This window comes from Cupriavidus sp. WGlv3, assembly GCF_023952475.1.
Taxonomy (GTDB): domain Bacteria; phylum Pseudomonadota; class Gammaproteobacteria; order Burkholderiales; family Burkholderiaceae; genus Cupriavidus; species Cupriavidus phytorum.
Window position 1 is genome coordinate 1 of sequence record NZ_JALHRX010000005.1, and the last position, 57,671, is coordinate 57,671.

The 57,671-nt window shown below is 67.6% G+C and carries 47 protein-coding genes and 3 tRNA genes (1 of these 50 running past the window's edge); 19 read left to right on the top strand and 31 right to left on the bottom strand.

The window, feature by feature from the left end:
• Positions 1-136 precede the first annotated feature (136 nt).
• From acnD to MKD38_RS10965, 3 genes are all read left to right on the top strand, one after another.
• Positions 137-2,749, top strand: a complete 2,613-nt coding sequence (gene acnD / locus MKD38_RS10955) for a Fe/S-dependent 2-methylisocitrate dehydratase AcnD (protein WP_252676747.1) — start codon at positions 137-139, stop codon at positions 2,747-2,749.
• A 109-nt stretch (positions 2,750-2,858) separates the two neighbouring features.
• Positions 2,859-4,049, top strand: a complete 1,191-nt coding sequence (gene prpF, locus MKD38_RS10960) for a 2-methylaconitate cis-trans isomerase PrpF (protein WP_252676749.1) — start codon at positions 2,859-2,861, stop codon at positions 4,047-4,049.
• A gap of 294 nt (positions 4,050-4,343) precedes the next feature.
• Positions 4,344-5,468, top strand: coding sequence for an asparaginase (locus MKD38_RS10965; RefSeq protein ID WP_252676751.1), 1,125 nt, complete (start codon positions 4,344-4,346; stop codon positions 5,466-5,468).
• Positions 5,469-5,564: 96 nt separating this feature from the next.
• On the opposite strand, the gene MKD38_RS10970 is transcribed toward MKD38_RS10965, so the two are convergent.
• Positions 5,565-7,592, bottom strand: coding sequence for a galactose oxidase early set domain-containing protein (locus MKD38_RS10970; protein ID WP_252676752.1), 2,028 nt, complete (start codon positions 7,590-7,592; stop codon positions 5,565-5,567).
• 343 nt (positions 7,593-7,935) lie between these two features.
• Positions 7,936-8,409 (bottom strand): PaaI family thioesterase, encoded by a 474-nt coding sequence (locus MKD38_RS10975; protein WP_252676754.1) that lies wholly within the window; start codon positions 8,407-8,409, stop codon positions 7,936-7,938.
• A 166-nt stretch (positions 8,410-8,575) separates the two neighbouring features.
• Here MKD38_RS10975 and MKD38_RS10980 point away from each other — a divergent pair, with 166 nt between their 5' ends.
• Positions 8,576-8,827, top strand: a complete 252-nt coding sequence (locus MKD38_RS10980; protein WP_252676756.1) for a DUF1289 domain-containing protein — start codon at positions 8,576-8,578, stop codon at positions 8,825-8,827.
• Between the two features lie 22 nt (positions 8,828-8,849).
• Here MKD38_RS10980 and MKD38_RS10985 read toward each other — a convergent pair whose 3' ends face one another.
• From MKD38_RS10985 to MKD38_RS11000, 4 genes are all read right to left on the bottom strand, one after another.
• On the bottom strand, positions 8,850-9,569 hold the full coding sequence (locus tag MKD38_RS10985; protein ID WP_252676759.1) for an MOSC domain-containing protein: 720 nt from the start codon (positions 9,567-9,569) through the stop codon (positions 8,850-8,852).
• A complete protein-coding gene (locus MKD38_RS10990) occupies positions 9,566-10,273 on the bottom strand; it encodes a glutamine amidotransferase (RefSeq protein ID WP_252676761.1) in 708 nt (235 codons plus the stop codon). Before MKD38_RS10990 ends, MKD38_RS10985 begins: the two co-directional genes overlap by 4 nt.
• 131 nt (positions 10,274-10,404) lie before the next feature.
• A complete protein-coding gene (locus tag MKD38_RS10995) occupies positions 10,405-12,864 on the bottom strand; it encodes a penicillin acylase family protein (RefSeq protein WP_252676763.1) in 2,460 nt (819 codons plus the stop codon).
• Between the two features lie 120 nt (positions 12,865-12,984).
• Positions 12,985-14,418 carry an aldehyde dehydrogenase family protein gene (locus tag MKD38_RS11000; RefSeq protein ID WP_252676765.1) on the bottom strand — a complete coding sequence of 478 codons (1,434 nt, stop codon included), beginning with the start codon at positions 14,416-14,418 and terminating at the stop codon, positions 12,985-12,987.
• A gap of 246 nt (positions 14,419-14,664) precedes the next feature.
• Between MKD38_RS11000 and MKD38_RS11005 the strand changes: the two genes are divergently transcribed.
• Complete coding sequence (locus MKD38_RS11005) at positions 14,665-15,264, top strand: hypothetical protein (RefSeq protein ID WP_252676767.1); 600 nt, start codon at positions 14,665-14,667, stop codon at positions 15,262-15,264.
• A 66-nt stretch (positions 15,265-15,330) separates the two neighbouring features.
• Here MKD38_RS11005 and MKD38_RS11010 read toward each other — a convergent pair whose 3' ends face one another.
• The 6 genes from MKD38_RS11010 to MKD38_RS11035 form a co-directional block, all read right to left on the bottom strand.
• Positions 15,331-16,953 (bottom strand): ABC-F family ATPase, encoded by a 1,623-nt coding sequence (locus MKD38_RS11010; protein ID WP_252676769.1) that lies wholly within the window; start codon positions 16,951-16,953, stop codon positions 15,331-15,333.
• 191 nt (positions 16,954-17,144) lie between these two features.
• The gene (ldcA, locus tag MKD38_RS11015; protein ID WP_252676771.1) at positions 17,145-18,101 is read right to left on the bottom strand and encodes a muramoyltetrapeptide carboxypeptidase; all 957 of its coding nucleotides are present in this window, start codon (positions 18,099-18,101) and stop codon (positions 17,145-17,147) included.
• The gene (gene tadA, locus MKD38_RS11020) at positions 18,098-18,715 is read right to left on the bottom strand and encodes a tRNA adenosine(34) deaminase TadA (RefSeq protein ID WP_252676772.1); all 618 of its coding nucleotides are present in this window, start codon (positions 18,713-18,715) and stop codon (positions 18,098-18,100) included. The genes ldcA and tadA overlap by 4 nt, the downstream gene beginning before the upstream one ends.
• An 11-nt stretch (positions 18,716-18,726) precedes the next feature.
• Positions 18,727-19,203: a 6-pyruvoyl trahydropterin synthase family protein gene (locus tag MKD38_RS11025; protein ID WP_252676773.1), complete on the bottom strand. Its 477-nt coding sequence runs from the start codon at positions 19,201-19,203 to the stop codon at positions 18,727-18,729.
• A gap of 147 nt (positions 19,204-19,350) precedes the next feature.
• Complete coding sequence (gene queE, locus MKD38_RS11030) at positions 19,351-19,986, bottom strand: 7-carboxy-7-deazaguanine synthase (protein WP_115680296.1); 636 nt, start codon at positions 19,984-19,986, stop codon at positions 19,351-19,353.
• 377 nt (positions 19,987-20,363) lie between these two features.
• The gene (locus MKD38_RS11035; RefSeq protein WP_252676774.1) at positions 20,364-20,870 is read right to left on the bottom strand and encodes a DUF1993 domain-containing protein; all 507 of its coding nucleotides are present in this window, start codon (positions 20,868-20,870) and stop codon (positions 20,364-20,366) included.
• 191 nt (positions 20,871-21,061) lie between these two features.
• Between MKD38_RS11035 and MKD38_RS11040 the strand changes: the two genes are divergently transcribed.
• Positions 21,062-21,463, top strand: a complete 402-nt coding sequence (locus tag MKD38_RS11040) for a hypothetical protein (protein ID WP_018005635.1) — start codon at positions 21,062-21,064, stop codon at positions 21,461-21,463.
• Between the two features lie 9 nt (positions 21,464-21,472).
• Here MKD38_RS11040 and MKD38_RS11045 read toward each other — a convergent pair whose 3' ends face one another.
• A complete protein-coding gene (locus tag MKD38_RS11045; protein WP_252676775.1) occupies positions 21,473-22,102 on the bottom strand; it encodes a DUF2239 family protein in 630 nt (209 codons plus the stop codon).
• A gap of 183 nt (positions 22,103-22,285) precedes the next feature.
• Between MKD38_RS11045 and MKD38_RS11050 the strand changes: the two genes are divergently transcribed.
• Both MKD38_RS11050 and MKD38_RS11055 read left to right on the top strand, forming a co-directional pair.
• Complete coding sequence (locus MKD38_RS11050) at positions 22,286-23,815, top strand: FAD-dependent oxidoreductase (RefSeq protein WP_252676776.1); 1,530 nt, start codon at positions 22,286-22,288, stop codon at positions 23,813-23,815.
• Between the two features lie 93 nt (positions 23,816-23,908).
• Positions 23,909-24,349 (top strand): DUF2231 domain-containing protein, encoded by a 441-nt coding sequence (locus tag MKD38_RS11055; RefSeq protein WP_252676777.1) that lies wholly within the window; start codon positions 23,909-23,911, stop codon positions 24,347-24,349.
• A gap of 12 nt (positions 24,350-24,361) precedes the next feature.
• Here MKD38_RS11055 and MKD38_RS11060 read toward each other — a convergent pair whose 3' ends face one another.
• Together MKD38_RS11060 and MKD38_RS11065 are read right to left on the bottom strand one after the other, a co-directional pair.
• A complete protein-coding gene (locus MKD38_RS11060) occupies positions 24,362-25,672 on the bottom strand; it encodes an NAD(P)/FAD-dependent oxidoreductase (RefSeq protein WP_252676778.1) in 1,311 nt (436 codons plus the stop codon).
• Between the two features lie 32 nt (positions 25,673-25,704).
• The gene (locus MKD38_RS11065; protein ID WP_252676780.1) at positions 25,705-27,132 is read right to left on the bottom strand and encodes a homospermidine synthase; all 1,428 of its coding nucleotides are present in this window, start codon (positions 27,130-27,132) and stop codon (positions 25,705-25,707) included.
• Positions 27,133-27,383: 251 nt separating this feature from the next.
• Between MKD38_RS11065 and MKD38_RS11070 the strand changes: the two genes are divergently transcribed.
• Entirely contained in the window at positions 27,384-27,845 is a 462-nt protein-coding gene (locus MKD38_RS11070; protein ID WP_252677209.1) for a hypothetical protein, read from the top strand.
• 86 nt (positions 27,846-27,931) lie between these two features.
• Here MKD38_RS11070 and MKD38_RS11075 read toward each other — a convergent pair whose 3' ends face one another.
• Positions 27,932-32,050: a putative Ig domain-containing protein gene (locus MKD38_RS11075; protein ID WP_252676782.1), complete on the bottom strand. Its 4,119-nt coding sequence runs from the start codon at positions 32,048-32,050 to the stop codon at positions 27,932-27,934.
• 461 nt (positions 32,051-32,511) lie between these two features.
• Between MKD38_RS11075 and MKD38_RS11080 the strand changes: the two genes are divergently transcribed.
• From MKD38_RS11080 to MKD38_RS11100, 5 genes are all read left to right on the top strand, one after another.
• The gene (locus MKD38_RS11080; protein WP_252676784.1) at positions 32,512-33,060 is read left to right on the top strand and encodes a phage tail protein; all 549 of its coding nucleotides are present in this window, start codon (positions 32,512-32,514) and stop codon (positions 33,058-33,060) included.
• 9 nt (positions 33,061-33,069) lie between these two features.
• On the top strand, positions 33,070-33,606 hold the full coding sequence (locus tag MKD38_RS11085; RefSeq protein ID WP_252676785.1) for a phage tail protein: 537 nt from the start codon (positions 33,070-33,072) through the stop codon (positions 33,604-33,606).
• Positions 33,607-33,643: 37 nt separating this feature from the next.
• Entirely contained in the window at positions 33,644-34,165 is a 522-nt protein-coding gene (locus tag MKD38_RS11090) for a phage tail protein (RefSeq protein WP_252676786.1), read from the top strand.
• Positions 34,166-34,172: 7 nt separating this feature from the next.
• Positions 34,173-34,658 (top strand): GNAT family N-acetyltransferase, encoded by a 486-nt coding sequence (locus tag MKD38_RS11095; protein ID WP_252676787.1) that lies wholly within the window; start codon positions 34,173-34,175, stop codon positions 34,656-34,658.
• Between the two features lie 313 nt (positions 34,659-34,971).
• Positions 34,972-36,201 carry a hypothetical protein gene (locus MKD38_RS11100; RefSeq protein WP_252676788.1) on the top strand — a complete coding sequence of 410 codons (1,230 nt, stop codon included), beginning with the start codon at positions 34,972-34,974 and terminating at the stop codon, positions 36,199-36,201.
• A gap of 30 nt (positions 36,202-36,231) precedes the next feature.
• Here MKD38_RS11100 and MKD38_RS11105 read toward each other — a convergent pair whose 3' ends face one another.
• Positions 36,232-37,083 carry a helix-turn-helix transcriptional regulator gene (locus tag MKD38_RS11105; RefSeq protein WP_252676789.1) on the bottom strand — a complete coding sequence of 284 codons (852 nt, stop codon included), beginning with the start codon at positions 37,081-37,083 and terminating at the stop codon, positions 36,232-36,234.
• A gap of 213 nt (positions 37,084-37,296) precedes the next feature.
• Here MKD38_RS11105 and MKD38_RS11110 point away from each other — a divergent pair, with 213 nt between their 5' ends.
• The 3 genes from MKD38_RS11110 (at position 37,297) to MKD38_RS11120 (ending at position 39,845) form a co-directional block, all read left to right on the top strand.
• On the top strand, positions 37,297-37,977 hold the full coding sequence (locus MKD38_RS11110) for a TVP38/TMEM64 family protein (RefSeq protein ID WP_252676790.1): 681 nt from the start codon (positions 37,297-37,299) through the stop codon (positions 37,975-37,977).
• A 192-nt stretch (positions 37,978-38,169) separates the two neighbouring features.
• Positions 38,170-38,496, top strand: a complete 327-nt coding sequence (locus MKD38_RS11115) for a helix-turn-helix transcriptional regulator (protein ID WP_252676792.1) — start codon at positions 38,170-38,172, stop codon at positions 38,494-38,496.
• Between the two features lie 2 nt (positions 38,497-38,498).
• Positions 38,499-39,845 carry a type II toxin-antitoxin system HipA family toxin gene (locus tag MKD38_RS11120; RefSeq protein WP_252676794.1) on the top strand — a complete coding sequence of 449 codons (1,347 nt, stop codon included), beginning with the start codon at positions 38,499-38,501 and terminating at the stop codon, positions 39,843-39,845.
• A 61-nt stretch (positions 39,846-39,906) separates the two neighbouring features.
• Here MKD38_RS11120 and MKD38_RS11125 read toward each other — a convergent pair.
• The 8 genes from MKD38_RS11125 to MKD38_RS11160 form a co-directional block, all read right to left on the bottom strand.
• Positions 39,907-39,981, bottom strand: a tRNA-Thr gene (locus MKD38_RS11125).
• Positions 39,982-40,014: 33 nt separating this feature from the next.
• Positions 40,015-40,090, bottom strand: a tRNA-Gly gene (locus MKD38_RS11130).
• A gap of 4 nt (positions 40,091-40,094) precedes the next feature.
• Positions 40,095-40,170 (bottom strand) — tRNA-Asn (locus MKD38_RS11135).
• 107 nt (positions 40,171-40,277) lie between these two features.
• Positions 40,278-41,357 (bottom strand): alpha/beta fold hydrolase, encoded by a 1,080-nt coding sequence (locus MKD38_RS11140; RefSeq protein WP_252676795.1) that lies wholly within the window; start codon positions 41,355-41,357, stop codon positions 40,278-40,280.
• A gap of 170 nt (positions 41,358-41,527) precedes the next feature.
• Positions 41,528-42,445, bottom strand: a complete 918-nt coding sequence (locus MKD38_RS11145; protein ID WP_252676796.1) for a transcriptional regulator — start codon at positions 42,443-42,445, stop codon at positions 41,528-41,530.
• Between the two features lie 666 nt (positions 42,446-43,111).
• Complete coding sequence (locus tag MKD38_RS11150; RefSeq protein ID WP_252676797.1) at positions 43,112-44,233, bottom strand: hypothetical protein; 1,122 nt, start codon at positions 44,231-44,233, stop codon at positions 43,112-43,114.
• A gap of 181 nt (positions 44,234-44,414) precedes the next feature.
• Entirely contained in the window at positions 44,415-46,127 is a 1,713-nt protein-coding gene (locus MKD38_RS11155; protein WP_252676798.1) for a hypothetical protein, read from the bottom strand.
• 74 nt (positions 46,128-46,201) lie between these two features.
• Positions 46,202-47,023: a transcriptional regulator gene (locus MKD38_RS11160; protein ID WP_252676799.1), complete on the bottom strand. Its 822-nt coding sequence runs from the start codon at positions 47,021-47,023 to the stop codon at positions 46,202-46,204.
• 660 nt (positions 47,024-47,683) lie between these two features.
• Between MKD38_RS11160 and MKD38_RS11165 the strand changes: the two genes are divergently transcribed.
• Complete coding sequence (locus MKD38_RS11165) at positions 47,684-49,063, top strand: undecaprenyl-phosphate glucose phosphotransferase (protein WP_252677195.1); 1,380 nt, start codon at positions 47,684-47,686, stop codon at positions 49,061-49,063.
• 49 nt (positions 49,064-49,112) lie between these two features.
• Entirely contained in the window at positions 49,113-50,225 is a 1,113-nt protein-coding gene (locus MKD38_RS11170) for a glycosyltransferase (protein ID WP_252676801.1), read from the top strand.
• A 20-nt stretch (positions 50,226-50,245) separates the two neighbouring features.
• Here the strand turns inward: MKD38_RS11170 and MKD38_RS11175 are convergent, their stop codons facing one another.
• The 6 genes in view from MKD38_RS11175 to MKD38_RS11200 are tightly spaced (at most 21 nt apart) and all read right to left on the bottom strand, a layout consistent with a single transcriptional unit that may run on beyond the window.
• Positions 50,246-51,568 carry a hypothetical protein gene (locus MKD38_RS11175; RefSeq protein WP_252676803.1) on the bottom strand — a complete coding sequence of 441 codons (1,323 nt, stop codon included), beginning with the start codon at positions 51,566-51,568 and terminating at the stop codon, positions 50,246-50,248.
• Positions 51,555-52,757 (bottom strand): lipopolysaccharide biosynthesis protein, encoded by a 1,203-nt coding sequence (locus MKD38_RS11180; RefSeq protein WP_252676806.1) that lies wholly within the window; start codon positions 52,755-52,757, stop codon positions 51,555-51,557. Before MKD38_RS11180 ends, MKD38_RS11175 begins: the two co-directional genes overlap by 14 nt.
• Positions 52,754-53,983, bottom strand: coding sequence for a polysaccharide pyruvyl transferase family protein (locus tag MKD38_RS11185; RefSeq protein WP_252676808.1), 1,230 nt, complete (start codon positions 53,981-53,983; stop codon positions 52,754-52,756). Before MKD38_RS11185 ends, MKD38_RS11180 begins: the two co-directional genes overlap by 4 nt.
• Positions 53,946-55,025: a hypothetical protein gene (locus MKD38_RS11190; RefSeq protein WP_252676810.1), complete on the bottom strand. Its 1,080-nt coding sequence runs from the start codon at positions 55,023-55,025 to the stop codon at positions 53,946-53,948. Before MKD38_RS11190 ends, MKD38_RS11185 begins: the two co-directional genes overlap by 38 nt.
• 3 nt (positions 55,026-55,028) lie before the next feature.
• Positions 55,029-57,263, bottom strand: a complete 2,235-nt coding sequence (locus MKD38_RS11195) for a polysaccharide biosynthesis tyrosine autokinase (protein WP_252676812.1) — start codon at positions 57,261-57,263, stop codon at positions 55,029-55,031.
• Between the two features lie 21 nt (positions 57,264-57,284).
• Positions 57,285-57,671: the 3' portion of a low molecular weight protein-tyrosine-phosphatase gene (locus MKD38_RS11200; protein WP_252676814.1), read on the bottom strand. The gene runs 51 nt beyond the window's last position; the window shows 387 of its 438 coding nt (coding positions 52-438); its start codon lies beyond the right edge, outside the window; it ends in the stop codon at positions 57,285-57,287.

The window sequence follows — 57,671 nt, forward strand, 5'->3', positions numbered from 1 at the left end:
CAAGGATCGCAAGTAAGACCGGCTGCCGGTTTGCCCGCGGGTTGCATTTGATCCGAGCCTGCGGGCAAAGGGGGTAGTTGGTCGCTGACACGGGGCCACTACCCCTTTTTCATACTTATATAGATTTCCCTACACCATGAATTCTGCAAACCGCAAACCGCTACCGGGCACCAAGCTGGATTACTTCGACGCGCGCGCCGCGATCGAGGCCATCCAGCCGGGTGCCTACGACAAGCTGCCGTACACGTCGCGCGTGCTGGCAGAAAACCTGGTGCGCCGCTGCGAGCCCGCCACGCTGACGGATTCGCTGAAGCAGCTGATCGAGCGCAAGCGCGACCTCGACTTCCCGTGGTTCCCGGCACGCGTGGTGTGCCACGACATCCTGGGCCAGACCGCGCTGGTGGACCTGGCCGGCCTGCGCGACGCCATTGCCGACCAGGGCGGCGACCCCGCCAAGGTCAACCCGGTGGTGCCGGTGCAGCTGATCGTCGACCACTCGCTGGCGGTGGAATGCGGCGGCTTCGATCCGCAAGCGTTCGAGAAGAACCGCGCCATCGAAGACCGCCGCAACGAAGACCGTTTCCACTTCATCGACTGGACCAAGAAGGCATTCAAGAACGTCGACGTGATCCCGCCGGGGAACGGCATCATGCACCAGATCAACCTGGAGAAGATGTCGCCGGTGATCCACGCTGACCAGGGCGTGGCCTACCCCGACACCTGCGTCGGCACCGACAGCCACACCCCGCACGTCGACGCGCTGGGCGTGATCGCCATCGGCGTGGGCGGCCTGGAAGCCGAGAACGTGATGCTCGGCCGCGCCTCGTGGATGCGCCTGCCGGATATCGTCGGCGTAGAGCTGAGCGGCAAGCGCCAGCCCGGCATCACTGCCACCGACATCGTGCTGGCCCTGACCGAATTCCTGCGCAAGGAAAAGGTCGTCGGCGCCTACCTGGAGTTCCGCGGCGAAGGCGCGTCGAGCCTGACGCTGGGCGACCGTGCCACCATCTCCAACATGGCGCCGGAATACGGCGCCACTGCCGCGATGTTCTTCATTGACGAGCAGACCATCGAATACCTGCGCCTGACCGGCCGCACCGACGAGCAGCTCAAGCTGGTCGAAACGTACGCCAAGGCCGCGGGCCTGTGGGCGGATTCGCTGCAGAACGCCGAATACGAGCGCGTGCTGAAGTTCGACCTGTCGAGCGTGGTGCGTAACATGGCCGGCCCGTCCAACCCGCACAAGCGCCTGCCGACCTCTGCGCTGGCCGAGCGCGGCATCGCGGTGGACCTGGACAAGGCCCGCGCGCAGGAAGCGGAAGGCCTGATGCCCGATGGCGCCGTGATCATCGCCGCCATCACCAGCTGCACCAACACCAGCAACCCGCGCAACGTGATCGCCGCCGCGCTGCTGGCGCGCAACGCCAACGCGCGCGGCCTGGCGCGCAAGCCGTGGGTCAAGTCGTCGCTGGCGCCCGGCTCCAAGGCGGTCGAGCTGTACCTGGAAGAAGCCAACCTGCTGCCCGACCTGGAAAAGCTGGGCTTCGGCATCGTCGCCTTTGCCTGCACCACCTGCAACGGCATGTCGGGCGCGCTCGACCCGAAGATCCAGCAGGAGATCATCGACCGCGACCTGTACGCCACCGCGGTGCTGTCGGGCAATCGCAACTTCGACGGCCGCATCCACCCGTACGCCAAGCAGGCCTTCCTGGCCTCGCCGCCGCTGGTGGTTGCCTACGCCATTGCCGGCACCATCCGCTTCGATATCGAAAAGGACGTGCTGGGCACCGACCAGGACGGCAAGCCGGTCTACCTGAAGGACATCTGGCCGAGCGACGAAGAGATCGACGCCATCGTCAAACAGAGCGTCAAGCCCGAGCAGTTCCGCAAGGTCTACGAGCCGATGTTCGCGCTGACCGCGGAAACCGGCGAGAGCGCCGCGCCGCTGTACGACTGGCGCCCGCAGAGCACCTATATCCGCCGCCCGCCCTACTGGGAAGGCGCGCTGGCCGGCGAGCGCACGCTGCAGGGCCTGCGTCCGCTGGCGGTGCTGGGCGACAACATCACCACCGACCACCTGTCGCCGTCCAACGCCATTCTGCTCAACAGCGCGGCTGGCGAGTACCTGGCCAAGATGGGCCTGCCGGAAGAGGACTTCAACTCGTACGCGACGCACCGCGGCGACCACCTGACCGCGCAGCGCGCCACCTTCGCCAACCCGACGCTGCTCAATGAAATGGCCGTGGTCGACGGCCAGGTCAAGAAGGGTTCGCTGGCACGCATCGAGCCGGAAGGCAAGGTCGTGCGCATGTGGGAAGCGATCGAGACCTACATGGACCGCAAGCAGCCGCTGATCATCATCGCCGGCGCGGACTATGGCCAGGGCTCGTCGCGCGACTGGGCCGCCAAGGGCGTGCGCCTGGCCGGCGTGGAGGCCATCGTCGCCGAAGGCTTCGAGCGCATCCACCGCACCAACCTGATCGGCATGGGCGTGCTGCCGCTGGAGTTCAAGCCGGGCGTGAACCGCCTGACGCTGGGGCTGGACGGCACCGAGACCTACGACGTGATCGGCGAGCGCCAGCCGCGCGCGACGCTGACGCTGGTGGTGCATCGCAAGAACGGCGAGCGCGTGGAAGTGCCGGTGACGTGCCGTCTCGACAGCGACGAGGAAGTGTCGATCTACGAGGCTGGCGGCGTGCTGCAGCGGTTTGCGCAGGACTTCCTGGAGTCGAACAAGGCGGCGGCTTAACTCATTGCCGACTGTTTGCTCCCCTCTCCCGCGTGCGCGAGAGGGGAGCGTCCGCCAGGGGTGCCGACTGCGATCGGCTTCCTATACCTAACCACGACATTCATTCCCCATGGCCCACGTACCCCAGATCAAGATCCCCGCCACCTACATCCGTGGCGGCACCAGCAAGGGCGTGTTCTTCCGCCTGCAAGACCTGCCCGAGCGCGCCCGGGTGCCCGGCCCCGCGCGCGACGCGCTGCTGCTGCGTGTGATCGGCAGCCCCGATCCCTATGGCAAGCAGATCGACGGCATGGGTGCGGCCACCTCCAGCACCAGCAAGACCGTGATCCTGTCGAAGAGCACGCGCCCGGACCACGATGTCGACTACCTGTTCGGCCAGGTCTCGATCGACCAGCCCTTTGTCGACTGGAGCGGCAACTGCGGCAACCTGTCGGCCGCGGTCGGTCCGTTCGCCATCAGCGCCGGCCTGGTCGACCCGAGCCGCATTCCGCAAAACGGCGTCGCCATCGTTCGCATCTGGCAGGCCAATATCGGCAAGACCATCATCGGCCACGTGCCCGTCACCAACGGTGAAGTGCAGGAAACCGGCGATTTCGAACTGGACGGCGTGACCTTCCCCGCCGCCGAAGTCCAGCTCGAGTTCATGGAGCCGGCCGCCGACGAAGAAGGCGCCGGCGGCGCGATGTTCCCGACCGGCAACGTGGTCGACGACCTGGAGGTCCCGGGAGTCGGCACGCTCAAGGCCACCATGATCAATGCCGGCATCCCGACCATCTTCGTCAATGCGGAGAGCATCGGCTACACCGGCACCGAGTTGCAGGACGCCATCAACAGCGACACCAGGGCGCTGGCGATGTTCGAAACCATCCGCGCCCATGGCGCGGTGCGCATGGGCCTGATCAAGAACGTCGACGAGGCGGCCAAGCGCCAGCACACGCCCAAGGTCGCCTTCGTGGCCAGGCCGGTGGACTACACCGCCTCCAGCGGCAAGCAGGTGGCCGCGGCCGACGTCGACCTGCTGGTGCGCGCGCTGTCGATGGGCAAGCTGCACCACGCCATGATGGGCACGGCGGCGGTGGCGATCGGCACTGCCGCCGCCATCCCGGGCACGCTGGTCAACCTGGCGGCCGGCGGCGGCGAACGCAACGCGGTCCGGTTCGGGCATCCGTCCGGCACCCTGCGCGTCGGCGCCGAGGCACAGCAGGTCGACGGCGAATGGGTGGTCAGGAAGGCCATCATGAGCCGCAGCGCGCGGGTGCTGATGGAAGGCTGGGTGCGTGTGCCCGGCGACGCGTTCTGAGCCGGTTGCAAGCGAAAACGCCGGTGCCGGCGACACTCGGCCGGCCCGGCAATGTATGCGCCTGAAGTTATGGGAAAGGCGGTTTTATGCCGAATCGGCATAACCCTTGCGCCGCCCTTCCACCGCGAATTTCTCCTCACGTATAGTCTCTGCCGCTGCCTGAACCGGACCCTGCACCACAGGCCCGGCCGCGGGCAGCCACCGACTGAACACGGACGGCACCATTCCACCCATAAGGTATGTCGTGCCGCTTCCAGTACGGGCCACACGTTCGTATAGATACCGAGGAGAACCATGAAACATTCCGCCCGCGTCACCACGCTGGCCGCTGCCCTGCTGTCGGCGAGCCTGATCACCGGCGCCGCCCACGCCCAGCTCGCGCCCGCGGCCCAGCCTGCCGCCGCCGCTGCCACGGCCCCGGCCGAAGCCCGCAAGGCCAACATCGTCATCATCGGCACCGGCGGCACCATTGCCGGCGCCGGCGCGGCGGCCACCAACACCGCCGCCTACCAGTCCGCCGTGGTCCCGGTCGACAAGATCATCGCCTCGGTGCCGGAAATCTCCAAGGTCGCCAACGTCAAGGGCGAGCAGATCTTCCAGATCGGCTCGGAAAGCTTCAACAACGAACGCCTGCTCAAGCTGGCCAAGCGCGTGTCGGAACTGCTCAAGCAGCCTGACGTCGACGGCATCGTGATCACGCATGGCACCGACACCATCGAAGAGACCGCCTATTTCCTCAACCTGACGCTGAAGAGCGACAAGCCGGTGGTGGTGGTCGGCTCGATGCGCCCGGGCACCGCGCTGGGTGCGGACGGCGCGCTGAACCTCTATGACGCCGTGCTGGTCGCCTCCAACCCGGCGTCCAAGGGCAAGGGCACGCTGGCGGTGCTGAACGACGAGATCCACACCGGCCGCGACGTCTCCAAGACCAACACCTTCAAGACCGAGACCTTCCGCTCGCCGTTCGGCCCGCTCGGCTACGTGGTGGAAGGCCGCACCCTGTTCTACCGCCTGCCGGCGCGTCCGCACACGCTGCAGACGCAGTGGGACATCGACAAGATCGACAAGCTGCCGGAGGTGGCCGTGCTCTATGCCTACGGCAACGCCAACCCGGCCGCGGTCGACGCGGCGGTGAAGAGCGGCGCCAAGGCCATCATCTATGCCGCCACCGGCAACGGCAGCGTCGGCGACTACATGGTCGAGTCGCTCAAGGCCGCGCGCGCCAAGGGCGTGCAGATCGTGCGCGCATCGCGCACCGGCAGCGGCGTGGTGGTGCGCAACGCCGAGCAGCCCGACGACAAGTACGACTGGATCGTCACCGACGACCAGCTGCCGCAGAAGGCGCGCATCCTGATGGCGCTGGCGCTGACGCAGACCAACGACAGCAAGGCGCTGCAGCAGGTGTTCTGGAAGTACTGATCCAGGGCAGCACCGGGGTCGTCCAGCGCCATGGCCTGGTCGATCCCGGAACTCAGGCGCTTCCCGACCGCCGGGCCGGGAAGCCGAGGGGCGCCATCAATCCGGCTCAGGGTCGCTCATGAGCTTGAGCACCAGATGCCGGCCGTCGCTGACCGCACCGTTGCTGCCGACGACGTAAAGCAGGTAATCGCCGGCGATCGCCAGCCCCGGCAGCGGCGGCGCGGTGACTTCGAGCTTGCCGCCTTGCTGCGCAAACGGCAGCTTCACGTACCGGTTGCCCCAGGTCCAGTTGTGCGTGACCGGACCGGTGCGGATCATCGTTACCGATGCCACCTCCGTGCCGGAGACCTCCAGCTTGAACTTGTTGCCGTGGCGGATGCTGGGCGGCGCATTGTCGATGACCGGCTTCGCACCCTTGAAGAAGTAAGGCGGCTTGTACTGCTCGAGCACCGGGACGGCGGCATCCCGCTGCGCCTGCGTCTGCGGCGATCCCGGAATCAGATTGACGCGGTTGCCGCCCATGACCCACACCACCCCATTGGGCATCAGCAGCGCGGTGGAGTGATCGTGCCTTGGTACGGGAGACGACACGAGATCGGTCCGGCTGCCATCCGCCGGATTGAACATCTGATAGCGCAGGCTGTTCGTGCTTCCGCTGGCGCCACCAACCACCAGCAGTTTACCGTCCGGCAGCGCCACCACATTGTTCTGCGTGGCCGGCTGGATGAGACTGGCGAGCGGCTTCCATTTCGGCGTCGCGCTGGAAAAATCGATCGTTTCCGCCACTGCCGAGTCGGGCGTGTTGCCCCCGCTCGAGCCGCCGAACAGGAAGACCTCCTGCGACCATGTGCCATCCGCGCGAATCGTCACCATCAGCACGCCGGCGCCGCTGTCGTGGCCATTCTGGGCGGTGTCGACGAAGGTCCAGTGATTCTGCGCGCGCGTGGCGATCAGCGGATCGGCAAGCGCGCCCTGGACGTCGAGCAGATAGGTATTGCCGCTGTAGAAGAACGGATCGTATCCACCGATATTGAGGCCGCCCGGCTGGCCCGGCAGCGGTGGCACCACCTCGGCCGTGACCGCGACCTTCCAGTCCTTCTCGTTCGGGCCGGTCTGGACGACAAAGGCGCGCGGATACATCGGCAACTGCTTCCACGCGTTTTCCAGCGCGACCGTCGTGTCGGTCCTGGGGTCGTAGACTTCCGGCACGCCCTGGCGCACCTTGGTGCTGCCGGCGTTGGCCGGCCCTACGCTGGTGTCCTGGTCGGAGCCGGACAGCACCAGGATCCTGCCGTCCGGCAAGGTCACCGCGGTCGGGTACCAGCGCTGATATTTCAGGTCTGACGACGTCGGCGGATCGGTGTTGTTTTCGTTGAGCGGATCGCAGTGAGACAGCACGCCGGTCGGGTCCATTTCATAGCCGATTCTGACGCAGGGCATCGGCCTTGGCACCCAGGCCTCGGTTTTCGGGTCGAATATGTTGACCTTCCTGCCGCCGTTGTTGCCGCCTTTGTCATGCAGTCCCACCACGTAGATACGGCCATCCACGCCGGAAACATGCCCATTGCAGAACAGGTTATAGCCCAGGCCCCGGGAAAATCCGGCATCCGTGAAGAACCGGTCGGTGCTGCTGATCTCCGCGCTGGTCAGGTCGGCGATGGCGTTCTTGGTGAACACGCCGCTATCGATCATCGACTGCAGTCCGCACACATCTAGCATCTGCGCGTTTTCGCGCTCGAGATCCGGGCCATAGCGCGACCAGCCGCTCTCGTCGAGCTGGCCAAGGCCGAAGCCGCCCTGTACCAGGTCGATGTATTTCTGGTTGAATCCCGGAAATACATTGCTGCCGGGAACCGGCGGATTGAGATAATGTTTTGGCTTATATTCCGACGGCCGCATCCAGACCAGCATGTTGGGGCAGGTCGAATATTTCTTGTTCCATATCAGCGTGGCATGGATAAAATCCTTGTGCGCCGGAACCAGGCCGCTCTTTTCTCCACATACCGCCGGACCGGCTTCGGGACACTCAACGGCCGCCCGCGCAGGGCCTGCCGGCACGACCGCCAGCCATAGCGAGCAGGTACCCGCCACTGCCGCCGCGAAAGTTTTTTGCACGGTCTTCATGCCACACCTCCTTCGAGACCATTGCCCCAAAGACCCGGATTTTTTTCAATTTTTTTGGCTTTTCTTTAAATGCATAAATGTTGTTGGCGTGCAGCATTGCACCGCCTTTTTTTGCGCATCCGGTGGTGAGCATAAAATCAGTTTAGACAGCGTTGTGGCCCGCTGATGCATGACCGATGCACACACGGGCGTGCGCGTATGTGGCCCGCCGCACAGACGCGACGCGATATCTGAGCCGCGAGCGGATCGCGCCAGTGCAGCTGGCGCGCCTCGGTGTGCAGGGGTAATCTTGGCGGTTAATTGCGTTAATGAGACCGGGCCATGCGGGTCCCAGCCCGCCGGCTCAGAACATGGCGCTGCTCATCAGGGCCCTGGCGACCAGCACGCCCTCGTCAGCGGCTTCGGCGTACACGGAGACGTCCGTCACCACTTGCCGGCGGCCGCGCCGGGCCACCGACGCCACCGCCCGCAGCGCGGCACCTTGCGCGGGCGCCAGGTACTGGATCGACAGCGAACCGGTCGCCCCGCCCTTCACCTCGTCGGCACTGGCGCCCGACGCCGCCGCGGCCGCGCCGGCGATGTCGATCAGCGTGGCGATGACACCCCCGTGCACGATGCTGCCGTGGGTCACGTTGGTCGGCAGGAACGGCATCTCCAGCTCGACATGGTCCGGCGTCAGGCTTGCCAGCCGCACGCCGAGGGCGCGCGCCACCGGAGATCCCAGCAGCACGTTATCGACCATGGCGCGCATGCGCGGGTCGACGCGGGCTGGGCGGCGGTCTTGGGAAAGGGGCACGGCGGCGATGGTCTGGGGCATGGCTGGACTCCGGTGAAGGTTCGAGGCTTGAGGCAGCGTAACGGCCGTCGCCTTGCGGCTCAATGACCTCCGAGGTAATCCCTGCCCCGCGGCACGGCCTTGGACGAGCCGCGCTTGCACACCCGATATAATGGGCGGCCGTTTCACGCTCCGCCTTCCCGCCACCATGCCGTCACCTTCCGAATCCGCCCCGCTCCGCCCCGAACCGGACCACGGCACCACGGATTCCACGCTGTCCGAGCGCCCGGACAGCCCCTGCATCGGCATCTGCTCGACCTTGTTCGACGAGGTGTGCCAGGGCTGCGGCCGCACCGCGGCCGAGGTCAGCAACTGGGTATTTTTCAGCGACGAGGAAAAGCAGCAGGTGTGGGAACGCATCACACGCGAAGGCACCGGCAAGCGTTTCCGCCAAGGCTGAGCCGCGCTCACCCGTAGCCTCCTCATTCGCCAGACAGGCGCCGCTCCATCGCTTCGACTGCACGCCGTTCCAGGCGCTGCCGTGCCAGCTTGCGCCAGCTCTCGGCCAGCGGCGCCAGCGCCGCGATTTCCTGCAGCGCGGCATAGTCGAGCCGGTCGACATACAGTACCTGCAGCAGACGGTGCAGCGACCATCCGGGACAGGGCCGCGCCGCCAGTTCCAGCCCATCGCCCGCGGCCACGTCGCCGGGTTCCAGCACGCGGTAGTACCAGCCGGTGCGCAGGCTCTGCTGCACGGCGCGCGACATGCCTGCATAGCCGAAGCGGTGATTGAGCTTCCAGCACGGCTGGCGCGCCTGCGACACCTCGACCAGCGCCGTGCCCAGGCGGAATTGGTCGCCGATGCAGACGTCTGCCTCGGTCAGGCCGGTGGTGCTCAGGTTCTCACCGAAGGCGCCAGGCGAGTCGAGCACGCCGTCGGCTGGCACGCCCTGTTCCCGCAGCGTCATGCGCCACGCCGGATAGTGGTCGAAGGCATAGTGGTGCAGCGCCTTTTCCGGGCCGCCGTGATGCCGCGGATCGCCCTGCCCATCGCCCTCGAGCCCGGTCGTGGTCACGCGGATCCGCGCGCGCGTCGCGGCCTTGGCAATGCCGCTGGGTACGCCCTTGGGTCCGAACGGGCGCACCGCGCCGGTCAGGACCGCGGCGACCGGCACGCGCAGGGTGGATACGGGCTGGCTCATAGTCCGGCCTGCTCCAGCCAGCGCGCGAACATGCGCTCCCCCGCCGCCGCCACGTTGGCGCCGACTTGCGCGGTGCGCGCACGGATGGTACGCGGATCGATGCCGGCCTTGCCCAGTTCGACGGTATGGCCGATCAGCCAGGCCTCGATATCGCGCGGCATGACCTCGGGGTGGAACTGCAGTGCCAGTACCTGGTTGCCGATGGCATAGGCCTGGTTCGGTACCGCCGCGGTCGAGGCCAGCAGCTGCGCGCCGGCGGGCAGGTCGAAGGTGTCGCCGTGCCAGTGCAGGACTTCCCATTGCGCCGCGGCCAGCTCGGCCAGCGCCGAATCCTGTCCGGCCGGCGTCGGCGTGATCGGCGCCCAGCCGATCTCGCGCGGGCCGGGGTAGACCCTGGCGCCGGCGGCGCGCGCGATCAGCTGCGCGCCCAGGCAGACGCCGATCAGCTTGCCGCCGGCGGCCAGGCGCTCGCGGATCAGCGCGATTTCCGCCTCCAGCCATGGATAGGCGTCGGTCTCGTAGACCCCGATGGGGCCGCCGAGCACCAGCAGCAGGTCGGCCGGCTCGCTGGCGATCGGCGCAAGGTCGTCGACGCCAGCCTGGAACACCCGCAGCGTGTGCCCGCGCGCACGCAAGGCGTTGCCGATCACGCCCGCGTGCTCGAAGGCGACGTGCTGGATCACATGGGTGGTACGCGTTGTCATCAGGGGCTCCTGCCGGGAGTGAGGGAGAGAAAGGCCCTCATGTTAGCGCCTGGCGCCAACTCCCGGAGGACGACCCAGGCATGACTTCGCCAGTTTGAGAACCTTCCCGGCGCGGCATGCCGCGGCCCGCGCTATTTTGTCGCAGGCGCCAGCACCAGGGCGTCTGCCGCGCCCTGCGGACCCTGGCTTGCCGCCGGCGACATGGTGATGTACTCCACCGCCGCCCACTTGCCGATCCAGTCGCGGTAGCGCGGCAGCAGCGCATTGCCGGACTGCCCGGTGGAGTCCATGAAGCGCGACGCCGCCAGGTCGGACAGGTCATAGAGCGCGCGCACGCTGGCCGCATGGGTGTTTTCGAACGGCGCCTTGTCGTCGCGCAGGTTGTGCCGGCCGACGTTGACGGTGTAGGTGTCGCCGCCGGTCGGCACACGCAGGTTGAACAGCGGCGCCAGGTAGCCGACCTTGCCGAATGGCCGGTGCTCCAGCCGCGCCGCATGGGCCTCGCCCCAGCGCCAGCGCGCGGGATCGTCGCCATAGCGGCGCGACAGGTCCGCGATGGCCTGGGTCCAGGCGTCGGCCACGGCATCGTCGCAGCTCTCGGCCGGGCCGGTATGGGGACGGTCGCACCAGAACGCGCCCAGCTGGCGCGGATCGCGCAGGATGTTGAGCATGGGCTGCTGCACGTTGCGCTGGTCCCACAGGCGCACGAAAATCGCCTCGCCGGTCTTCTCCTCGAACAGCCGGCGCGACAGCTCGCGCAGCCATGCGGTAACCACCAGCGGTTCGGCGCGCGCGGAGTCCATGGTGCCGTCCCACCGGCGCAACGCGTCCAGCAAGGCGCGTTCGCGCGCCGGGCGCGCGGCGTCGTTGCTGACCGGCGCGGCCAGCAGCAGCGGCAAGACATCGCGCACCGCCAGCGAGACCACGTCCTTCTGGATCGTGGCGAAGCTGTCGAAGCTGTGCCTGGGCGTGGCCGCCAGCAGCGTGCGGATGCGGTCGAAGCGATACGGCACCGTCCATTCGCTGGTGATGAAGTACGGATAGTCGGGCGCGACGATGCGCTGGTTGGCCGTCACGATCACGCCCCCGGCGGGGTTGTACTGGTGCGGCAGCGCCTCGAACGGGATAAAGCCGGTCCAGTCGTAGCGCGCATCCCAGCCGGGTGCCGGGGCCAGGCCCTTGAGGTCGTTGTCGGCGCGGCGCAGCGGCACGCGGCCCGGCGCATAGAAGCCGATATTGCCGTCGACGTCGGCATAGACGATGTTCTGCTGCGGCGAATGGAAGTCGCGCAGCGCGGCGGTGAAGCTGTTCCAGTCGCGCGCCTGGTTCAGCCGCAGCCCCGCCAGGAAGGTGCCGTCGTCCGGGCGCAGCGCGGTCCACTGGAACGCCACCACGTATTGCGCGCCCAGCGGCGCCGCGGCGCTGGCGAGCGACTCGGCCACATCGGAAATCACCGGGCCGTGGCGCGTGCTGCGGACCTTCATCGTCACGTCGGCGGCGCCCTTGACGCGGATGGTCTCGGTGCGGGTCTCGAACGCGGCCCATCCCTGCGGCGTCTGGTACTGGGTGTCATTGCCCGGACGCACACGCTCGATATACAGGTCCTGCACGTCCGGCGCGGTATTGGTCAGCCCCCAGGCGATCCGGTCATTGTGGCCCAGCACCACCAGCGGCATGCCAGGCAGCGTCGCGCCGGCCACCTCGAGCCCGGGCGCGCTCAGGCGCGCGAAGTACCACAGCGCCGGCGCCTGCAGCCCCAGGTGCGGATCGTTGGCCAGCATCGGCTTGCCCGATTGCGTGTGCGCGCCCGACACCACCCAGTTGTTGGAGCCCATGCCCTCGACATAGCCCGGCGGGGCCTTGTCGCCGACGCTGGCCATTGCACTCGCCAGCGGCGCCAGCTGCCGGTACAGGTGGCCGTAATCCATGGTGCGTACCGGCTGCTCGCCCGGATACGGCGCCAGCAGTTCGCTGATGCGGGCCACCGGCAGCACCTGCGCCAGCCGCATGCGCAGCGTCTCCTGGGTCCAGTTGCCGCCCAGGTCCCATGCCATCATGGTCTGCCAGCCCAGCGTGTCGGCCGGCTCCCAGTGCTCCGGCCGGATGCGCAGCAGCAGGAACTCCGGCGGCAGCGGGCCCTTGCGCTGGTCGATCCATGCATTGACCCCGTCGGCATAGGCCTGCAGCGCCGTGCGCGCCTCGGGCGAGGCCTGCGCGAAGATGGCCTCGGCGTTGCGCCGCACCCCCAGCGTGCGCAGGAACTTGTCGTTATCGACGGCGGACGGGCCCAGGATTTCCGCCAGGCGGCCGGCGACGATGCGCTTGTTCATCTGCATCTGCCACAGCCGGTCCTGCGCGTGCACGTAGCCCAGCGCGAACCACGCATCGGCCTTGCTGGCAGCGCGGATATGCGGCACGCCATGGCCGTCGCGCACCACCGTGACCGGCTCGCGCAATCCCGCCAGCACCTCCGTGCCCGCGACCGGCGGCTGCGCCGCGTGGCGATACCAGACCAACGCGCCCGCGGCGGCGGCCACCACAAGCGCCAGCAGCACTACCAGCCACTTGGCCAGCCTACCGATCCCGCGCATCGTTGCTCCCCCATTGTCCTTGTCATGTTGTTCGCGCATTATCCGCGCATTTTCCGCACGAAAAAATGCCCGGACCAGCCGGGCATTTCCTCGCTGATGGCCTGCTTGCCCGCGGGCCCGTCAGGCGGCTGGCTTCTTCAGCTGCAACGACTTGTACTCGAGGAATTCCTCCAGCCCGTACTTGCCGGCTTCGCGCCCATTGCCGGACTGCTTGAAGCCACCGAACGGCGCCTGCATGTTGAACGGTCCGCCGTTGATATCGACCTGACCGGTGCGGATGCGGCGCGCCACGCGGATCGCGCGCGCCTCGTCGCCGGACCAGACGCCGCCGCCCAGGCCATAGATGCTGTCGTTGGCGATGCGCACCGCGTCTTCCTCGGTGTCATAGCAGATGATCGACAGCACCGGCCCGAAGATCTCTTCCTGCGCCACCGTCGCGCGCGGCTCGACGTTGCCGAGCACGGTCGGCTTGACGAAGAAGCCCTGGTCCAGCCCTTCCGGGGTCTCGGGGCCGCCGGCCACCAGCTCGGCGCCCTCTTCCAGGCCGCGGCGGATATAGCCGGTCACGCGGTCCTTCTGCACCGCGGAGATCAGCGGGCCCAGCTTGCTGGTTTCCTGCAGCGGATCGCCCACGGTAAAGCCTGCCACCACCTTCTGCGCGATCGCCTTGACTTCGTCGTAGCGCGCCCGCGGCACCAGCATGCGGGTGTGCGCCGAGCAGGTCTGGCCGGAGTTGAGGAAGCAGGCATTGAGGGTGCCCTTGACCGCGGCCGGCAGGTCGGCATCGTCGAGGATCACCGATGCCGACTTGCCGCCCAGCTCCAGCGCGACGCGCTTGACGGTCTGCGCGGCCAGCTCGGACACGCGCTTGCCGGCGCGGGTGGAGCCGGTGAACGACACCATGTCGACTTCCGGATGGCTCGCCAGCACCTCGCCCACCACCGGGCCGTAGCCGGTCACCAGGTTGAACACGCCCGGCGGCAGCCCCGCGGCCTCGATCACCTCGGCCAGCACGAAGGCGTTGAGCGGCGCCACCTCGGACGGCTTGAGCACCACGGTGCAGCCTGCAGCCAGCGCCGGCGCGACCTTCAGCGTGATCTGGTTGAGCGGATAGTTCCACGGCGTGATCGCGCCGACCACGCCCACCGGCTCGCGCACTACCAGCGAATTGCCGACTTCTTCCTCGAAGCGGAAGCCTTCCACCAGCCGGGCGGCCTGGCCCCAGTTGTAGACCGGGCCGCCGACCTGGATCGCGCGCGCCAGCTTGATCGGCATGCCGACTTCGCCGGCGATCAGTTGCGCCAGTTCTTCACTGCGTGCCTTCAGCCCTTCGGCGATCTTGGCGATATAACCGGCCCGCACTGCCGGCGGCGTTGCCGACCAGCCCTCGAAGGCGGCGCGCGCGGCCTGGATGGCGTCTTCGGCGTCGCGGGCCGAGCCTTCCGGAATGGTCCCCATCACCGCTTCGGTGGCGGAATGGATGACATCGATCTTGCCGGTGCCGTGGGGCGCAACCCACTTGCCGTTAATGAAGAGTTTGTCTCGTTGTTGCATGGCCACAGTTCTCGGTTTGGTGAATTGGCGATTGCAATTTTTTGTTACTTTTATGGTGCACGCACATTGTAGAGCGGATTCCCGCCCATGTTATGGCGCTGCAGAAAATGGCGCCGGCCGCGCCTGCCGCTCGGCACAAGAACCTGGCGATAATCGGCCGCGGGTGACAGACGGGAGACACGCGACTGGTGGACGGGGGAGACTCGCCACAGCGCGCGCACATAACAAGACTAAGGGGGCGAAGGCATGGTCGATCCGATCTACCGCAAGACGGAGGCGGGGCAGGACGAAATCCGCAGCCGCGCGCGCAAGCTGGACCACAAGCTGCGCGCGCTGCTGCTGATGGTCAACGGCGAGCGCCGCGAGCAGGCATTGCTGGCGCAGGTGGCGGGCATGGGGATCGGCCCGGAGGCCATGGCAACGCTGCTGGCCCACGGGCTGGTCGAAGCCGTCGCCGAACCGGCACAGCCGCCCACCACCGCTCCGCAAGAATCCGCGCGTGTCGCGCCACCGGCTGCCGACACCAACCTGTTCTCGGTCTACGCGATGCGCCATGCGCCGGTGACCGAGGTAGCGGCGCCGCCCACCAGTGCAGCCGCGGCCCACTCGCCCGCCGAGGTCCAGGCATACCAGCGCCTCTACCATTTCTATACCGACGTGATCGGGCAGCATCTCGGGCTGCGCGGCTACATGCTGCAGGTGAAGGTGGAGAAGGCCGCCGACCTGCCCGCGCTGATGGCGCTGCGCGAACCGCTGCACGCGGCGCTGCTCAAGGCGCGGGGCGACATCACCGCCCGCGCCATCATGGCGCAGCTGGACCAGGTCCGCGACGGCAGCGCCGCCTGACACGCCACGCCAGACAGCAAAAAGGCCGCCCGGAGGCGGCCTTCGGCATGCATAGGGTCGCGGCGCTCAGCCGTCGATGCCCTGCGACTGCAGGTACTCGTCGTACGTACCCAGGTAGTCGGTCAGCGTGCCGTCGGTACGAACTTCGATGATGCGCGTGGCCAGGCCGCTGACGAACTCGCGGTCATGCGAGACGAAGATCAGCGTGCCCTGGAACTTGTCGAGCGCGATCTGCATCGACTCGATCGATTCCATGTCCATGTGGTTGGTCGGCTCGTCCAGCGCCAGCACGTTGTGGCGGCCCAGCATCAGCTTGCCCCAGATCATGCGGCCCTTCTCGCCGCCGGACAGCACCTTGACGTTCTTCTTGATGTCGTCGGCCGAGAACAGCAGGCGGCCCAGCGTGCCGCGCAGCGAGGTCTCGTCGTCGCCGGCCTGCGTCCACTGGCTCATCCAGTCCATCACGTCGCGGTCTTGCGGGAACTCCTCGTAGGTGTCCTGCGGCATGTAGCCGACGTTGGCGTTCTCGGCCCACTTGACCGTGCCGCGGTCGACCTCGACGCCGCGCTGCACGCCGGTCTGCACCGCGCCATTCAGCAGGCTGCGCAGCAGCGTGGTCTTGCCCGCGCCGTTCTCGCCGATGATGGCGACGCGCTCGCCGGCCTGGATCGCCAGCGACAGGTTGTTGATGATCTTGCGGTCGTAGCTCTTGGTGATGCCTTCGACCTCGACCGCCAGGTTGTGCAGCTTTTTCTCGAACTCGAAGCGGATGAACGGGTTCTGGCGCGACGACGGCTTGATGTCCTCGACCTTGATCTTCTCGATCTGCTTGGCGCGCGAGGTCGCCTGGCGGGCCTTGGACTTGTTGGCCGAGAAGCGGCGCACGAAGTCCTGCAGCTCGCTGATGCGCTCCTTGGCGCGCGCGTTGGCGGCCATCTGGCGCTCGCGGGCCTGCATCGACGCTTCCATGTACTCGTCGTAGTTGCCCGGATAGACCTTGAGCGTGCCGTAGTCCATGTCGGCCATGTGGGTGCAGACCGAGTTCAGGAAGTGGCGATCGTGCGAGATGATGATCATGGTGGAGTTGCGCTCGTTGAGCACGGTCTCCAGCCAGCGGATGGTGTTGATGTCGAGGTTGTTGGTGGGCTCGTCCAGCAGCAGCACGTCCGGGTTCGAGAACAGGGCCTGCGCCAGCAGCACGCGCAGCTTCCAGCCCGGCGCCACGTCGCTCATCGGGCCCTGATGCTGCGCGGTGGGGATGCCCACGCCCAGCAGCAGTTCGCCGGCGCGCGCCTCGGCGGTGTAGCCGTCGTATTCGGCGTACTTGGCCTCGAGCTCGGCGGCCTTCATGTAGTCTTCGTCGGTCGCTTCCGGGTTGGCGTAGATGGCGTCGCGCTCCTGCGCGGCGGCCCACATCTCGGTGTGGCCCATCATCACCACGTCGAGCACGCGCATGTCTTCATAGGCAAACTGGTCCTGGCGCAGCTTGCCCAGGCGGATGCCCGGCTCCAGCATGACGTTGCCCGCCGACGACTCGAGATCGCCGCCCAGGATCTTCATGAAGGTGGACTTGCCGCAGCCGTTCGCGCCGATCAGGCCGTAGCGGTTGCCCTCGCCGAACTTGACCGAGATATTCTCGAACAACGGCTTGGGGCCGAACTGCATGGTGATGTTTGCGGTAGAAAGCACGTCTTGAACCTTGTCTGGAGATGGTGGCGCCGCGGCGCGGGCCGGAAGCATTCCGGCGGCCATGGCAGGCGCTGCGGCACGGGCCACGCCGGGTTCATGCGAGAACCCGGCAGGAAATCAGGAAATAACCGCGCATTCTATCATCCGGACGCATTCCTTGCGACCGGCGCACGCGGCTACGGGTCGCTGGCTCAGGCCAGCGGTGGCAGCACCGGGTAGCCCGAGAACGCCATGCTGAAACCGTCGGCGCGTGCCGCCAGCCGCACCTGCGCACCGACCGGCAGCGTCAGCTTGCGCGCGCAATGCCCGAACGGCAAGCCGGTCAGCACCGGCACCGGCAGCTGCTCACGCAGGTAGGCCACCACGGCCTCCATGTCGTAGCCGTTGTCGTAGTCGGTGACGCGGTAATTGGAGAAATCGCCCAGCACGATGGCGCGCTGCGCGCCCAGCACGCCGGCCTGCTGCAGCTGGACCAGCATGCGCTCGACCCGGTAAGGAGGCTCGTTGATGTCTTCCAGGAACAACACCCCGCCCTGCACTTGCGGCATGAACGGCGTGCCCAGCAGGCTGCACAGCATCGCCAGGTTGCCGCCCCACAGCGTGCCGTCGACGCTACCGGAGAACGGCTGGCCGCCGGACTGCGGCGCGGCGATGTCGACGCGGTAGGCAGGATTGCGCAGGATGCCTTCGAAGTGCTCCCACATAAAGGCGTCGACGCCCTCGGCGCCAAAGTCGGCCAGCAACATCGGTCCGGCAAAGGTGACGCCGCCGGTGGCCGCCAGGTAGGCCAGCTGGAACGCGGTGAAGTCGCTGTGGCCGACGATGGGCGTGCCGCTGGCGCGCGCCTGCCCGGCGATGCGGGCAAAGTCGACCTGCGCCAGCAGGCGCGCGATGCCATACCCGCCGCGCACCGCCAGCGTCAGTTCATGCGGCACGCCGGTGCCGATCGCGTGCAGGTCGGCCAGCCGCTCCGCGTCGGTGCCGCCGAAGCGCAGGTAGCGCCGCGCCAGCACGTCCGGGTTGGTCATGTGGTAGCCATGGTGCTTGAGCCAGGCACAGCCGCGCGCGGCGGTGGCGACATCGTGCGGATACCCGGATGAGGCGATCAGTCGGACTTCGGTATGCGGCCTGCTGTTCGGCGTGCTCATGCTTCAGTGTCGTGGTTCTGGTCGGGTCCGGCGGCCGGCTGGCGTGCCGCCTTCTGTGCAGCCTTCTGCGCGCGGCGGCGGGCGCCGAAGAAATCCTTCAGCATCTGGCCGCAGTGGTCGGCCAGCACCCCGCCGGTGATGCTGGTCTGGTGGTTGAGCTGGGCCTGCTCGAACAGGTTGACCACGCTGCCGGCGGCGCCGGTCTTGGGATCGCTGGCCCCGAATACCACATGGCGCAGCCGCGCATGCAGGATCGCGCCGCTGCACATGGCGCACGGCTCCAGCGTCACGTAGAGCTCGCACTCGGGCATGCGGTAGTTGCCGACGACCTGGGCGGCGGCGCGCAAGGCCTGCATTTCGGCGTGCGCCGACGGATCGACCGAGCGGATCGGCAGGTTGTGGCCGCGCGCGATGATGGTGTCGTTCCAGACCACCACCGCACCCACCGGCACCTCGCCCGCGGCTTCGGCCAGGCGGGCCTCTTCGAGCGCGGCGCGCATGTAGCGCGCGTCGCGCTCGGCGGCTTGCGCCGGATCGTCCGGCAGCGCGCGCGGCGCGCGCAGCGGCAGCGGTGGCGATGGCGGTGAAGGCGGCAGCGGCGGCGGCTGGGTCATTCGTCGCCCGCTCAGTCCTGCGCGGGCAGCACCACCGGCGCGCTGACCTCGGCCCAGCAGTTGGGCGTTTCGAACAGCACCAGCCTGGTCAGTTGCAGCTGGTGGCCGAAGCAGTCCTTGAACACCGGCGCCAGGATGTCGAAGGCCACCTGGGCCAGGTTCTCGACCGTCGGGATCGCGTCCAGCACCACGGTCTTGTGTCCTTCCATCGATTGCAGGAAGTTCAGCAGCGCGGTATCGCCGCGGTAGATCAGGAAGGCGTGGTCCCACTTGCTGACCAGGTGCTCGTTGGCGAGCGCCTTGATGTCGCCGAAATCCAGGATCATGCCGTCATCCGAGGCGCCCTCGCGATGCAGCACCTCGCCCGACAGCGTCAGGTCCAGCCGATAGCGATGGCCGTGAATATTGCGGCACTGCCCGCAGTGGTTGGGGATGCGGTGGCCGGAGTCGAACTCCAGCCGGCGGGTGATGGAAACTTGTTTGCTCATGTGTACCGGCGCCGGTGCCGGCCGCCTGCGTTGAAGCGGACGCCGCGCGTGCGTCCGAAGCCTCTATTGTGGACTGAATTGCCTGCCTGATGCTGACCAGATGGCTGGCCTCGTGGCTCGCGCGGAGCTGGCCAGCGGCACTGCCGCTCAGCGAATGCCCAGCAGCTTGTGGGTCTGCAGCGACAGCCGCCAGCGCGGGTGGCGCTGGCAGAAGGCCACCGCGGCGGCGGTATTTTCGCGCGCCAGCGGACCGTCCATGGCCTGCACCAGGAAATGGCGGAAATCAAGCTTCTCGTATGCGGCAAAGTCCTGCCCTTCCTGCGGGATCACCACCTTCAGCTCATCGCCGCGCGTGACCACCAGCTCCGAACCCATCTTGGGGCTGACGCAGACCCAGTCGATGCCGGGCGGCACGGCGATGGTGCCGTTGGTTTCGATCGCGATCTCGAAGCCCTGCGCATGCAGCGCGTCGATCAGCGGCGCATCGAGCTGCAGCAGCGGCTCGCCGCCGGTGCAGACCACCAGCGGCTTGCCGCCGGCGCCTTGCGGCCACTCCGACGCGACCACCGCGGCCAGTTCCCCGGCGCTACGGTACTTGCCGCCGCGCGTGCCATCGGTGCCGACGAAATCCGTATCGCAGAACTGGCACACCGCGCTGGCGCGGTCCTGCTCGCGGCCGCTCCACAGGTTGCAGCCGGCAAAGCGGCAGAACACCGCGGCGCGACCGGCGTTGGCGCCTTCGCCCTGCAGCGTATAGAAGATTTCCTTGACGGCGTAAGTCATGCGTGGGGGTCTCTCTCGGACCGTAAACAGCGGTTCGCAGCAGTTCGGCAGCACTTGCTGGCCGGGGTTCAGTAAAGGATGGGCAGGGCCGGAGCCGGACCTCGCGCCGCGTGGTCACATTGGCGCGTGGTCGCGCCCTCGACGTGGACCGAAACGTATCGATCGGGGCGGCTGTGCTGGCAGCGCGGGTGCTGCCGGGTGGGGCTGTCCTGGCCTGTCGCAGGCTGCGCCCGGCATTGGGCCGGACGTGCCGCAAGTATACCAGAGGCCCCAGGGTTTCCGCTTGGCCGCCGCAGCCCGGTCCGCCCCGGCAAAGGTGATGTACAGCGCTCGCGCCGGGCCCACGCCGGCCCGGCCCGCGCCGGCCCGTTGCGTGCCTACTTCAGCCCGAGGTAGTCGCGCTTGCCGATCTGCAAGCCCTTGTGGCGCAGGATGTCGTAGGCAGTGGTCACGTGGAAATAGAAATTGGGCAAGGCAAAGCCAAGCAGGTAGGACTTGCCGTCGAAGCGCAGCGGGCCCTGGGGCAGCTTCAGTTCGACCACGCGCTGCTCGCTGCCTTCCAGCTGCGCCGGCGTGATCTGCTCCAGGAACACGATGGTGCGGCCGATGCGGTCCTGCAGTTCCGCAAAGGTCGTTTCGGTATCGGCAAACGACGGCACCTCGATCCCGGCCAGCCGCGCGGCGCAGCCCTTGGCGGCATCGCTGGCACGCTGCACCTGCGCCGGCAGCGGATCCATGTCGGCGATCAGGCGGGTCTGGATCAGATCGGCCGGGTCCATCCCCTGCGCCTGGGCGTGCGCCGCACCCTTGGCGAGGATCGCGTCGAGGTTGCCCAGCGCGCGGATAAACGGAGGGATCGAAACGTCGTACATCGAAAGTGCCATGGAGGGTCTCCTGTGCAGGGGCGGGTTTCTTGTCTTGCGGCCCCTTGGGCATGCGGACCGCAGCCGCGAGCATAGACCGGATCGGCCTTCGCTGCCGGAGCATGCGCCGCTGGCCGGCATCCTGATTTAACATAGCCAGCCACCGCCCCCGCAATCTGCAATCCTGCCGCCCTGCCCTGTCCGCGCCCGACATGAACGCGCCGTTCCCTCTCCGCACGGAATGCCCGCCCGGTGCCTGCATCTGCGGGCGTGAAGCGCTGCTGAGCGACCCCGATGCCGACCTGCGCGTGCTGCGCCTGACCCGCGCCGAGGAAAAGCGGCTGGTCGAACGGCTCGAAAACCTGACCAGCCTGGCCGAGCTGCAACGGATGGAGGGCCTGATGCAGGCCCAGCTCGGCATCGTGCTGAGCATCACGCCCAGCGCGCGCGGCGTGCGCACCGTGCGCGGCATCAGCATCCAGGTGCTGGAGCAGCCCGGCCTGTGCCGCAAGATCCGCCAGTCGATCCCGTCGGCGATCCGGCGCAGCATGGAGGCGCACCCCGAGATCGCCTACGCGATCGTCGATGCGCACGACCTGCTGGGCGGAGCCTGAACGCGCCGCTCAGCCGTTGCTGTGCGCCAGCAGCAGGGCGTGTTCGCGCACATCCGCCGGCCAGTCCGCGATCTGCCTGGCGAACCCTTCCAGGTCGTTGGCGAACAGCGCCCGGCTTGCTTCCTCGAAACCGGCCAGGTCGCCGGCAATCGCCACCATGAAGTGATACGCACGCTCGCTGGCCACGCGGCTGCGGTCCTTGCCGGCGTGCTCGCGGCGCGCCTGCTCGACCAGCTTGCGCAGCGCCACCGACGCGCCGCCCGGCTGCGCGGCCAGCCACTCCCAGTGGCGCGGCAGCAGCGTCACCTCGCGCGACACCACGCCCAGCTTTGGGCGGCCACGGCCGCGCGGTTCGGCCGCTTGCGGGCCAGCGCCACCCTTGCCGCCCTCGCCGGCCGCCGGCTGCGGCGCGGCCAGCTGTGCCGCGCGCACTGCCGACCGTTCAAGGATCTCGTCTTCGGTGCCGCTGGTATCCAGGTCGATCGAGCGGCCGGTGCTGTCGTCGAATACCAGCACCGGCCCGGCCGCGCCGTTGTCCAGGGCCCGTCTTAGCGCCAGCGCGTTGTCCGGCAGCGGACCCGAGGCAATGCGGCGGTGGCCGTCGAAGGTGGTGAAGTGGTGAGGCGTGGGCGCGGTCATGGCAGGTCTGCGAAAGAGAAACATGAACATCGCGAAATATTACCCGGATAAAATAAGAAGTCAATATTACCCGGGTAATTTATATCGATCCGTCCATACGGGTGTAGGACCGCGCCCGATACCTGCGCCGGCATCACTGACCTATCACTGAGACATAGGCGGAACAAGCGGAGGTCGGGCGGCATGACGATTTCATACTGGACAGCCGGGACAACCCTTTCCAGCCCGCCCCTGGATGGCGAGGCGACCTGCGACGCCTGCGTCATCGGCGCGGGCATCGCCGGGCTGTCCGTCGCCTATGAACTGGCCGCCGCCGGACAGGTCGTGATCGTGATCGATGCGGACGGGCCTGGCGCCGGTGAAACCGGCAGGACCACCGCGCACCTGATGACGGCCTTCGACGATTATTTTTTCTACATCGAACGCCACCTCGGGCATCAGGCGGCACGGCAGGTGGCCCAGAGTCACGCGGCGGCGGTGGCGCGGATGGAGTCGATCTGCGCAGCGGAGGCCATCGACTGCGACTTCCGGCGGGTCGACGGCTTCCTCTTTGCCGAATCGTCCGATGGCGAGGATCTGCTGTCGAAGGAACTGGATGCGGCGCACCGGGCCGGCCTCGACGACGTCGAGCGGGTCACCGACGTGCCCACCGGCAAGGTGGCGCTGCGCTCGGCACTGCGGTTCCCGCGGCAAGGGCAGCTCCATCCGCTGAAGTACCTGGGCGGCCTGGTCGACGCGATCCAGCGCCGCGGCGGCAGGGTCTACGGCAAGACCCGCGCCATGCAGGTCGAAGATGGCCGGCCCGCCACCGTGCGCACCGACAGCGGCGCGCGCATCGAAGCCGGCAACGTCATCGTCGCCACCAATACGCCGTTTATCGACCGCTTTGCCATCCATACCAAGCAGGCCGCGTACCGGACCTTCGTGGTGGGCATGAAGGTGCCGCGCGGCAGCATGCCGCTGTGCCAGTTCTGGGACACGCTCGATCCCTACCATTACGTGCGCATCGCCGGCGACCTCGACGCCGGCTGCCAGCTGCTGATCAGCGGCGGCGAGGATCACAAGGTCGGCCAGGCGGACGATGCCGGGCAGCGCTTCGGCAGGCTGGTCGACTGGACCCGCCAGCGCTTCCCGGTGGTCGACGAACCCGTGTTCGCGTGGTCGGGCCAGGTGATGGAGCCGGTCGACGGGGTCGCCTTTATCGGCCGCAACCCCGGCGATACCAACGTCTATGTCGTCACCGGCGATTCCGGCAACGGCATGACTCACGGCGCCATTGCCGGCATGCTGATCCGCGACCAGATCACCGACCGCACCAATGACTGGGCCGACCTTTACGATCCCTCCCGCAAGTCGGTAACGGCCGTGGTCGAGTATGCGCGCGAGAACGCCAATGTGGTGGCCCAGTACGCCGACTGGCTCGGCAAGGACGACGGCGTCGCGCTCGATGCCATCGCCCCGGGCGCAGGGCATGTGGTCAAGGCCGGCGGCCGCCACGTGGCCGCGTTCCGCGATGCGGATGGCGGCCTGCACACCTTCGATGCGACCTGCCCGCACCTGAAATGCCTGGTCCAGTGGAACAGCCTGGAGCAATCCTTCGATTGCCCCTGCCATGGCTCGCGCTTCGGCGTCGATGGCTCGGTGCTGCATGGTCCGGCGAAAGGTGGACTGGAGCCCGTCGACCTGACACGGGACGACCAGCGCCATCATTGAACGGGGAGGCACGCCGCGCCGGCATTGCGATGGCATTGCGATGGCGCGGCGAACGCACGGGCCCGTGCGCGCCCGGAACGTAAAGGAGTCGCCATGCTCACTCCCGCCAGCATTGCCAAGCACCCGATCCATCCGATGCTGATCACCATCCCCATCGGCTTGTGGATCTTTTCCTTTGCCTGCGACCTGATCCGCTATTTCGGCGGCGACAGTCCCAACTGGCCGGTGGTGGCCTTCTATGCCATGGTCGGCGGCATCATCGGCGCGCTGCTCGCGGCCCTGCCCGGCCTGATCGACCTGCTGTCGCTGCCCAGCGGCATCCGCCGCATCGCGCTGCTGCACATGGGCATCAACCTGACCGTGGTCGCGCTCTATGTGATCAACGCCTGGTGGCGCATGCGCGGCGCCGGTGCCGGCGCGATCGTGCTGTCGGCGATCGCCATCGGCCTGCTGGTGGTGTCAGGCTGGCTGGGCGGGAAGATGGTGCATGTCCATGGCGTGGGCGTGCAGACCCCGCCGGCACCACTGCGGTGATGAAGCTGGCCGTTACAGCAGGTCGCGCAGCTTGTAGTACCACATCCCCAGCACCAGCGCGGGGGTCCTGAACAGCGCGCCGCCCGGGAAGCGGTGATGCCGGATGCGGGTAAAGACATCGAATCTCGACGCATCGCCGCTCATCGCCTCGGCGATCAGTTTCCCGGCCATGCCGGCAAACGACAGCCCGTGGCCGGAGAACCCCTGCGCATAGTAGAGGTTGGTGCCGATGCGGCCCAGGTCGGGCGCCCGGTTCATGGTGATATCGACGAAGCCGCCCCAGGAATAATCGATATTCAGGTCCGCCGTTTGCGGGAAGACCTGCAGCATGCGCGCGCGGATGCGCTGCACCAGGTTCCCCGGCGGGCGCGCGCTGAAGGTCTCGCCGGCGCCGAACAGCAGGCGGTTGTCGGCACTGAGACGGAAATAGTCGACGATCAGGTTGTTGTCGGATACCGCGACCCGGCTCGGCATCAGCGCGGCGGCGCGTTGCGCATCCATCGGCTCGGTGGCGATCATGTACGTTCCCACCGGCATGATGCGCGCCGCGATTTCCGGCGCGAGATGATCGCCGAACTCGCCCAGGTAAACGTTGCCCGCCAGCACCACCTGCCGGCACCGCACTTCGCCCTCGGCGGTCTTCACCACTGGCGCCTGGTCGCGCTCGACGCGATAGGCGGCCGAATTCTCGAACACCTCGACCCCCTGCCGGCGCGCCGCGGCGCCCAGCCCGAGGCAGTACTTCAGCGGATGCAGGTGGCCCGAGTGCGGGTCATACGCCCCCGCGACGAAGCGGTCGCTGGCGACATGGCGGCCAAGATGCGGGCGTTCGATCCATTCGAGCGGATAGTCATAGCGCTCGTGCATATGGCGCACCCAGCGGCGCAGGCCGTCGACCTTGTGCGCCCTTGGCGCCAGCGTCAGGTAGCCGCGCACGTGGTCGCAGTCGATGCCGTAGGTGGCGATGCGCTGCTCCAGCAGGCGCATGCCCTCGACCGATGCATTCCACGCCGCCTGCGCCAGCTCGGCCGGGCACTGGCGCTCGATCGCGCCCTCTCCCTCCGCGCCGAAGCCCACGATGGCCTGGCCGCCATTGCGCCCGGAAGCGCCCCAGCCGATCCGGTGCGCCTCGAGCAGCGCCACGTGAAAGCCGCGCGCGGACAGCTCCAGCGCGCACGACAGGCCGGCATAGCCGCCCCCCACCACGCATACCTCCGCGTCCGTGCGCCCCTGCAGCGGCTGGCTCGGCGCCGGCCGCGCGACGCTCGCCTCGTAGTACGAGTTCTCGATGACGCCCAGTTCCTTTTGCAGCAGCCCCGACATCGCCTTCGGCTCCGGTTGCGCCTGGCCTGCGCCTATGGCACGCGCACGTTGACGAACTGCCAGGGGTCTTCGTCGCCCGCTTCCGGATACAGCTGCGAGTGCTGCGACAGCGGCGTCCATTCGCCATAGACGCCTACCAGCTCGCCCAGGTAGGGCCGCGCGATGCGCAGCACGGCTTCGTAATCCAGGTCATCGGGTTCGACCACGCCCGCGCGCGGATGCTCCAGCGCCCAGACCACGCCGCCCAGGATGCCGGCGGCCACCTGCAGGCTGGTGGCGGTATTGTGTTCCACCAGTTGCCGGGCCTGTTCCGTGGTCAGCCGGGAGCCGTACCAGTAGACGCCGCGCGCATTGCCCATCAGCAGCACCCCGAGCTCGTCCCTGCCGGCGACGATGTCGTCGCGCAGGATGCGCTGCTGGTCCTGCTTGCGCCCGCCGTTGCCCATCAGTTCGTCGATCGACAGCAGCGCGTCGTCGCAGGGGCGGTAGGCGTAGTGCACCGTCGGCCGGTAAACGACCTCGCCGTTGTCGCGCAGGGTCAGGTGATCGGCAATCGAGATCGATTCGCCGTGCGTGATCAGAAAGCCGTGGTAGGGGCCGCCCAGCGGGGTCCAGCTGCGCACGCGCGTGCCGAATCCCGGCCGCGTCAGGTACACCGCCGCATCCGAGCCGAACCCGTGCCGCCGCGCATCCGCCGGCCAGTGCCGCTCGTGCGTGCCCCAGCCGAGCTCGGCTGGTTGCATCCCTTCCTCGATGAAGGCGTCGACCGACCACGTATTGATGAACTCGTTGGCAACCTTGCGCCGGTCGCCAACCTGCGTGTCCTGCTCGGCGATATGGATGGCGCGGATATCGAGCTGCCGCGCCAGTGCCGCCCAGTCCTCGAAGCTGGCCGGGGCTTCATGGTCGACGTCGTTGTCCGCCGCGATATTGACCAGCGCCTGCTTGACCAATGCCGACACCAGGCCCGGGTTGGCGCCCTGCGTCAGGATCGCGGTGGGCCCGTCGCGCTTGTCGAGGCGGAACGCCAGCACGCCTTCGCGCAGGGCATAGTTGCTGCGACGTGACAGCGGCGCGGCGGGGTCCGTGGCACCGCCCGTCCAGGGCTCGATCGAGGTATCCAGGTACAGCGCGCCGTGCTCCCAGCAATAGCGCACCAGCGCCTCGCTCGAGACATTGACCGACAGGTTCAGCAGGAAGTCGCCCTCGCCAGCAAGGTCCTGCAGGACCTGCTTGTGGTTTTCCTCGGTCAGCGCCTTGGTCACCACGCGGATGCCATAACTTTGCGCAACCGAGAGATCGTTGCCAGCCGGACAGATCACGGTGATCTGCCCCGGCGTGATGTCGAGATGGCGCAGCAGCACCGGCAACACGGAACGCGCGATGCTGCCGAAACCGACGATCAGCATGCGGCCATCCAGTCCGCCGAATTTCTTGAAAGTGGTTGCCGGCGAGTCCATCGCGTGCTCCCGAGATACCGCCGCTGCGGAGATGACTTCTATCTCTCATAAGCAATCCGCATGCCGGTCGGCGGGCGTGTGCCATGCGCAGCGATATGCCGCTGCCTGCTGCCGCGCACACCGCCCCATGTGGCCTCAGGTAACTATTGCCACCTCACACCGGCAAAGCTTGCAACGGTGTGCGCGCCAACATCCGCGCCGGGCTGGAACGCCCCTTGCGGCTACCGTGCTTCCAATGCAAGGAGACGACGATGAAAGCTCGGAGATGGATGATGGCCTGGCTTGCCTGCACGGCGCTGGCAAGCGGCGCGGCACTGGCACAGGGTGCCGGCGGCGCTGGCGGTGGCTCGGGCGGCAGCTCGGGCGGCGGCAGCGCCGGCACGGGCCCGTCGGGCTCGACCGGCACGCCGGGCAGCCCGGGCACGCCCGGTACCGGCACCAGCATGACCGACGGCGGCGGCAAGGCCGCCAGCGGCGACATGCACGGCAGCTCGCGCTCGTCGGCCGGCAAGCGGCATGGCACCGATGCAGGCGCCGGCCGCGCGGCGGGGGCATCGGGCGTGGCCGCACCCTCCGGCTCGACCGGTTCGCCGTCCGTGACCGGCTCGGGGACCACGCGTAGCGGCGGACTGGACGCGCCCAGCACGGGCACCGGCGGGACCGGCACCACCGGACCGTCGGGCGGCGCGCCCGGAACCGGCATGGGGCGCTGAGCTCGCTGACTGGGGGCGCTGACTGAGCTCGCTGACTGAGCTTGCTAGCTGAGCGCGGACAGCAGCACGGACGCGGCGCCCACCGGCTAGAACGGCGCCGCGAACGTCAGCCGCACGCCCTGCTGCAGCCCGCCCATGCCGACCATCACGTTGTAGTCGAGGCCGAACGTCATCGAGCGCGTGCGCAGCCTGCCGCCCAGCCCCAGCTGCAGGCGATCGCGCCCGTATGGCGCATTGACCACCGTGTAAGCGGGACCCGTGCCGGCAAGGTCGGCGTACGCCAGCCCGGCCCCGCTCTGGCCGCTGAAATCATGCTGGTACTCCAGCCGCGCGAACGGCAGGAACAGCCCCCATCGCGTCGCCGTGGCGTATTCCGTGCGCAGCCCGAGCGTGCCGGACACCGTGGTCACGGTCTGGCCGAAATACTTCAGCGCGCTGAACCCGGCGCCGGCCTCGGTGAACGGGTCGAGCGTACTGTCGGACACTGACAGCCGTCCGTACGGCGAGACCAGCCAAGCCTCGCCCCGATACTCGTATCCCGCCGACAGCGAGGCAAAGACCTGGTGGCCGTCGCGCTTGCCGTAGGCGAACGCGCTTTCGTCGCCCACCCAGCGACGCGAATCGAAACTGAGCGAGCCGTAGCCGGCGACGCCGTCGATAAACAGCGACGGCTGCGGCCGGTAGCTGCCGTACAGCGCGGCGCTGAAACTGTCCGCGGTGCTGCGCGTGCCGGCCGAACCCACGTCGGTACTGTCGCGGCCATAGCCGAAGCCGATGCCGAGCGTAAGCTGGTCGGAGAAGCGATAGTCGGCCCCGGCCGTCACGCCACCCGTGGTGAAGCGGAAGCCCGAGCGCTGCGCCCCCGCGTTGGCGAAGCCGAAGTCGACCGTGCCCGCGGTCCAGAACGCCAGGCGCGCGTCGTCGGTGTCGTCCGCGGCAGGGTGCCCGCCGGGGTCGGCGCCGCCAGGCAGGTCCGGTGGGTTGCCGGCGCCAGTGCCGGCGCCATCACCGGCGTCGGCCGTTGCGCGCGCAGAGCGGGAGCCGGTTGCAGTGTCGGCGGCGCGCCCGCGCTGGCCCGCTGATGCCGTGCCGCGCAGGCAGGCATCGCGCGCGGCGAAGCCTTCGACCGCCTGGCAGCGTTCCGGATCGGCCTGGGCGCGCGGCATCACCACCGAGATCTGGTTGCCGGACGGCGCCCTGCCCTTGCCGTGCAGCGCCTCGAGGCGCTGGTTGTAGTTGGCGATCTGCGCGGTGGCAAAGCGCCGCGCCGCCTGGATCTGGGCGTTGACCAGCCCCACCACGTCAGGGTCGGTGGACGGGTCCCGGCGCGCCGCCACGGCCACCTGGATCAGCGCCGGCGACGACGTCGCCACGGCATTGCTGAGCGTATAGGTCACCACCGCGGTGCCGGCGAAAGCGGCCGCCGGCACGAAGTTGACGGTGTAGGCGGTGGCGGCGACCTGCTTGCCGTCTGCGGACGGCGTCTTCGGCGCGGCGCTGGCGACGGTGGCGGTGCCGGCATCGGCGGGCACCACCGAGACGATCGCGGCGCCGGTAAACGGCCCGCCGCTGGCGCCCTCGGTCACGTCCACGTCGACGGGGCGGCCCGCCAGCGTCGACACCTGCTTCTGCGCCACCGGCACCGGCACCGCATTGACCGTGACGGTCACCGGCACCGGCGCCGAGGTCCCCGCGCTGTTGACCAGCGCATACGTGAACGTGATCGGGCCCGACGCGGTCGGCACCGGCGTATAGACGATGTCCAGTCCGTTCACCACGGCGCTGCCGCTGGTCGGTGGCGTGACGATGCTGACGCCGGAGAACGGCCCGTTGGCGGCGTTGGCGGCGGCATGGATTGTCACCGGCGCATTGGACAGCGTGGTCACTGCCACCGGCGGCGCCGAAGGCATGCCCTGTCCCGTTGCCAGCGTATAGACGCGGCTGATGCTGTATGGTGCGCCGGTGCCGGTGCTGCTGTCGGTCACGCGCACCGTGAAGGTATGCGTGCTGGCCGTCGGCGGCGTACCGCTCAGCACACCGGTGGACGGGTTCAACGACAGGCCCGCGGGCAGCGTTCCGGCCGCCACGGCAAAGGTGTAGGGCGCGGTGCCGCCGCCCGCCGTAAACGCCTGGCTGTACGCCACCCCTGCCACTGGAGCCTGCAGCGACGCGGGCGACAGGCTCAGCGCCGGCGCGCTGACGGTCAGCGTATAGGCCTGGCTGCCGGTATAGGGGCCGGTGCCGGTGCTGCTGTCGGTGGCGCGCACGGTGAAGTTGTAGGTGCCGCCGCCGGTCGGCGTGCCCGACAGCACGCCGCCTGCCGACAGCGACATGCCGGCGGGCAAGGCGCCCGCCGTGATCGCATACGTGTACGGCGCCGTGCCGCTGGCGGCCGTGAGGGCCTGGCTGTAGGCCGCGGCGACGGTCGCCTGCGGCAGCGTGGCCGGATTGATGACGATGGTCGGCGCACCGATTGCAAGGCTGTACGCGCGGCTTCCGGTAAAGCCCTGGCTGTCGCTCGCCTGCACGGTGAAGTTGTAGTTGCCGCCGGCCACCGTCGTGCCAGCCATAGCGCCGGTACTGCTGTTCAGCGTCAGGCCGGGCGGCAAGGCGCCCGCGACCAGGCTGTAGGTGTAGGGCGCGGTGCCGCCGCTGGCCGTCACGCTCTGGCTGTAAGCGACGCCCAGTGCGGGATTGGCCAGCGTCGCGGGTGCCAGCGTGATCGTTGGCGCGGCGATGGTCAGCGTATAGGCGCCGGCCACGCTGTACGGCCCCGTTCCTGTGCTGCTGTCGTTGGCCTGGATGGTGAACGACACGGTCCCCGCCGTTCCTGGCGTGCCAGCCAGCACGCCGGTCGCGCTGTTGAACGCCAGCCCGGACGGCATGGTGCCGCCATTGACCGTGATCGAGTAGGAATACGGACCGGTGCCGCCGCTCGCGGTAAAGGCCTGGCTGAACGGCGTGCCCGCCGCCGCGCTCAGCACGCCGGGCGCCGGCGACAGGCTCATCGCGGCCCCACCCAGCACCAGCGACAGCGTGCCGCTGGTGACGCTGAACGGGCCGGTACCCGTGCTGCTGTCCGTGGCTCTCACCGTGAAGTTGAAGGTGCCGCCAGCCGTTGGCGTACCCACCAGCAAACCCGCACTCGACAGCGCCACGCCGGGCGGCAGCGCGCCCGACGCTATCGCATAGGTGTACGGCCCGGTTCCGCCCGTGGCTGCCGCCAGCGACTGGCTGTAGGCACCGCCCACCGCGCCCGGCGGCGGCGATGCCGGCGCGTAGATGAGGTTCGGGTTCGCCACGGTGATCGTCACGGTGGCGGGGGCGGACGTGCCGGAGGCGTTGGTGGCCGTATAGGTGAAGCTGTCCGGTCCCGCGTAGGACGAGGTCGGGGTATAGGTGATCGAGGTACCGGTGGCGATCGCCGTGCCGTGGCCGGGCGGCGACGCCACGCTGACGCTGGCGGCCGCGCCGCCGGTGAGGTTCAGCGTGATGGGGTTGCCCGCGCTGCCATACGCCACCGTGGCGCTGACGTTATTGGCCACCGGGGGCGCCGAGACATAGGTGAACCGATCGGCGGCGCTGATGGCGCTGGTGCCGGCGGCCGTGGTCACGGTCACGTCGACGGTGCCGGCCGTGCCAATGGGCGTCGTGGCGCTCAGCGAGGTGGCGCTGTTGACCAAGAATGATGCCGCGGCGCCGCCGAACCTGACCGCGGTCACGCCGACAAAGTTGGTGCCGGTAACGGTCACGGCGGTGCCGCCGCTGGCCGGGCCGGACGAAGGCGTCACGCCGGTCACGGTCGGCGGGCCGGCCGCGACGTTGAAGTACACCGTGCCGGCGGGCGACCAGGTCGCGCCATTGTCGCTGGTATAGAAGACGGCGCTGTCGATGCCGGTGAAACCGGCGGGCGGCGTGTAGACAAAGCCGTTCTCGTTCTGCCCGTTCGGCAGGTTGCCGTTGTAGACATAGAGCGTGCCGCTCTGGGCAGTCGGGGTGGTTTGCATCGGGGCGCCGAAGTTGCCGTTGCCGATGGCGTCATAGGCGATGCCGAACTGGTTCGGATCGCAGGCAGCGTAGTCGGCTGCAGTGAACGCATAGACCTTCTGCTGGTTGGACGTGGCGGTGATGTTCAGCGTGCACGCCACCGCAAAGGCCGGCGCAGGAGACCCCAGCAGCAAACCAAGCCACAGCGCCACCAGCACCGACCCGAGCCGGCAACGCCAGCCCCGCCACCACCGATGGACTCGTGCGACGGCCCCCACCGCCTGCCCGGCACGCTCAGCGCCGGCGCAACCCCTGGCTTGTCTTGACACCCGATTTCTCCCGACACCCGCGGCTTGCGGCGGGTTGCCATTGCCGTCGTCGAGCGCGGCGCGCCGAGGCTTGGCCGGGCGCGGCTCGGGACGGGCGTTGTTATTTTTGTTGACTTTCCGCTGACATCGCCAACACTTCGGTCTGTCCGTGAATTGCGCGGGATGGCTGCGGAACGGGCCGCAATACCGACTCGGGCCCGGTGCAGAAAATACGTCAAATCGATCAATACGTAATTGATCAAATTTGATATCAGATATCAAATTTAATTAAATCAGTATTGGTGCGACGCCGTGGGCAGACAGGCAGGCGCCGCGTCTTTTAGGGTGTTGTTCAACCGGGGAGGCTGATCTTGGACCAGTATCTGGGGGAAATCCGGCTGTGCGCATTCGCGTTTGCGCCAAAAGGATGGGCGTTATGCAACGGCGCCCTGTTGTCCATCGCGCAGAACCAGGCGTTGTTCAGCCTGCTCGGCACGCAATACGGCGGCAACGGCACCACCAATTTCGCCTTGCCTGACCTGCGCGGCCGCACGCCGCTGCACCGCGATCCCGACGGCCTCGCACAGGGCCAGATGGCCGGGGTCGAGGCGGTCACGCTGACCACCGCGCAGGTGCCAGCCCATACCCATCCGTTCAACGTCTCTTCCAGCCCGGCGACGGCGCTGAACGTCGGCGTGTCGCAAGACCGCGTGCTGGCGGCCAGCAACCTGTACAACCCCAACGATCCGTCGATCTCCGGCCCCGGTGAGCTGTTGTACGGCACGCCCGACTCGCTCACGCCATGGCTGGACGAAGCCTGCGGCAGCACCGGAGGCGGGCAGCCGCACGACAACATGCAGCCGTCGCTGGTGCTGAACTACATCATTTCGCTGGTCGGCATCTACCCGAGCCGGGGTTGAGGAGACATCATGGCGCAACCGTTCGTAGGTGAAATCCGCATGTTCGCCGGCAACTTTGCACCGGCGGGATGGCAATTCTGCGCGGGCCAGACGCTCAGCATTGCCCAGTACGAGATGCTGTTCTCGCTGCTGGGCACTCTCTACGGCGGCGACGGCACCACCACCTTCAGGCTGCCCGACCTGCGTGGCAACCTGCCGCTGGGCCAGGGCACCGGCCCGGGACTGAGCCAGCGCACCATCGGCCAGGCCTTCGGCAGCCCGAACGTAACCCTGCTGCCGGGCCAGATTCCCGGGCACTCGCATCCGATCCAGGCGACCAACACCATGGCCTCGACCGTCACGCCCGGGCCAGGCCTGCTGCCCGGCACCACGCCGTCGCCCAACGCGTTCTACGACGCCGGCACCGCCAACCCACCCGGCAAGAACGCCTTTGCAGCCGGCACGCTCGGCATGAGCGGCGGCACCCAGCCACACAACAACCAGATGCCGACGCTGTCGCTGAACTACATCATCGCCACCGACGGCATCTATCCGTCGCAAAGCTGAGCACCGGGCGCAAGCCAACCTGGACAACGGAGGCCATATGTCAGACCAGTACCTGGGAGAAATCCGCATCTTCGGCTGCAACTACCCGCCGGCCGGCTGGGCCGCATGCGACGGTCAGTTGCTGGCAATCCAGCAGAACTCGGCGCTGTTCTCGCTGCTCGGCACCCAGTACGGCGGCAACGGCACCACCAACTTCGCCCTGCCCGACCTGCGCGGCCGCGCGGTGACCGGGCCGGTCGACAACCAGCCGGGCAATCCGCAGGGCGCGGCCACGGTCACGCTCACCGCGGCGGAAATGCCCGCGCACAACCACGCGGTATACGGCGACACGGCGCGCGCGGTGTCCACCGAGGCCAATGCCAGGCTGCCCGCCCGCTTCATGCTGCCCAACAACCAGAGCTGCATCGCCGTCAACGCGTCGCCGGCACCGGTCATGACCACGTTGTCGCCGCAGGCCGTGGGCACGGCCGGCGCCAGCCAGCCGCACGAGAACCTGCAGCCTTGCACGGCGCTGATGTACTGCATCGCGCTGACCGGCGATTATCCGCCGCGTCCGTAGGCCGTCGATGACCGCCATCGACGTTCCCGGCATCGCGCTGCGGCCAGTCGCCGGAACTGACGGAGCCTTCCTGGCACGCCTGTACGCCTCCACCCGGGACGCGGAACTGCACCGCACCGGCTGGAGCGAGGCCCAGCGCGCCAGCTTCCTCGCCATGCAGTTCAACGCCCAGCAGCGCGCCTACCAGGCCTACCCGGATGCCGAGTTCCTGCTGTTGCTGCGTCACGGCGAGGCCATCGGGCGGCTCTACCTGCAGCACAACGCCGGCTCGCTACACGTGATCGACCTGTCCCTGCTGCCCGAACACCAGCACCAGGGCATCGGCGGCGGCGTGCTGGCGGCGGTGCTGGCGCTGGCCGCGAGCGCACGCAAGACCGTGGACCTGCACGTGGAACGGCACAACCGCGCGCAGGCCTTGTACGTTCGGCACGGGTTCCGGACGGTGCAGGACAACGGGATATATCGACGGATGGTCTGGGACGGTTCACGCTGAAGCGCCCGTGACGGGCCCGCGCAGGCCTGAGTTAAACGCCGCTTACTGCCAGGCGCCGGCACCCGCACTGCCCCGTCGCCCTAATCCCGATGAGTAATGGCGACCGGCATGGCGCGATCCTATAGTGCCCCAGCAGCATGCATGTCCGGCGCAACGCGCAACGCAACATGGCTGCACGAAGCGCGGATCACAGCAAGTCCTCAGCCGCCAACCGCGCTTGCGTCCCGCATCCCACCGAAGGCGGCACATTGTTGCAGGGGTGAATGCCGTTCCCGTTGCTTCATGACCGATTCAAGATCCGAGGGGTAACACCATGAACGCTCCAACCGTCAGTGCATTCGATTTCTCATCGCCCGGCGCCGTGCAGTTCAATGCCGGCGCGCCAGCCATCATCCTGCAGGCAAGCACCGTGCATGTGCTGGCCTGGATCTATGTGGACAGCGCAGGGCTGCCCGCCGACCAGAAGGTGTTTTCGCTCAGTCAATCGCTGATCCTGGGCGTGGGTACCGGCGATGGCGACGTGCCGATGCTCTATCCGGAGGTGTGGGACAACGCCGGCAACCGCTACACCTTCCAGGCCGGGCAGATCCCGACCGACCAGTGGAGCCTGGTGGAAATGATCTGGACCCAGGGCCAGAGCCTGGTGGGACTGGTCAACGGGGTACAGGTGCAATCGGTGCCGGTGTCGGGCAATCCGCTGCAGCCACCGGTTGCCGGCGGCACCAGCTATGTGGGCGCGTTCTGGGACAGCTACTCGTATCCGTTCTGCGGCATGGTGCAGTCGGTGCTGCTGACCAACGGCGCCGACCAGACCGCCACCCAGGGCTTTGCGCTGCAGCCGTCGGGCGCGATCAGCAACTGGGGACCGAGCGGCCCGGTGTTTATCGGCGGCGCCAGCACCGTGACGCTCGACACGCCGCCGGCGACGCCCTACGGCGCGGCGGACCAACCACCCGCACCGACCTACGTCGGCGAGCAAATGCCGGCCACGGTCGCTGCCACCACGCCGTTCGCCATGCTGGTGCCGGGCACGGACAGCAGCACCTACACCATCCTCAGCATCAGCCAGGTGTGGCAGCAGCTGGTGGAGCTGACCGGACAGCCCGGCCTGGACACCGGCTACGAGGTCGACGTGACCACCGGCGTCAGCATCACCGACAGCGAAACCCAAACCCTTGGCGTCAGCCTGGGGCTGGAATCGGGTTTCGACATCGGCGTGTTCAGCGCCAAGGTCAACCTGACGCTGTCCTATTCGGTGTCGTTCACCGAGGAGTTGTCGATCAGCGAAGCGACCACGATCGCGAAGAAATTTGAAATCGACAAGCCCGACGTGACCACGACCGGAGTCTGGTGGCAAGCCGTGCCAACCCTCACCACGTTCCAGGTGATCGACAACATGAACACGGTCGGCGCCAGCGTGCAGGATCCGCTGCCGGAGATCGCCGCCACGGTCTATCCGCCGCAAAGCCAGCGCACGCTGAAGACCGAAACCAGTCCGCTGGCCGGCAAGGCGAGCGCGGCGCGGCCGTCGCTCAGGCCGTAGCGGTCCGGCCGGCCACGGCCAGCGCCACGCTCAGGCGGCTGCCCCTTGCGCGGGAGCGGCCGCATGCAATGTCCACAGCGGCGGCCATTGCGAGAACGGCGGCACGGTATGCGCGATCGCCACCACGCCGTGCCGGCCGCCCGCGCCGATCTTGTCGTAGATCACGCGCGCATGCACCTTCACGGTGTCGACACTGACGCCAAGGATGGCCGCGATGTCCTCGTTCGACTTGCCTTGCGCCAGCCATCCGCACACCTCGAGCTGGCGCGGCGTCAGCGTCGGGAATGCCAGCCGCAGGCGTTCGGCCGGCCCCAGCCTGGCGACGGTGCGCTGCTGCGCCTGGCGATAGCAGCGCAGCAAGTGCGGGCGCAGCGCCTGCAGGCGATCGCGGTCGCCGTCGCTGAACGGCGGGCTGCCGCTGACGCGAAAGCTCGCCACGGTGACCGCATAGCCCTCGTGCTGGAACACGATCGCCAGCAGCCGCCGCGCATTCGACGGCAGCAAGGCTTCCCGCGCCATCGGCAGCGCCATGAACTCGTCATCGCTGAAGAAATCCGATTCGCGCAAGGCGCGTTCGCCATAGAACGCCGGATCGTACTGCCAGAACGGATGGCTGTGCTGGTGCCTGGCAAAGGCCTGCATGCCGCGTGCTCGCGCGGTGGGGTCGTCGTCCACCGAGACCAGCGCGCGGAACTCCTGGCTGCGTTGGTGGAATTCGGCATAGCTGACGACGTCGCCATCGGTGAGCCTGGCCACGCTGGGGAACAGCACGTCCGGCAGCTTCAGCAGGTCGGGCTCGTGCTCGTACAGGGAAATCACTTCATCCCGGAATGCCTGCAGCTTCTTGTCCTCGGACGTCAGGACGGTTGGTGTGGGGCGCATGCTTGCCTTTCGCCTGGGGCACAAGGGTAACGACAAGAATGATGAAAATGCCAGACCGTCGGATTGTAGCGTGCCGCATGCGGAGGCGACATGCAGCGGCGCCATACGATTGAGCCGCGAACCGCCCCTCCGCGGCGAGTGCGACCAGTCCCGAAACTTTGCCCCCGGCCCGGTGTTCTAAATTTTCATATGCTGAGCAAATTGTCTGCCACATTGTCTGGGAAGCGGCACACCCTCCGGCACGCGATCTGGTTCTGGCTGGCGGTGGGAACCGTGGCCGTGCTGGTGGTCGCGGTCGCGATGTCGCCCGCCTTCAAGAATCTGGTCGAACAGGCGGTCGACTGGGCGCGCGAGATCATGGCACAGCACCCCGTGGCGGGGGCGCTGGTCTTCTTCGTGTTCTCGGCCGTTTCGGCGATGCTGGCCTTTGCCTCGAGCGTGGTGCTGGTGCCGGTGGCCAGCGAGGTATGGGGCAAGCCACTGACGGTGCTGCTGCTGTGGGGCGGCTGGCTGGTGGGCGCGTGCGCGGCCTTCGGCATCGGCCGCCTGGCCGGTCCGCTGCTCGCCCGTATCGGCTACGCGGACAAGCTGGAGAAATACCGGGGCTATGTGTCGAAGCGGATGAGGTTCTGGGCGGTGCTGCTGTTCTGCATCGCGGTGCCTTCGGAAATCCCCGGCTACCTGTTCGGCACCATGCATTACCCCTTCCTGAAATTCCTCGCGGCCATGGCCCTCGCCGAAGCGGGCTATGCGTTCGGCATCGTCGTCGCGGGTGAAAGCCTGGCCATCGACCAGCCCCTGCACTTCCTGATTGCCGTAGGTGTCCTCGCGGTGGTCGCGGTCGCAGCCGGACTGGTGCTGCGTGCGCGGAAGCACCGCCGCCTGCAGCGCTAAGCCGACGCGTATGCGGGCGTTGGCGCCACCGTGGCCGGCTGGCTGCGTCCGGACACCTCACAGGTTTTGCCCTGTAATCCATAAATACAGGTAATAGCCTGTTTTTACAAATAACAGGCTAAAGCTTGTAAATCCACCTAACAGGCGATATCCTGTATCTGTCCGGCCGTCGGCCGGGTCCAGGATCGCGCCATGCACTACGCCATCAAGACCGTCCACCAGTTGCGTCCGATCCTGCAGGGATTCCGCAAGTCCCGCGGCATGACCCAGGCCGTGATGGCCGAGCACCTCGGGGTCACGCAGCAAACCTATGCCGAACTGGAAGCCAACCCCGCCGCCGTCAGCGTCGAACGCCTGCTGCGGGTGCTGCGCGTGCTCGGCGTCGAACTCGTGCTGTCGCAGGCGGACGCTGGCGCCACCGCGCAGCCCGCACCAGTCCGGGCCAAGCCCAGGGCGCCGGCCAGCAAGACCGAGCCGGCCCGCCCCGCGACTGGCCGGCGCCCGCGCGAGGACTGGTGACCATGGCGCGCGCGCGGCAAGGCAACCGGCTCGACCTGTGGATGAACGGCATCCCGGTCGGCCATTGGGAAACCGGCGCCGGCGGTGACCGGCTGGTCTATCGCGAAGACTGGATCGCCGACCCGCAGGGACGTCCACTGTCGTTGTCGCTGCCGTTCACGCCGGGCAACCAGCCGCATCGCGGCCCGGCGGTGGCCAACTATTTCGACAACCTGCTGCCCGACAGCGATGCCATCCGCCGCCGCATCGCGGCACGCTATCGTGCCGGCGGCACCGACGCCTTCGCGCTGCTGGCCAGGGTGGGACGCGACTGCGTCGGCGCCATCCAGATGCTGCCGCCCGGCGAAGTGCCCGAGGCGCTGCAGACGGTCAGCGGCCGCACGCTCAGCGACGAAGACATTGCGACGCTGCTGCACGAAACCACGTCGGCGCCCGTGCTCGGGCATCGCGAGCCCATCGACGACCTGCGGCTGTCGATCGCGGGCGCGCAGGAGAAAACCGCGCTGCTGCGCTGGCGCGGACAATGGCAGTTGCCCCAGGGCAGCACGCCGACCACGCACATCTTCAAGCTGCCGCTCGGACTGGTGGGCAATATGCGCGCAGACATGCGCACCTCGGTGGAAAACGAATGGCTGTGCGCGCAGATCGTGGCGGCTTATGGCCTGCCGGTGGCGCAGTGCGAGATCGCCCGCTTTGCCGGCACCAAGGCACTGGTGGTCGAACGCTTCGACCGCAGGCCGTCGAGCCGCGGCACCTGGCTGCTGCGCCTGCCGCAGGAAGACATGTGCCAGGCCACCGGCATCTCGGCCTTGCAGAAATACGAGTCCGACGGCGGACCCGGCATCCGGCAGATCGCGGAGATCCTGTCCGGCTCGCGCGCGGCGGCGACCGACCGCCGGCATTTCTTCACGGCGCAGGTGGTGTTCTGGCTGCTGGCGGCCACCGATGGCCATGCCAAGAACTTCAGCCTGAGCCACCTGCCGGGCAGCGAGTATGAGGCGACGCCGCTGTACGACGTGCTGTCGGCGCACCCGGTGATCGGCCGCGGCCGCAACCAGCTGGCGCCGCAGAAGGCGCGGCTGGCGATGGCGTTGCATGGCCGGAACAGCCACTACGCCATCCACGAGATCCGCGCGCGCCACTGGTTTGCACAGGGACAGCGCATCGGCTTCTCTCCCGCCGAGGTGGAGGCCATCCTCGACCATGTGACCGGGCAGACCGCGCAAGTCATCGACCAGGTAGCGTCGGGATTGCCGGCGGACTTCCCGCTCGATGTGGCCGACGCCATCTTCGACGGCATGCGCCGGCACAACCGCAGACTGGCGGCGCGGGCCGAGGCGGACCTGTGAGCGCGGGCTGAGGCCAGCGCAGGCATCGATCAACCAAAAGGGAAATAAACCGGAAGGGAAATGGTGCCCATGGGCAGGATCGAACTGCCGACCTCTCCCTTACCAAGGGAGTGCTCTGCCACTGAGCCACATGGGCGTGTGTTCCGGCGTGGGACCACGCGGAATCGACTGGAGCGGGAGACGAGTCTCGAACTCGCGACCTCAACCTTGGCAAGGTTGCGCTCTACCAACTGAGCTACTCCCGCATGCTGGCTCCCCGACCTGGGCTCGAACCAGGGACCTGCGGATTAACAGTCCGTCGCTCTACCGACTGAGCTATCAGGGAACATATCGCCGTTCAGCGAAGCGCGAATTCTACAACATCATTGCGCCGAATTGAAAGCCCCGTTTTGAAAGCTTTTGCAGCGTTGCGTTCAGGGCCCGCGCCAGCGCTCACGCCGCGCCGCGCACGCCACGCCCTGCATGCCGGTCGACGTCGACCACGGCCTGCGCAAACGCGGTGGGCGCTTCCTGCGGCGGATTGTGGCCCACCCCGCCGCTCAGGGTCCGGTGCTGGTACCAGCCGGTGAACTTGCTGGCATAGGCACTCGGCTTCGGATGCGGCGCGCCGTTGGCATCGCCCTCGATGGTGATGGTGGGCACGCCGATGGTGGGCGCCGTGGCAAGCCGCTGCTCGATCGCGTCGAACCTGGCCTCGCCGGCGGCCAGGCCCTGGCGCCAGCGGTAGTTGTGGATGGTGATGGCGACGTGGTCGGGGTTGTCGAGCGCCGCGGCACTGCGCGCGAAGGTGGCGTCGTCGAAGTTCCACTGCGGCGAGGCCAGCTTCCAGATCAGCCTGGCGAACTGGTGCGTGTATTGCTGATAGCCGGCGCGGCCGCGATCGGTGGCGAAATAGAACTGGTACCACCACTGCAGCTCGGCCTCCGGCGCCAGCGGCTGCCGGCCGGCGGCCTGGCTGCCGATCAGGTAGCCGCTGACCGACACCAGCGCGCGCACGCGCTCGGGCCACAGCGCCGCCATGATGTCGGCGGTACGCGCGCCCCAGTCGAAGCCCGCGACCACGGCATTCTGTATCTTGAGCGCGTCCATCAGCGCGATCATGTCGGCGGCGATCGCCGAAGGCTGGCCATTGCGCAGGGTGTCCGCCGCCAGGAAGGTGGTCGAGCCATAGCCGCGCAGGTAAGGCACGATCACGCGATAGCCGCGCGCCGCCAGCAGCGGCGCCACGTCCGCAAAGCTGTGGATGTCATAGGGCCAGCCGTGCAGCAGCAAGGCCACCGGCCCGTCGGCCGGACCGGCCTCCGCGTAGCCGACGTTGAGCACGCCGGCGTCGACCTGCCGGATCGAAGCAAAGCCGGTATGCGTGCCCGGCGCGATGGTCGGCAGCGCGTCCGCGGGCGACGCCCCGGCCTGTGCGCGCGCCGCGCGCGCCAGGCCCAGCGAACCGGCCGCCAGCGTCACCGCGGCGGCACCGAGAAAGCCCCGACGGGGCAGGTTGATGGCGTTCGACATGTTGTTCTCCTGTATGCGTGGTGTGAATCCGAACGCAAGTCTAGGAGGCCGGTGCAAGCGGCATGTGTCTGAAACCGGGCCTTGTGTATCGCCGTGTATCTGGACCGGGATCGTCCAATACGGCGATACAAAACTGGCGATACAAGATGGCCCGTCGCTTCGGCGCGGCGCTAGGCGTAGGTCTCGCAATTCTCCGTCATGGCGGCTTCGCTCCATGCCAGGCCCGGGCGGAGGCGATGCCCGATCTCGCGCTCGGTCACCGCCACAGGCGGCACGGCATAACGCTCCGGATGGGGCTCCGGCCGTGCCGTCTGCTCGTGCGCATCCAGCTCGAGGCAATGCCTGAAGTCGCTCGCCGCCAGGCGCGCGCCGATAAACTTGCCAAACGCATCGAGCTGGACCTGCGAGGTCATGCCGGCGCTGCCGCCGATCGCCGGGCAAATGATCCAGGTCGTGTCGCCCCGGGTGAACAAGTGCAGGCGCCGGGCCTGGTCCGCCGGCCGCAGCGCGTGCTCTTCGCCGGCGACGCCGTCCAGCGAAAAGGCTTCGATATATTCGTCGGTATGGCGGTGGCTCAGGCAGATGACCACCTTCGGGCGCCAGCGCTCGCAGGTCCTGGCGATAAAGCGGAAGCGTTCGCCCTCCCGGCACAACGAGACATAGCGCTTCTGCGGAATCAGTTCCGGCTGGCCCCGGAATGCCTTGGACCACGTGGTTCTGCCATCGACATGCGCGGGCAGCGGAAACAGGCTCAGCCGGAATTCCGCGCCCGCCGGCGAGTACAGATGGCTCCAGTAGTAATGTTCCCAGTCGTTGTCGCCGAGCCGCACCCCAAGCGCCTCGGCCCGCGCGGCGGCCATGATGCGCGCCACGCACTGGTGGCCGAACCACTTGGCCATGTCTTGTCGATGCTGCTGGCGGAACACGGCATCCCATGCCGGTGGTGCCAGGTGTGGATGAAGCGGTGCGACGATGGGCTCGGACCACGCCGGGCTGCGGTCGCATATCCAGACGGCTGCCCTTGGATTGCCTCCTTCCATGCCGACGTAGGAGGCAAAATATCGGTCCAGTTCCTGGCGCGTGAACATCCGTGAATGCTGCATTTTATCCCTTGCTGCTTAGTGGGACCCCCAATATTTAATGCCGCAGCATGCCGCCGCCGCAACGGGCGTACGTACTGCCATGGTCATAAGCAAATTCTGTTTCAGGCAGGGAAATAGACGGACGCGCAATGCCCCTCCCCCGAGCGGCATGCATCCATCGGTTTTTATAATGTCCTGAACTGCCTGCTGGCGTGATTGGAACAGGCGTTTCCCGGCGCGCGGGCGCCCTGGCAGGCGCTCCGTTGGCGGGAATCTCGAGCGCCACTGCTGGCGCCCGACAAGACGCATTGCGTCTGGGCTTATTTAAACAGGCTGCAGCATATTCATTATTTTACTTCCCCCAGTAAATACAAAAAATTACAAATGTTTCAAACCTGGCATTGGCATCTCACGCTGGATAATCAAGGCCGCGGTGCGCCAAATGCACCATGCCGGTGCCGGTTCGACTGATATTGGGCTCTCTGGCCCTTTCTCGATTGAGATGATTTTATCCAATGCCCCTGGATATAGGAATTTCAATCTTCTAAGGTCTGAAATAAGCAATCTGCTGCGCCGCAATATATTTTGGTTGCGATTTTCCATCCCCTCGCCGGAGGGGATAAAAAACAGCTGACGGATTACCGGAAGCGGGCCCCGCCGCGCGGGTGCGGCTCAGAATCCGGAAAAGCGGATGCCGATCGAGCCGTAACCGTAGTAGCGATCCAGCTTGCCGGCGGTGGTCGCGTTGTAGAGGAACGGGATGGTGCCGACGAAGTTGTACAGCGAGGCCTGCCCGCGCAGGAACACCTCGACGTTCTTGGCCACCCCGTACGACAGCTCGAGCCCCAGCGTATGGTTGGACTTGATCGGCGCGTTGCCGTAGGTCTCGGCGCGGCTGTCGACGTTGCTGCGCAGCAGGTACTGGAACTGGTAGCCCAGGCGCGCGGCGAAGCGCTCGTATTTCCAGCGCCACGACCCGCCCAGGTTCAGGTAGCCGGCGGTGTAGTTGAAATCGTCGTTGAAATCCAGCCCGAACTGGCTGGCGTTGACCGAAAACGAGGCCGACTGCAACGTGACATTGCCGACGTTGCACGGCGCCGCCAGCCGGCCGTTGGCGAGATTGTCGGAGCCGATGCCCACATTGAACTGGCAGTTGCCGCGCTGCAGCCGGGTATTGAGGCTGCCGACCGTGACGCGGCTGATGCCGAGCCCGACAAAGCCGGTAAGCTGGTTGCGCTCGCTCAGCTCGCCCGAGAAGATCACGTCGGCCTGGGCCTGGACATCATTGGCGTTGTTCACGGTGAGGCTGTTGAACGTCGTATTGCGGACCATCACCGGCGACGAGCGGTTCAGGCTGCCGGCGTGGTCGCCCCACAGCGAGAACCGCAGCATGATGCGATCGCGCGCGCCGGCCTCGGCGAGCGGGTCGTAGTGCATCGCCAGCATCCAGGTATCGATGTGGTTGCGGTCCTGCCCGTAGTCGATGCCGCGGCGCCAGTAGGTGGCCGAGCCCGACCAGTGCGGCGAGAACTTGTAGCCGAGCATCAGCTTGCCGCCGCGGTAGTCGCCCGCGTTGTCCGACACCGGGCCCTGGCGCCCGCGCAGGTTGAACACATCGACGCTGCGGTTGACCATGTCATAGCTGGCCTCCACCCGCACCGAGCTGAACTCGCCGGTGGCGGGCTCGGCTTGCATGAACACATCGTCCGGGGCGGCCCTGGCCGTACCGACGGCACACAGCCCCAGCATCAGGGCGCAGGCCTGGTCCAGCCGGCGCTTTCGAAGCAGCTGCATAGGAAACTCCGAGGCCACTGGGCGAGCCTCATGCGCGGCGCGCTCCACGGAAGCGCCCGACGCAGACACAACATGAGCCGGTCATCGGCGCGCGGCATGCAACACCTCCACGCTCCGGATGACCGGCGCCCTGGCCTTCCCCGTGCGGGCGGAAGGCCTTCGCTACGGCGCTACGCGCCGGTCACGGGTTGAGCGTGACCGTGGTCTTGAGGCCGTCGCCGACCACCATCTCGGCGTCGGTCTTGACCAGTGCCGTCTTGGCGAAGGCGACGTCGTTGTTGACCAGCATGCCTACGCGCACGTCGCGGCCGCTGACACCGGTGGTGGTGGCGAACGTCACCGGGAAGGTGCTGGTCGCCTTGGGCGTGAGCGCGTCGACCTGCGCCTGGCTGAGCGCGCCCGACGAGCGCAGCTTGCCGAGGAAGGTCGTGAACGGCAGGTTGAGCGAGCCGCCGTTGGCGCTCGAGAACAGGCTGTCGGCGGCAGCGTTGGTCAGGCTTGCCGCGACCGACAGGTTGCCGCTGACACGGAACGAATACGCGGTGTTGGCCGGCACCACCGCGTCGACCAGTTGCGATCCGTTGAAGGTCAGTGTGACGTTCTCGATGATCACGTCGACCTGGTTGCCGTTATAGGTGTAGCTCAGCCCAGCGCGCACTCGCGTCGGCCCGCCGTTGAAGGCATCGCCGTTCTGCGCCACGCCCACCTGGATCGCATCGAGCGAGCCGCCGGTGGCGGTGATGGTGTCGGTGATCGGCTGCGCCACGCCGTTGATGGTCAGGTTGGACAGCACCAGCGAGTTTTTCAGGCGCACCGCATCGGCCACGCTGTTGATAGCGCCGGCGTCGACCACGCCGCCGAGGTTCGCGGCGACCTGCTGGATCTGGGCGGCACTGCCGCTCGATACGGCGTCGCCGAGTTGCGCCAGGCCGGCCGCGTTCGCCGCATTGGCCAGTGCGCCCGCCGTGACCGCCTGCACCAGCGCCGTGGTCGTGGTCGCCTGGGCGCTCTGCGTGACGATGTTGATCGACCCGCCCTCGATCAGGGCCGACAGCGTTTCGGTGGGGCTGGCGCTGACGTCGATGGCTTCCAGGGCGGTGCTGACGCTATCCACTTCGCTGGCGATCACCGGCGCCGCCAGTGCGGCCACATTGGTGGCCACGATGCCGATGTTCGACTGCAGGCTGGCGGGCAGCCCCGCCTGCGCGTTCTGCACCGCGCTGGACACGACGCCCGCCACCAGCGCGCCGCTGGTCAGGTCCGCCGTGCCCGGCGCGCTCGCCACCGCGGTGGCGACCGCCTTCGACGCCGCCGCGGCCGAATCCGCCGGCGTCAGCGTGCCGCCGGCGCCCAGGCCGGTCAGCGTCTTGGAGACGTGGTCGACCAGTTGCTGCACCACGACCGCGGCGCGCAGCGCGTCCGCATCCTGCATCGGGTCAAGCGTGGCCAGGTCCTTGCCTGCGAGGCCCAGTCCCGTCGCCAACGGCGCGATCTGGCCTGCGCCCAGCTGCACCGCCAGCGTGGTCAGCGGCGAGACCACCTGTGTCACGCCCTCCCGGTAATCGATCGCCGGAGCCTGCAACACGCCGGCGAACGGCAGGTTGGTACCGACATCGGTGCCCCCGGTGAGCTTCAGCGCGCTCTTGGTGCAGCCTGCCGGGAACGTGAAGTCGCCGGTGGCATTGGTGACCGCGGTCTTGTTCTCGCAGTCGAGGAAGGTGACGGTCGAGCCCGACAGGTAGAAGTCCACCGCCTTGCCGCTGACCGTGGCCGACGGTTGGGACGGCTGGCCGGGCGCTGGCGCATCGTCGTCACCGCCGCCGCAAGCCACGAGCGTTGCCGCCGCGCCTGCCATGATGCCAAGCATGAAGATGTTCCGGGTTTTAGTTTGCACGCTGCTCTCCTGAGATCAATACATCGCTACGACGAAACATGGTGAGGGCGTCCATGACGCTCGCTGGCGAGGATTCATGGCTGGCTCACCGGCTCCTGCGCCATGCCGATGACGTGACCGGAGAAATCGTCCGGACGCAGCCAGCGCGACAGGTACTGCCCCATCGCGTCGAGCAGCACGTCGGACATCATTCCCCCGGCCCCGGCCAGCGGCGGACAGATCAGCCACGTGGTGCCGTCGCGCTCCAGCACGCGCAGCGTCCTGGGCTGGTCGGCGGGTTGCAGCACGTGGTCGGTGGCGTGCGCCTGCGCCAGGCCGAAAGCCTGCGCGAAGTCGTCGGCATGGCGCTCGCCCAGGCATATCACCACCTTCGGCTTCCATAGCCGGCGAATCCCGTCGATGAAGGCAAAGCGGCGGCCTTCGCGGCACAGGTCGAGATAGCGCTGCCGCGGAAACAGTTCCGGCTGGCCGCGAAACGCCTTCGACCACGGTATCTCCTCGGTCACGCGCGCCGGCAGCGGAAACAGGCTGAGCTTGAACTCGGCGCCCTGCGGGCCGTACAGGTGATGGTCGAAGTAATGCTTCCAGTCCTGCTCGCCCATGGTGGTCTTGAACACCCTGGCGCGCGCCGCGGCCATGATGCGCGCGATCTTCTGGTGCGATTGCCAGCGCTCCATGTGGTGCCGGTACTTGTAGCGGTAGGCGGCATCCCAGGCGATGGGCCGCGCATGCGGAACCAGCGGCCCCGCCAGCGGCGCCATGCCAGGATGCGGAGAGCTGTCGCAGAACCAGACCGCAGCGCCTGGATTGCCGCCTTCCATCCCTACGTACGACGCGAAATATGAATCCAGCTGTTCGCGCGTGAAGACCGTCAGTGGCTCTGTGTTCTTTCTCATTCCTCTACCGCGGTGGAGTGAAGGATGCCCGGACGCTGCACCGCATCCGCCGTGCCGGTGCCTCGCACCAGGGCGGCGGTTCCGGACCTGCTCGTCATCGCTTTTTATTCTCACCCCCGCAGCGAGGGGTGCGCTGCCCTGTCGTTTCCCTCCTTGCGCGGGGTAACGCCGAAGCGCGAATGGCGGCATTTTCGCGCGCGAAAAAACGCGCGAAAGTCGATCACGTCCCCCACGATTTGCGCTGCGGGCACCGGCGCGAGGCCGGTTCACACGCGTCCGGAGTTTCCCTTCCGATGCAGGGTACCGACGCTTTTGGCCGCATCGCACTATTCGCTCCTGAAAACACGGAGCACGCCGGGGCCTTCAGCGCACCGGCAGAACGAGAGCGTTGCAGTTCCATGGACGGCCCCCACCGATGCGGCCCGTGGCAGGTCATGCGCTGACCGCCGCCACACCATGGAACCGCTGCCGCAAGGCAGCCCCGCACGACTCTGCTTGATCACGCCATGAGCATGCACAGGCAGATGCATGCCATGCGACGAGCCTGGCCGCCACTTCGCGCGGACCGGGAGTTCGGAGGAGACAACAAGGGCGTGGGCACTCGCATGAGCGCCCATTACTCAACGCTTCTGGGAGAAGCAATTGGGTATCTATCGCGATATGTTTGCCAGGCACCACGATCAGCTCGCGCTGATGGCTCGCCTGCTCGACGCCGGCGCCATCTGGGTGGCGGCAATCCTGGCCAGTGAAGTGCGGTTCGACACCGCGCACGCGCCAATCCACCAGTTCATCCAGTACTTTGCCTGTGCCATTGCCTTCATCGTGCTGCCAGGCTTCGACGTGTACACGTCATGGCGCGGACGCAGCCTGTTCTCGCTCGCCGCGCGGCTGCTGTCCGCGTGGAGCCTGGTCTGGCTGGTGAGCCTGCTGCTGACCTACCTGCTGCACCAGACCGACTCGCTGTCGCGGTTGTGGATGGTGTACTGGTACCTGTTCGCGCTGGCAGGCCTGGTGGCGCTGCGCGTGGTCAGCCGTGCCGTGCTCAACCTGCTGCGCGTGGCCGGCGCCAACAACAAGCGCGTCGTCATCGTCGGCTTCGGCCGCACCGGCCAGGAGATGTACCGCCGCGCCACCGCCAGCCACACCACCGGCTACAAGATCAGCGGCATCTATGCCGCCGCAGGCGAGCCCACGCCGGAAGGACGCCGCCGCATCAACGACAGCGCCGACATCGCCGCGTTCGCACGCGAGCACGGCATTGCCGAGATCTGGCTGACGCTGCCGATGAGCGAGCACCGGTTGATGCAGGAGATCGCCTTCTCGCTGCGCAATGACTTCATCGACATCAAGTGGATGCCGAGCGTGCTCGACTTCGACCTGCTCAACCACAACGTCGGCAACTTCCTGGGCATGCCCGCGGTCGAGATGAACAAGCCGCCGTCGCTGGGCGTGCGCGGCACCATCAAGGCGATCTTCGACCGCACCTTCGCCGCGCTCGTGCTGGTGGCGCTGTCGCCGCTGTTCCTGCTGATCGCGGTGCTGATCAAGCGCGACTCGCCCGGGCCGGTGTTCTTCAAGCAGGAACGTCTCGGCCTGGACGGACGCGTGATCCATGTCTACAAGTTCCGCAGCATGAAGGTGCATGCCGAACACGGCGTGGTCACGCAGGCCACCAAGGGCGACAGCCGCATCACGCCGATCGGCGCCTTCCTGCGCCGCACCAGCCTCGACGAGCTGCCCCAGTTCATCAACGTGCTGAAGGGCGAGATGAGCGTGGTGGGCCCGCGTCCGCACGCGATGGCGCACAACAACATGTACAAGGAGCAGCTCGACTTCTACATGCTGCGCCACCGCGTCAAGCCGGGCATCACCGGGTGGGCGCAGATCAACGGCCATCGCGGCGAGACCGACACCCTGGACAAGATGGCCAAGCGGGTCGAGCACGACATCTTCTACATCCGCAACTGGTCGTTCTGGCTCGACCTGCGCATCATTTTCTGGACCGCCTTCCGCGGCTGGATGGGCAGCAACGCCTACTGAACCAGGCCATCCCATGCCGCATCCGTTACGCCATCGAAACCGCAAGCCAATGATCAAAGTCCTGCACGTGACCGAGTGCCTGGGAGGTGTCGAGACCTACCTGCACCTGCTGGCCTCCCATATCAACGACGAGCACATCAGCTTCCACTTTGCCCTGCCGAAGCAATGCTCGGTCTCGGCGGTTGCCGATGCGCGCAATTTCGGCGTCAGCTACCTGCCGATTCCGCGCAAGCTCGATCCGCTCAACGACCTGAAGGCGGCGCTGAGCCTGCGCGCGCTGGTGAAGCGCGTGGCGCCGCAGATCGTCCACCTGCACAGCTCCAAGGCGGGCCTGGTGGGCAGGCTGGCATGCATCGGCCTGAACGTGCGCGTGGTCTACACCCCGCATGCCTACTATTACCTGGGCCTGCGCGGCATCAAGCGGCGCGTGTTCCTGATGGCGGAACGCTTCCTGCACCGGCTGACCGATGCGGTATTGGCGACCTCGCCGTCGGAGCGCGACCGCGCCATCCATGAGGTGGGCCTGCCGCGCGAGCGCGCGCATTCGATCCTGAACGCCGTCGAGCCCGGCTCCGTGCCGGTTGAACGGCAGCTGGGCGCCGGCGTCAAGCGCGTGATCATGGTGGCACGGATCAGCCCGCAGAAGAACATCCCCATGTTCCTGGACGTGGCCAGGCTGTTCCAGGGCCGTGCCGACATCGAGTTCATGCTGGTCGGCTACGGCCACTACGAGAACGACCGCGCCACGCTCGATGCCATGCTGCAGGAACGCGGGCTGGTCGAGGGCAAGGACCTCACCGCGATCGCGTGGATGAGCCGCTCCGAGCTGCTGGAACTGCTGGCGCATGCCGCGGTGGTGGTGCTGACCTCGCACTACGAGAGCTTCGGCTACGTGCTGGCCGAAGCCAATGCGCTGGCGATCCCGGTGGTCGGCACCGACGTCGACGGCATCAAGGACATCATCGTCGATGGCAACAACGGCTTTATCGTGCCGGTGGACGACGCCCCTTCCATGGCCAGTTCGATCGAAGCCATCGTCGGCGACGCCACGCTGTGGCAGAGCATGTCCGAGCACGCCGTGACACGCGCCAAGTCCGAGTTCAATATCGTGACCCAGGCGAGGAAGTTCGAGTCCTTCTACTCGCGCGCGCTGCTTGCCTAGCACCGTAGCGCCGGCGCTGGTCAGGGCGGCGCATTGCCTCCTGGCCAGCTCGCCAGCAGCATCTCCGCGTCGGCAAGCGCGGTCCCGTCCTGCAGCAGCGCCGCGCACGGGCGCGCGCCTGCGGCGGTGCCCAGGGCCCTCACCTTGCAGTCGTCCGGCCCCGCCGCGCTCCCCCCCTGCCCCAGCGCCTCGCGCAACAGCGCCCGGCCCTGCGGCCCCCAATAGATGCGATGCACCGCGCCGTCCTTGCTCAGCGACAGCACGAAGCTGTCCTGGCGCTGGCGCCATTGCGCGTCCTGCGCCCCGGACAACAGGCCTAGCAGGTCGCGCAGCATGGCGATGACCGGCTTCTCCGAGCCATCGTTCCTGAGCAGGCCGAAGTTCGCCTCGCGATCCCATCTCGCCTGGCCGCGGTCGCGCCACGCGTAGATGCCGAGCATGGGCGCTTGCGCCATGACGCCGGCGAGCACCTGCCTGGCGATCAGCGTCGCCTGCGTGGCTTCGCTGCGGACCGGCAGGTACGAGGCATAGCCCCATTCGCTGACGATCAGCTGCGCGCCCGGACGCGGCGAATTGCGGATGCGGCCGCCCAGCTGCCGATAGTCGCGCAGTAGCGTCTCGGGCGTGGCGCGGTACGGATGGATGCTGAGCCCGTGGATGCAGCCCAGGCGCGGATCGGTCAGCAGGCGCGACAAGGACTGATCCGCCACGGGATTTGCCGGCCCGGGCATCCGCGCCAGGCCGAACAGGTAAACGGATGGCAGCGGCGCCGAGCCGGCCCGCGCCAGCGCGTCGCAGATCTTGCCGGCGGTCGAGAGCAGCCGGGAAATGGGTACCGAGGGATGCAGGAAGGTCTTGTTGTCGGGCTCGTTCCAGATTTCGTACGACAGGTCCGGCCCTGCGTTGCGCTGCATGAACTGGCTGGCGAACGCGGCGAACCTGGCCTCGCTGGCATCGCTGCCACCGTCCTCGCCCTCGTCTCCCCAGATATAGCGCCCGCCATACAGCGTGACCAGCATCTGCAGGCCGGCCTGGCGTGCCTGCGCGATGACCTGCGCGTAGCGCTGCGGCGCCAGGTGCCCGCGCACCACCTCGGGCCGCACGCCGAAACGCACGTGCGAGAAACCGAGGCGCCGGATCTCGGCGAAGTCGCGGGCCGACACCGTGGCCGGATCGATCTGCACGGCAAAGGCCGGCATCGACGCAATCCGTCCCGAGGCCTGCCCGTTCTCGGCATGCGCCTGCCGGGCGGGCCAGCAACCCGAGACCGCGATCAGCGCCGCCAGCGCCAGCGCGCGTGTCTGCGCCCCGCGGCGCGGCGATGCGGCGCTATGCGGCGACATGCCTGCGCAGTACGCCCATGGCGAGCGCACCGGTCTGGAACAGCGCGATGACGAGGAACGACACCAGCATGATCTGCGCCGCCACGAGGTAGTCGAGCTGCGGATAACGCCATGCCCCGAGCGCGATGCCCGCCAGCAGGCCGATGCCCGCTGCCAGGAAGATCGCCCGCGCCATGCCGAACGACTTCAGCAAGGTGCGCAGGCACATCACTACCGCAAACACGATCGGAAACAGCGAAAAGAAGCGCACGTCGAGATCTCCATAGGCCGCGCCGAACAGCATGACCACGAGCTGGTCGCCAAACAGCAGCAGCAGCACGCTCAGCGCGCCGGACAGCACCACGCCGCCCAGCACGAAGCCGGCCGCGTTCCTGGCCAGCGTCCGCGTGTCGTCCTGCCGGAACGACGCCGCGAACCTCGGCATCAGGTGATAGCCCAGCGCCATCAGGACATATTGGGCCGGCAGCAGCACCGTCAGCAGGATGCGGAACTTGGCCGAATCGGCGAAGTGTCCGAGCGAGCCGAGCAGCACCACCAGTCCCGGCCCGACCAGCCAGCTCATCAGCTGCGCACTGGCCGAACTGGCACCGAACCCCAGCCACTGGCGCGGCGACTCCGGCCGGCCCGGGATCAATTCGAGGCGGCCGCGGCGGCGCAGCGTGGCGGCCGCTACCAGGGTCGGCAGCAGGATCGCGGCCGCGAGCATCAGCATCGCCGCGGGCGCCGGCTGCGTGCCGGAGGCCAGGCCGATCATGGCCACGCCGCCGCCGATCAGCGTGTGGCACACCAGCAGCCCGGCATAGCCGCGCGTCTTCGCGCCCACGGTCCTGAGCACCCAGTACGCGGTGTAGCTGGCGAACAGCACCGCCGCCGCCGCACAGGCCGACGTGCTCAGGCCATGCCCGTACAGGTAGAGGATGGACCCGGCCGCGACCGGAACCACCGTCAGCACCGCGACCTCGGCCGAGAAGCGCACGCGCAGCTTGATCCCCTCGATCAGCGCCGGCTCGTGAAGGAACGAGACATAGAAGATGTTGATGAACACCACCAGCGACAGCACCACCGCCACCAGCCCATAGCCCGCCACATCCATCGAGCGGGCCAGCGCCACGTTGATGCCGAACTGCACCGCCGTATACGCGGCCTGCTCGAACACCGCGCCCAGCGCCAGCAGCATGCGGCGCATCATGGCGCCCCCTCGAGCGAAGGCGCCGCCCGGAGCGGCGCCGGCGCGGCCGGCACGGCCTGCTTCTGGTCGAACAGCAGCGCCAGCCCCTGCCTGATGTCGCGGCCCAGCCGCGCCGAGCGCTTGAACTGCGCCGCCCCCAGCGAGCGCGCGTAGGTGAGCCTTTCGATCACGTCGTCGGCGCCGGCGCTCTGCCGCACCGCGAAATCGCCGCGCCCGCTCAGCTTGAAGAACGACGCGACCTTGGTGTCCCAGACAATGCCGACGGACGGCACGCCGAAGCTGAAGGCAATGATGTTGGCGTGCATCCGGTGCCCGACCATGCTGTGGCAGCCCGCGATGATCGCTGCCAGCTCCGCTGGCGACTTCGGCAGCATGTAATCCATGCCGTCAGCGACCTCCGCACCTAGCCGGCTCCTGACCGTTGCCGCGGCGAGATTGTCTTCCTCCGCGCCATTGGTGAACAGCACCACGCGCTGCCCGCCCTGCCGCAACTTGTGCACCAGTTCCACGAACATGCCCAGCCCCGCGCCCTGCTCCGATACCGCGACCAGGTCCGCGTTGTAGTGCAGCGACTCGACGTCCGAGACGCAGATGCCCACGTCCCAGCGCTTCGCCAGCCCGTGCTCCGCATACAGCGACGAACTCAGGATGGCGGGATCGGGAATGATGGCGACATCGCAAGGCTCGCCCGCGCCAAGGCCGACGATATTGCGGCGCGAGCTTTCGTCCCGCACCGAGACGAATTGCGGCGCCGCCAGCGCGAAGAAGCGCGATACCAGGTGGCGCCCCAGGCGCGACCAGCCGGCCGCCACGCCCACCGACACCAGCGCCACCTTCGCGTTGTTGCCGAGGCAGCGGGCCAGCAGGTAGAGCTTGAGCGGGAAGTTCAGGTCCACGTCGCACAGCAGCTGGCCGCCGCCGACCACTACCATATCGGCATCGGCCAGTTGCTGCTGCCAGCGGTTGCGCCACTGCCGCCGGTATTTCAGCCAGATGGCAGCGGTCAGCACCGGCACCCGGACCCAGCCGGGCAGCCGCGAGAAGATCCGCATCAGGCGGCCCTTCTTCAGCGAGTTTTCTCCCAGCCGGGTGCGCCCGGCGATGTCCAGGTAGCTGACCCGGCAATCCGGCACGGCCTGGCGGATCAGGTGGCCCAGCGTTTCGGCGATCACCGCATCGCCGAGGTTGTCACTGTATGGCACCGCGCATATGACGACGTGCTTCATCTTGTTTGGCCGGCAAGGCAGTTAGCAAAGGGATGAGGAACAGGCTGACCGAGGTGAGATGGCGAACATAGCTGCCCAGGTCAGGCTCGAAGATAAACTGCACCAGGATATGCGCCACCACCAGCGTGGCGAACCAGCGGCGCTTGCGCCCGGCTTCCGTCACCGCCGGCGTGCCGGACAAGCCGCGCAGCGCCACGCGCAGGATCGCCGCATGCATCAGCATCATGGCCAGGTCGACCGGCGCGCGGAAGCTGATCACCGGCAGCACGAACATGAGCGCCGCATACAGGTAGTTAACGATGAAATTTTCACCGGATGTGGGCGGATACAGGTTCCAGATCATGGTGCGGTTGTCGCTGCCGATGCTCAGCGCATAGTTGTTCGAGATGTCCCGCGGCGACTGCAGGATGTACAGGATCTCGGACGGCGCCACCAGGATCGCGCCCACCACGCAGGCCAGCACGATGGCCTTCCATGCCGGCCTCAGTCGCGCCGAGACGCGAATGCCAAGCGCCAGCACCAGGATCATCGCGTAGTAGTTGCGGATAAAGAGCGCGTAGCAGCCGTACAGCACCATGGTCATGATGACCAGCCCGCGGAACGACACGCCGCGCGACATCCCGCCCATGACCAGCACGATCGACATCGCGATCACCACGGTTTCCTTGCCCGGCGATAGCAGGTTCAGCAGCATGCAGGGCAGCACGAACAGCCAGCGCGTGGCGAGGTCGCGCAGGCTCGCCACCCGGCTCGACGCCAGCGCAAGATAGGCCACGCCGACGGTGGCGGTGACGACATTCACGTACTCCGCCCCGAACACCGAGAACACTTTGGCGGTGGCGGCGAACGAATCGTCGAGGTCGGTCGAGCCGCTGACTAGGAATTCCAGCATCTTGTTGGAATCGGTGACCCATTTTTCCGGCAGCGCGTCGCGGCCGAAGAAATAGATCACCAGGTAGAGCAGGCTCAGCACCAGGCTCGCCACCGTGGCCAGCCCGCGCTCGGCCAGCACCCAGTCGCGGTCCAGTCGCGCGGCTTGCATGGCTTACGCCTTCTCGCTCTGCGAGTAGCCGTAGTAGGCATAGCGATAGCGGCCGTACTTGGAGCCATAGCCGTAGCGGAAGGCGTTGGGGTCGAGGCCGTTGAAGATCACCCCCTTCACGCTTACGTTGACCTGCGCCAGCTGCTTGGCGCATTCGGAGATCTCGCCGATCGAGCTCTTGCCGAAGCGTGTCACCAGGAACACCGTGCCGCAACGCTCGGCCAGGATCGCGGCATCGGCGACGGCCAGCACCGGCGGGGTGTCGACCATCAGCATGTCGTAGCGTGCGCTGAGCTCCTCGAGCAGCCTGACCATGCGTTCCTTCAGCATCAGCTCGGCTGGGTTCGGCGGGATCGTCCCGGTGCCGATGAAGTCCAGTCCCTGCACCACGTCGCGGTGGATCACGTCTTCCAGCGCCAGCTTGCCGGCCAGCACGTCGGACAAACCCGGCTCGCGATCCTTGCCGAAATACTGGTTCAGGTAGCCCTTGCGCATGTCGGCGTCGACCAGCAGCACGCGCTTGCCGCCCGAGGCCATCAACGCGGCCAGGTTGACCGAGACGAAGGACTTGCCCACGCCGGCGGTGGCACCGGTCAGCAGCACGCGGTTGTTGGGCGCATCCAGCATGGCGAACTGCAGCGAGGTGCGCAGGCTGCGCAGGCTTTCCACCGACGGCTCGTTGGGGAAGCGGTCGGCGAGCAGGTAGTGGCCGCGCTTGCGCGCCTGGATGTCCTTGCTGATGGTGAGCTGGTGTTCGGACTGGGGCACCGTCGCGTAGACGTTGAGCCCGGTGTGTTCCTCGATGTCCTTGGGGTCGGTGATGCCGCCGTACAGGGCATTGCGGACAAAGGCCACCACCGCCCCGGCCAGCACGCCAAGCACTGCCGCCAGCACGATCACCAACGCCTTCTTCGGCTTGACCGGCTCCTCGGGCACCGGCGAGGTGTCGACCAGGCGCACGCTGCCGACCTTGCCCGCTTTCACCAGCTTGAGCTGCTGCATGTTGTTCAGCATGCCGACATAGAGGTCGTTGTTGACCTGCACGTCGCGCATCAGGCGCACGGTGTCCTGCTCCAGGTTCGGCAGGGTCTTGACCCGGCCCGCGACCGCCCCCGCTTTGGCGGCCAGCGCGGCAATCTGCTTGTCGATCGCCTGCATCGACGGATGGCCGGGCGCAAAGCGCGTCACCAGCTCGGCGCGCTTCTGCTTGAGCTCCAGCAGCGAGGTTTCGGCGGTCACGCTCTCCTGCAGGAAGGCCTTGCCCTCCTCGCTGAGGTTGAAGGTGCCGCGATCGTTGCGCATGGCGTTGTACTTCACTTCCGCGCGCTCGAGCTCGCCCTTCAGCTGCGGCAGCAGGTTGTTGAGGAACAGCAGCGACTTTTCCGCCTCCGCGGCCTTGCGGTTGATGTTCTGCGCCACGTACTCGTCGCCGATCTCGTTCAGGATCGCCGCCGTCAGCCTGGCGTCATTGCCTTCCAGCGAGGCCCCGATCACGCCGCTTTGCTTGCCCTTCTCCGCGATGTTCAGCTGCTGCTGCAGCTGCTCCAGCGTCTTCAGCCGCGACTGGCGCACCAGGTTGAAGGCAATGCCCGGCTTGGCCTTCAGCGCCGTCACCAGCAGCCGGATCTCGCCGACCGCATGGCTGGCCTCGAGCGCTTCGCCGACACGGCCGACGATGGGCTGGTCCAGGCTGCTCTGCTCGAGCCGGTAGCGGCCATCGCCCAGGCTCACCAGCACGAAGTTCTCGCCTTGCAGCGCCTCGGGCACGTCGAAGGTCGGCACCTCGATCGATTCCCCGCCCCAGGCATAGCCGCCCATGCCGAACAGGCCGGGTTCCGACAGGCCCTTCGACTGGCTGGCGAGCCACGGCCCGACCAGCGGAAAGTATTTTGGCCTGGCATCGATATAGAGCCGCAGGTTGTCGACCGCCTTGCCGACCACCATGCGCGAGCGCAGGATCTCGATCTCCGCGGTCGCCTGCGTCTTGACGTCGAACAGCGACGAGACATCGCCGAGCAGGCCGTTGGGACTGTTCTGGCTGTCCTCGACCTGTACCAGGATGTTGGCTTCGTACACCGGGCGCGCCAGGAACGCGTAGGCAACCCCGAGCATCAGCACGGCAAGGGCAATCGCCGCGATCCGCCAGCGGTTTGCCACCAGCACGTCCAGGTAACGGACGACGGCAATCTCGTCCGACTGGGCCGGCGCCGCGACGGGAACATAAGTGGACTGGTTCATGGCAGGCAGGACAATATCGGTTTAACCCAGGGCCCGGATGCGCGGCACCCAGGACTCCACGCCGCGCTGGATCAGTCGCAGCGCGCTCTCGAATGCCGCACGGGGCTGGCGGTAAGGGTCTGGCACGTCGAACTTTTCCAGCTCGCCCAGGCGGAACACCCGGCCTGTGGTCGCCGGGTGCAGGCGCTGGATCTCCTGCCGCTGCGCGCCGTCCATCACCAGGATCAGGTCCGCGCGCCGGATCAGCACGTGATTGAGTTGCTGCGCCCGGTGCCCGGAAATATCCACGCCCTGGCGGCTCATCAGGTCCACTGCATGCGGATCCGCCGCGTGCCCGGACAGCGCGCCCAGGCCGGCGGAGATCACCTCGCCGTCGGGCAGCGCCTGCCGCAGCAGGCCCTGCGCCAT

Excerpts from the sequence above, each read along its gene's own strand:
- MKD38_RS10985 (WP_252676759.1), bottom strand. The coding sequence starts at position 9,569 with ATGAGCCAGCCCGTATCCACCCTGCGCGTGCCGGTCGCCGCGGTCCTG.
- MKD38_RS11090 (WP_252676786.1), top strand. The coding sequence starts at position 33,644 with ATGTCAGACCAGTACCTGGGAGAAATCCGCATCTTCGGCTGCAACTAC.
- MKD38_RS10980 (WP_252676756.1), top strand. The coding sequence starts at position 8,576 with ATGCCGTCACCTTCCGAATCCGCCCCGCTCCGCCCCGAACCGGACCAC.
- MKD38_RS11115 (WP_252676792.1), top strand. The coding sequence starts at position 38,170 with ATGCACTACGCCATCAAGACCGTCCACCAGTTGCGTCCGATCCTGCAG.
- MKD38_RS10970 (WP_252676752.1), bottom strand. The coding sequence starts at position 7,592 with ATGAAGACCGTGCAAAAAACTTTCGCGGCGGCAGTGGCGGGTACCTGC.
- MKD38_RS11120 (WP_252676794.1), top strand. The coding sequence starts at position 38,499 with ATGGCGCGCGCGCGGCAAGGCAACCGGCTCGACCTGTGGATGAACGGC.
- MKD38_RS11005 (WP_252676767.1), top strand. The coding sequence starts at position 14,665 with ATGGTCGATCCGATCTACCGCAAGACGGAGGCGGGGCAGGACGAAATC.
- MKD38_RS11195 (WP_252676812.1), bottom strand. The coding sequence starts at position 57,263 with ATGAACCAGTCCACTTATGTTCCCGTCGCGGCGCCGGCCCAGTCGGAC.
- MKD38_RS11170 (WP_252676801.1), top strand. The coding sequence starts at position 49,113 with ATGATCAAAGTCCTGCACGTGACCGAGTGCCTGGGAGGTGTCGAGACC.
- MKD38_RS11185 (WP_252676808.1), bottom strand. The coding sequence starts at position 53,983 with ATGAAGCACGTCGTCATATGCGCGGTGCCATACAGTGACAACCTCGGC.
- MKD38_RS11160 (WP_252676799.1), bottom strand. The coding sequence starts at position 47,023 with ATGAGAAAGAACACAGAGCCACTGACGGTCTTCACGCGCGAACAGCTG.
- MKD38_RS11060 (WP_252676778.1), bottom strand. The coding sequence starts at position 25,672 with ATGTCGGGGCTGCTGCAAAAGGAACTGGGCGTCATCGAGAACTCGTAC.
- ldcA (WP_252676771.1), bottom strand. The coding sequence starts at position 18,101 with ATGAGCACGCCGAACAGCAGGCCGCATACCGAAGTCCGACTGATCGCC.
- MKD38_RS11040 (WP_018005635.1), top strand. The coding sequence starts at position 21,062 with ATGAACGCGCCGTTCCCTCTCCGCACGGAATGCCCGCCCGGTGCCTGC.
- MKD38_RS11140 (WP_252676795.1), bottom strand. The coding sequence starts at position 41,357 with ATGTCGAACGCCATCAACCTGCCCCGTCGGGGCTTTCTCGGTGCCGCC.
- MKD38_RS11025 (WP_252676773.1), bottom strand. The coding sequence starts at position 19,203 with ATGAGCAAACAAGTTTCCATCACCCGCCGGCTGGAGTTCGACTCCGGC.
- MKD38_RS10975 (WP_252676754.1), bottom strand. The coding sequence starts at position 8,409 with ATGCCCCAGACCATCGCCGCCGTGCCCCTTTCCCAAGACCGCCGCCCA.
- MKD38_RS11100 (WP_252676788.1), top strand. The coding sequence starts at position 34,972 with ATGAACGCTCCAACCGTCAGTGCATTCGATTTCTCATCGCCCGGCGCC.
- MKD38_RS11105 (WP_252676789.1), bottom strand. The coding sequence starts at position 37,083 with ATGCGCCCCACACCAACCGTCCTGACGTCCGAGGACAAGAAGCTGCAG.
- MKD38_RS11150 (WP_252676797.1), bottom strand. The coding sequence starts at position 44,233 with ATGCAGCTGCTTCGAAAGCGCCGGCTGGACCAGGCCTGCGCCCTGATG.
- MKD38_RS10965 (WP_252676751.1), top strand. The coding sequence starts at position 4,344 with ATGAAACATTCCGCCCGCGTCACCACGCTGGCCGCTGCCCTGCTGTCG.
- MKD38_RS11085 (WP_252676785.1), top strand. The coding sequence starts at position 33,070 with ATGGCGCAACCGTTCGTAGGTGAAATCCGCATGTTCGCCGGCAACTTT.
- MKD38_RS11095 (WP_252676787.1), top strand. The coding sequence starts at position 34,173 with ATGACCGCCATCGACGTTCCCGGCATCGCGCTGCGGCCAGTCGCCGGA.
- acnD (WP_252676747.1), top strand. The coding sequence starts at position 137 with ATGAATTCTGCAAACCGCAAACCGCTACCGGGCACCAAGCTGGATTAC.
- MKD38_RS11045 (WP_252676775.1), bottom strand. The coding sequence starts at position 22,102 with ATGACCGCGCCCACGCCTCACCACTTCACCACCTTCGACGGCCACCGC.
- prpF (WP_252676749.1), top strand. The coding sequence starts at position 2,859 with ATGGCCCACGTACCCCAGATCAAGATCCCCGCCACCTACATCCGTGGC.
- tadA (WP_252676772.1), bottom strand. The coding sequence starts at position 18,715 with ATGACCCAGCCGCCGCCGCTGCCGCCTTCACCGCCATCGCCACCGCTG.
- MKD38_RS11180 (WP_252676806.1), bottom strand. The coding sequence starts at position 52,757 with ATGATGCGCCGCATGCTGCTGGCGCTGGGCGCGGTGTTCGAGCAGGCC.
- MKD38_RS11070 (WP_252677209.1), top strand. The coding sequence starts at position 27,384 with ATGAAAGCTCGGAGATGGATGATGGCCTGGCTTGCCTGCACGGCGCTG.
- MKD38_RS11055 (WP_252676777.1), top strand. The coding sequence starts at position 23,909 with ATGCTCACTCCCGCCAGCATTGCCAAGCACCCGATCCATCCGATGCTG.
- MKD38_RS10995 (WP_252676763.1), bottom strand. The coding sequence starts at position 12,864 with ATGCGCGGGATCGGTAGGCTGGCCAAGTGGCTGGTAGTGCTGCTGGCG.
- MKD38_RS11190 (WP_252676810.1), bottom strand. The coding sequence starts at position 55,025 with ATGCAAGCCGCGCGACTGGACCGCGACTGGGTGCTGGCCGAGCGCGGG.
- queE (WP_115680296.1), bottom strand. The coding sequence starts at position 19,986 with ATGACTTACGCCGTCAAGGAAATCTTCTATACGCTGCAGGGCGAAGGC.
- MKD38_RS11145 (WP_252676796.1), bottom strand. The coding sequence starts at position 42,445 with ATGTTCACGCGCCAGGAACTGGACCGATATTTTGCCTCCTACGTCGGC.
- MKD38_RS11165 (WP_252677195.1), top strand. The coding sequence starts at position 47,684 with ATGTTTGCCAGGCACCACGATCAGCTCGCGCTGATGGCTCGCCTGCTC.
- MKD38_RS11000 (WP_252676765.1), bottom strand. The coding sequence starts at position 14,418 with ATGCAACAACGAGACAAACTCTTCATTAACGGCAAGTGGGTTGCGCCC.
- MKD38_RS10990 (WP_252676761.1), bottom strand. The coding sequence starts at position 10,273 with ATGACAACGCGTACCACCCATGTGATCCAGCACGTCGCCTTCGAGCAC.
- MKD38_RS11175 (WP_252676803.1), bottom strand. The coding sequence starts at position 51,568 with ATGTCGCCGCATAGCGCCGCATCGCCGCGCCGCGGGGCGCAGACACGC.
- MKD38_RS11065 (WP_252676780.1), bottom strand. The coding sequence starts at position 27,132 with ATGGACTCGCCGGCAACCACTTTCAAGAAATTCGGCGGACTGGATGGC.
- MKD38_RS11035 (WP_252676774.1), bottom strand. The coding sequence starts at position 20,870 with ATGGCACTTTCGATGTACGACGTTTCGATCCCTCCGTTTATCCGCGCG.
- MKD38_RS11050 (WP_252676776.1), top strand. The coding sequence starts at position 22,286 with ATGACGATTTCATACTGGACAGCCGGGACAACCCTTTCCAGCCCGCCC.